Source organism: Gordonia mangrovi (assembly GCF_024734075.1).
Taxonomy (GTDB): domain Bacteria; phylum Actinomycetota; class Actinomycetes; order Mycobacteriales; family Mycobacteriaceae; genus Gordonia; species Gordonia mangrovi.
In genome coordinates this window covers 57,672-115,342 of sequence record NZ_CP102850.1, presented here as the reverse complement: position 1 = coordinate 115,342, position 57,671 = coordinate 57,672, and the positions used below count along the sequence as shown (strand labels likewise).

At 67.9% G+C, this 57,671-nt stretch carries 52 protein-coding genes, 1 other RNA gene and 1 riboswitch (2 of these 54 cut by a window edge); of the genes, 28 read left to right on the top strand and 25 right to left on the bottom strand.

Annotated features, from left to right (window positions below):
* The 5 genes from NWF22_RS00515 to NWF22_RS00495 form a co-directional block, all read left to right on the top strand.
* Positions 1–784 carry the 3' portion of a Nif3-like dinuclear metal center hexameric protein gene (locus NWF22_RS00515; RefSeq protein ID WP_160901097.1) on the top strand. 335 nt of this gene lie to the left of the window's left edge, so 784 of the gene's 1,119 nt are visible here — the last part of the coding sequence; its start codon lies off the left edge, out of view; it ends in the stop codon at positions 782–784.
* A 168-nt stretch (positions 785–952) separates the two neighbouring features.
* Complete coding sequence (locus NWF22_RS00510) at positions 953–1,690, top strand: zinc ribbon domain-containing protein (RefSeq protein WP_160901098.1); 738 nt, start codon at positions 953–955, stop codon at positions 1,688–1,690.
* Positions 1,691–2,359: a bifunctional RNase H/acid phosphatase gene (locus NWF22_RS00505; RefSeq protein WP_160901099.1), complete on the top strand. Its 669-nt coding sequence runs from the start codon at positions 1,691–1,693 to the stop codon at positions 2,357–2,359.
* Positions 2,360–2,394: 35 nt separating this feature from the next.
* An RNA gene (gene rnpB, locus NWF22_RS00500) (RNase P RNA component class A) lies at positions 2,395–2,824 on the top strand.
* A gap of 47 nt (positions 2,825–2,871) precedes the next feature.
* Positions 2,872–4,296, top strand: a complete 1,425-nt coding sequence (locus NWF22_RS00495; protein ID WP_160901100.1) for an RNB domain-containing ribonuclease — start codon at positions 2,872–2,874, stop codon at positions 4,294–4,296.
* A 29-nt stretch (positions 4,297–4,325) separates the two neighbouring features.
* Here the strand turns inward: NWF22_RS00495 and NWF22_RS00490 are convergent, their stop codons facing one another.
* The 3 genes from NWF22_RS00490 to panB form a co-directional block, all read right to left on the bottom strand.
* Entirely contained in the window at positions 4,326–5,822 is a 1,497-nt protein-coding gene (locus tag NWF22_RS00490) for a CYTH and CHAD domain-containing protein (RefSeq protein WP_160901101.1), read from the bottom strand.
* Positions 5,823–5,906: 84 nt separating this feature from the next.
* Positions 5,907–6,881: a prolyl aminopeptidase gene (gene pip / locus NWF22_RS00485; RefSeq protein ID WP_160901102.1), complete on the bottom strand. Its 975-nt coding sequence runs from the start codon at positions 6,879–6,881 to the stop codon at positions 5,907–5,909.
* A gap of 27 nt (positions 6,882–6,908) precedes the next feature.
* Positions 6,909–7,772 carry a 3-methyl-2-oxobutanoate hydroxymethyltransferase gene (gene panB, locus NWF22_RS00480; RefSeq protein WP_160901103.1) on the bottom strand — a complete coding sequence of 288 codons (864 nt, stop codon included), beginning with the start codon at positions 7,770–7,772 and terminating at the stop codon, positions 6,909–6,911.
* A 161-nt stretch (positions 7,773–7,933) separates the two neighbouring features.
* On the opposite strand from panB, the gene NWF22_RS00475 reads away from it, so the two are divergent.
* From NWF22_RS00475 to NWF22_RS00460, 4 genes are all read left to right on the top strand, one after another.
* The gene (locus NWF22_RS00475; protein WP_160901104.1) at positions 7,934–9,466 is read left to right on the top strand and encodes an alpha/beta fold hydrolase; all 1,533 of its coding nucleotides are present in this window, start codon (positions 7,934–7,936) and stop codon (positions 9,464–9,466) included.
* A gap of 84 nt (positions 9,467–9,550) precedes the next feature.
* A complete protein-coding gene (gene glnA, locus NWF22_RS00470) occupies positions 9,551–10,891 on the top strand; it encodes a type I glutamate--ammonia ligase (RefSeq protein ID WP_160901105.1) in 1,341 nt (446 codons plus the stop codon).
* 49 nt (positions 10,892–10,940) lie between these two features.
* Complete coding sequence (locus NWF22_RS00465) at positions 10,941–13,955, top strand: bifunctional [glutamine synthetase] adenylyltransferase/[glutamine synthetase]-adenylyl-L-tyrosine phosphorylase (protein WP_258321278.1); 3,015 nt, start codon at positions 10,941–10,943, stop codon at positions 13,953–13,955.
* Positions 13,956–14,090: 135 nt separating this feature from the next.
* Positions 14,091–14,747, top strand: coding sequence for a biliverdin-producing heme oxygenase (locus NWF22_RS00460; RefSeq protein ID WP_160901106.1), 657 nt, complete (start codon positions 14,091–14,093; stop codon positions 14,745–14,747).
* Positions 14,748–14,753: 6 nt separating this feature from the next.
* Here NWF22_RS00460 and NWF22_RS00455 read toward each other — a convergent pair whose 3' ends face one another.
* From NWF22_RS00455 to glnA (NWF22_RS00440), 4 genes are all read right to left on the bottom strand, one after another.
* Positions 14,754–15,164 (bottom strand): phage holin family protein, encoded by a 411-nt coding sequence (locus NWF22_RS00455; RefSeq protein ID WP_160901107.1) that lies wholly within the window; start codon positions 15,162–15,164, stop codon positions 14,754–14,756.
* A gap of 235 nt (positions 15,165–15,399) precedes the next feature.
* Positions 15,400–15,699, bottom strand: coding sequence for a GlsB/YeaQ/YmgE family stress response membrane protein (locus NWF22_RS00450; RefSeq protein WP_202398202.1), 300 nt, complete (start codon positions 15,697–15,699; stop codon positions 15,400–15,402).
* Between the two features lie 58 nt (positions 15,700–15,757).
* The gene (locus NWF22_RS00445; protein WP_160901108.1) at positions 15,758–15,946 is read right to left on the bottom strand and encodes a hypothetical protein; all 189 of its coding nucleotides are present in this window, start codon (positions 15,944–15,946) and stop codon (positions 15,758–15,760) included.
* Positions 15,947–16,104: 158 nt separating this feature from the next.
* On the bottom strand, positions 16,105–17,538 hold the full coding sequence (gene glnA / locus NWF22_RS00440) for a type I glutamate--ammonia ligase (RefSeq protein WP_160901109.1): 1,434 nt from the start codon (positions 17,536–17,538) through the stop codon (positions 16,105–16,107).
* Positions 17,539–17,887: 349 nt separating this feature from the next.
* Here glnA (NWF22_RS00440) and NWF22_RS00435 point away from each other — a divergent pair, with 349 nt between their 5' ends.
* Positions 17,888–18,385, top strand: coding sequence for an RDD family protein (locus NWF22_RS00435; protein WP_160901110.1), 498 nt, complete (start codon positions 17,888–17,890; stop codon positions 18,383–18,385).
* Positions 18,386–18,398: 13 nt separating this feature from the next.
* On the opposite strand, the gene NWF22_RS00430 is transcribed toward NWF22_RS00435, so the two are convergent.
* The 6 genes from NWF22_RS00430 to NWF22_RS00405 form a co-directional block, all read right to left on the bottom strand.
* Positions 18,399–19,139, bottom strand: coding sequence for a DUF4191 domain-containing protein (locus NWF22_RS00430; protein ID WP_160901111.1), 741 nt, complete (start codon positions 19,137–19,139; stop codon positions 18,399–18,401).
* A 126-nt stretch (positions 19,140–19,265) separates the two neighbouring features.
* Positions 19,266–20,324, bottom strand: a complete 1,059-nt coding sequence (gene lipA, locus NWF22_RS00425) for a lipoyl synthase (protein WP_373691970.1) — start codon at positions 20,322–20,324, stop codon at positions 19,266–19,268.
* Entirely contained in the window at positions 20,321–21,028 is a 708-nt protein-coding gene (gene lipB, locus NWF22_RS00420) for a lipoyl(octanoyl) transferase LipB (protein ID WP_160901112.1), read from the bottom strand. The genes lipA and lipB overlap by 4 nt, the downstream gene beginning before the upstream one ends.
* Complete coding sequence (locus NWF22_RS00415; protein ID WP_160901113.1) at positions 21,021–21,905, bottom strand: TIGR01777 family oxidoreductase; 885 nt, start codon at positions 21,903–21,905, stop codon at positions 21,021–21,023. The genes lipB and NWF22_RS00415 overlap by 8 nt, the downstream gene beginning before the upstream one ends.
* A 6-nt stretch (positions 21,906–21,911) precedes the next feature.
* Positions 21,912–23,651 carry a 2-oxoglutarate dehydrogenase, E2 component, dihydrolipoamide succinyltransferase gene (gene sucB, locus NWF22_RS00410; protein WP_160901114.1) on the bottom strand — a complete coding sequence of 580 codons (1,740 nt, stop codon included), beginning with the start codon at positions 23,649–23,651 and terminating at the stop codon, positions 21,912–21,914.
* Positions 23,652–23,817: 166 nt separating this feature from the next.
* Positions 23,818–25,344, bottom strand: a complete 1,527-nt coding sequence (locus tag NWF22_RS00405; protein WP_160901115.1) for a leucyl aminopeptidase — start codon at positions 25,342–25,344, stop codon at positions 23,818–23,820.
* 95 nt (positions 25,345–25,439) lie between these two features.
* Between NWF22_RS00405 and gcvT the strand changes: the two genes are divergently transcribed.
* Positions 25,440–26,549, top strand: coding sequence for a glycine cleavage system aminomethyltransferase GcvT (gcvT, locus tag NWF22_RS00400; protein WP_160901116.1), 1,110 nt, complete (start codon positions 25,440–25,442; stop codon positions 26,547–26,549).
* 62 nt (positions 26,550–26,611) lie between these two features.
* Positions 26,612–27,718, top strand: a complete 1,107-nt coding sequence (locus NWF22_RS00395) for a branched-chain amino acid aminotransferase (protein WP_160901117.1) — start codon at positions 26,612–26,614, stop codon at positions 27,716–27,718.
* A gap of 38 nt (positions 27,719–27,756) precedes the next feature.
* Here NWF22_RS00395 and NWF22_RS00390 read toward each other — a convergent pair whose 3' ends face one another.
* From NWF22_RS00390 to NWF22_RS00380, 3 genes are read right to left on the bottom strand one after another with little or no spacing between them, the layout of a single operon-like run.
* The gene (locus NWF22_RS00390) at positions 27,757–28,533 is read right to left on the bottom strand and encodes an adenosylcobinamide-GDP ribazoletransferase (RefSeq protein WP_160901118.1); all 777 of its coding nucleotides are present in this window, start codon (positions 28,531–28,533) and stop codon (positions 27,757–27,759) included.
* 9 nt (positions 28,534–28,542) lie between these two features.
* On the bottom strand, positions 28,543–30,363 hold the full coding sequence (cobT, locus tag NWF22_RS00385; RefSeq protein ID WP_373691969.1) for a nicotinate-nucleotide--dimethylbenzimidazole phosphoribosyltransferase: 1,821 nt from the start codon (positions 30,361–30,363) through the stop codon (positions 28,543–28,545).
* Between the two features lie 3 nt (positions 30,364–30,366).
* Positions 30,367–31,056: a DUF3043 domain-containing protein gene (locus NWF22_RS00380; protein WP_160901119.1), complete on the bottom strand. Its 690-nt coding sequence runs from the start codon at positions 31,054–31,056 to the stop codon at positions 30,367–30,369.
* A 103-nt stretch (positions 31,057–31,159) separates the two neighbouring features.
* On the opposite strand from NWF22_RS00380, the gene NWF22_RS00375 reads away from it, so the two are divergent.
* The 4 genes from NWF22_RS00375 (at position 31,160) to NWF22_RS00360 (ending at position 34,795) form a co-directional block, all read left to right on the top strand.
* A complete protein-coding gene (locus NWF22_RS00375) occupies positions 31,160–32,242 on the top strand; it encodes a glycerate kinase family protein (protein ID WP_160901120.1) in 1,083 nt (360 codons plus the stop codon).
* Positions 32,243–32,249: 7 nt separating this feature from the next.
* On the top strand, positions 32,250–33,221 hold the full coding sequence (rarD, locus tag NWF22_RS00370) for an EamA family transporter RarD (RefSeq protein ID WP_258321277.1): 972 nt from the start codon (positions 32,250–32,252) through the stop codon (positions 33,219–33,221).
* A gap of 118 nt (positions 33,222–33,339) precedes the next feature.
* On the top strand, positions 33,340–33,699 hold the full coding sequence (locus tag NWF22_RS00365) for a HesB/IscA family protein (RefSeq protein WP_160901121.1): 360 nt from the start codon (positions 33,340–33,342) through the stop codon (positions 33,697–33,699).
* Positions 33,700–33,805: 106 nt separating this feature from the next.
* A complete protein-coding gene (locus NWF22_RS00360) occupies positions 33,806–34,795 on the top strand; it encodes a carbohydrate kinase family protein (RefSeq protein WP_202398203.1) in 990 nt (329 codons plus the stop codon).
* Between the two features lie 150 nt (positions 34,796–34,945).
* Here the strand turns inward: NWF22_RS00360 and asnB are convergent, their stop codons facing one another.
* Complete coding sequence (gene asnB, locus NWF22_RS00355) at positions 34,946–36,871, bottom strand: asparagine synthase (glutamine-hydrolyzing) (protein ID WP_160901122.1); 1,926 nt, start codon at positions 36,869–36,871, stop codon at positions 34,946–34,948.
* A gap of 363 nt (positions 36,872–37,234) precedes the next feature.
* Between asnB and ctaC the strand changes: the two genes are divergently transcribed.
* Both ctaC and NWF22_RS00345 read left to right on the top strand, forming a co-directional pair.
* Entirely contained in the window at positions 37,235–38,305 is a 1,071-nt protein-coding gene (gene ctaC, locus NWF22_RS00350) for an aa3-type cytochrome oxidase subunit II (RefSeq protein ID WP_258321403.1), read from the top strand.
* Positions 38,302–38,718, top strand: coding sequence for a cytochrome c oxidase subunit 4 (locus NWF22_RS00345; protein ID WP_160901124.1), 417 nt, complete (start codon positions 38,302–38,304; stop codon positions 38,716–38,718). Before ctaC ends, NWF22_RS00345 begins: the two co-directional genes overlap by 4 nt.
* A gap of 71 nt (positions 38,719–38,789) precedes the next feature.
* Here NWF22_RS00345 and NWF22_RS00340 read toward each other — a convergent pair whose 3' ends face one another.
* From NWF22_RS00340 to ctaE, 5 genes are all read right to left on the bottom strand, one after another.
* Positions 38,790–40,313: a bifunctional phosphatase PAP2/diacylglycerol kinase family protein gene (locus NWF22_RS00340; protein ID WP_258321276.1), complete on the bottom strand. Its 1,524-nt coding sequence runs from the start codon at positions 40,311–40,313 to the stop codon at positions 38,790–38,792.
* Between the two features lie 115 nt (positions 40,314–40,428).
* The gene (gene qcrB / locus NWF22_RS00335) at positions 40,429–42,048 is read right to left on the bottom strand and encodes a cytochrome bc1 complex cytochrome b subunit (RefSeq protein ID WP_160901126.1); all 1,620 of its coding nucleotides are present in this window, start codon (positions 42,046–42,048) and stop codon (positions 40,429–40,431) included.
* The gene (gene qcrA, locus NWF22_RS00330; protein ID WP_160901127.1) at positions 42,045–43,205 is read right to left on the bottom strand and encodes a cytochrome bc1 complex Rieske iron-sulfur subunit; all 1,161 of its coding nucleotides are present in this window, start codon (positions 43,203–43,205) and stop codon (positions 42,045–42,047) included. Before qcrA ends, qcrB begins: the two co-directional genes overlap by 4 nt.
* Complete coding sequence (gene qcrC / locus NWF22_RS00325; RefSeq protein WP_160901128.1) at positions 43,202–44,122, bottom strand: cytochrome bc1 complex diheme cytochrome c subunit; 921 nt, start codon at positions 44,120–44,122, stop codon at positions 43,202–43,204. The genes qcrA and qcrC overlap by 4 nt, the downstream gene beginning before the upstream one ends.
* A 60-nt stretch (positions 44,123–44,182) precedes the next feature.
* Positions 44,183–44,794: an aa3-type cytochrome oxidase subunit III gene (gene ctaE / locus NWF22_RS00320; protein WP_160901129.1), complete on the bottom strand. Its 612-nt coding sequence runs from the start codon at positions 44,792–44,794 to the stop codon at positions 44,183–44,185.
* A 238-nt stretch (positions 44,795–45,032) separates the two neighbouring features.
* Here ctaE and NWF22_RS00315 point away from each other — a divergent pair, with 238 nt between their 5' ends.
* Both NWF22_RS00315 and trpD read left to right on the top strand, forming a co-directional pair.
* Positions 45,033–45,449: a hypothetical protein gene (locus tag NWF22_RS00315; protein WP_233751002.1), complete on the top strand. Its 417-nt coding sequence runs from the start codon at positions 45,033–45,035 to the stop codon at positions 45,447–45,449.
* Positions 45,450–45,474: 25 nt separating this feature from the next.
* A complete protein-coding gene (gene trpD, locus NWF22_RS00310; RefSeq protein ID WP_258321275.1) occupies positions 45,475–46,548 on the top strand; it encodes an anthranilate phosphoribosyltransferase in 1,074 nt (357 codons plus the stop codon).
* A gap of 15 nt (positions 46,549–46,563) precedes the next feature.
* Here trpD and NWF22_RS00305 read toward each other — a convergent pair whose 3' ends face one another.
* Positions 46,564–46,842: an Lrp/AsnC family transcriptional regulator gene (locus NWF22_RS00305; protein ID WP_160901131.1), complete on the bottom strand. Its 279-nt coding sequence runs from the start codon at positions 46,840–46,842 to the stop codon at positions 46,564–46,566.
* 128 nt (positions 46,843–46,970) lie between these two features.
* A complete protein-coding gene (locus NWF22_RS00300) occupies positions 46,971–48,722 on the bottom strand; it encodes a DEDD exonuclease domain-containing protein (protein WP_160901475.1) in 1,752 nt (583 codons plus the stop codon).
* Positions 48,723–48,973: 251 nt separating this feature from the next.
* On the opposite strand from NWF22_RS00300, the gene NWF22_RS00295 reads away from it, so the two are divergent.
* From NWF22_RS00295 to NWF22_RS00275, 5 genes are all read left to right on the top strand, one after another.
* The gene (locus NWF22_RS00295; RefSeq protein WP_233750891.1) at positions 48,974–49,204 is read left to right on the top strand and encodes a hypothetical protein; all 231 of its coding nucleotides are present in this window, start codon (positions 48,974–48,976) and stop codon (positions 49,202–49,204) included.
* Positions 49,205–49,311: 107 nt separating this feature from the next.
* A riboswitch (cyclic di-AMP (ydaO/yuaA leader) is annotated at positions 49,312–49,489 on the top strand.
* Positions 49,490–49,503: 14 nt separating this feature from the next.
* Positions 49,504–50,211 (top strand): C40 family peptidase, encoded by a 708-nt coding sequence (locus tag NWF22_RS00290; RefSeq protein WP_160901132.1) that lies wholly within the window; start codon positions 49,504–49,506, stop codon positions 50,209–50,211.
* 219 nt (positions 50,212–50,430) lie between these two features.
* Complete coding sequence (locus NWF22_RS00285) at positions 50,431–51,423, top strand: C40 family peptidase (RefSeq protein ID WP_160901476.1); 993 nt, start codon at positions 50,431–50,433, stop codon at positions 51,421–51,423.
* Between the two features lie 20 nt (positions 51,424–51,443).
* Positions 51,444–52,988, top strand: a complete 1,545-nt coding sequence (locus NWF22_RS00280; protein ID WP_233750892.1) for a hypothetical protein — start codon at positions 51,444–51,446, stop codon at positions 52,986–52,988.
* Positions 52,988–54,106: a glycosyltransferase family 4 protein gene (locus NWF22_RS00275; protein WP_160901133.1), complete on the top strand. Its 1,119-nt coding sequence runs from the start codon at positions 52,988–52,990 to the stop codon at positions 54,104–54,106. Before NWF22_RS00280 ends, NWF22_RS00275 begins: the two co-directional genes overlap by 1 nt.
* 6 nt (positions 54,107–54,112) lie before the next feature.
* Here the strand turns inward: NWF22_RS00275 and NWF22_RS00270 are convergent, their stop codons facing one another.
* Complete coding sequence (locus NWF22_RS00270) at positions 54,113–55,912, bottom strand: AMP-dependent synthetase/ligase (RefSeq protein WP_160901134.1); 1,800 nt, start codon at positions 55,910–55,912, stop codon at positions 54,113–54,115.
* A gap of 102 nt (positions 55,913–56,014) precedes the next feature.
* Between NWF22_RS00270 and NWF22_RS00265 the strand changes: the two genes are divergently transcribed.
* The 3 genes in view from NWF22_RS00265 to NWF22_RS00255 are tightly spaced (at most 20 nt apart) and all read left to right on the top strand, a layout consistent with a single transcriptional unit that may run on beyond the window.
* A complete protein-coding gene (locus tag NWF22_RS00265) occupies positions 56,015–56,479 on the top strand; it encodes a hypothetical protein (protein ID WP_160901135.1) in 465 nt (154 codons plus the stop codon).
* Positions 56,479–56,916, top strand: a complete 438-nt coding sequence (locus NWF22_RS00260) for an SRPBCC family protein (RefSeq protein WP_160901136.1) — start codon at positions 56,479–56,481, stop codon at positions 56,914–56,916. The genes NWF22_RS00265 and NWF22_RS00260 overlap by 1 nt, the downstream gene beginning before the upstream one ends.
* Before the next feature lie 20 nt (positions 56,917–56,936).
* Positions 56,937–57,671, top strand: the 5' portion of a protein-coding gene (locus NWF22_RS00255) for an ArsA family ATPase (protein WP_160901137.1). The gene runs 492 nt beyond the window's last position; the window shows 735 of its 1,227 coding nt (coding positions 1–735); the start codon lies at positions 56,937–56,939; its stop codon lies off the right edge, out of view.

The window sequence follows — 57,671 nt, the reverse complement described above, 5'->3', positions numbered from 1 at the left end:
CGATGCGCTCGCCGAGGTGCTCGACATCGTCGACACGCTGCCGATCGAACCCCGGTCGGCATCGGTGCTGGACAAATGGGTGGTAATGGTGCCCGAGGGCAACGCCGAGCAGGTCAGCGAGGCGATGTTCGCCGTCGGGGCCGGTGAGATCGGCGAGTACCGGGACTGCTGCTGGTCGGTGGTGGGCACCGGACAATTCGAGGCGCAGGACGCGGCCAACCCGACGATCGGTGAGATCGGTGCGCGCACCCGCGTCGACGAGGAACGACTCGAGATGGTGGCGCAGCGCCGGCTGCGGCGTGCGGTGCTGACCGCACTGCGGGGCGCACATCCCTACGAGGAACCGGCGTTCGACATCCTCGAACTCGCCGACACCGAGATGACCACCGGTCTGGGGCGGATCGGTCGACTGCGTGAACCGACCACCGTCGGACAGTTCGCCGAGCGGGTCGCGACGCGCCTGCACACGCCCTCCGGGGTGCGTGTGGCGGGTGCGGGGGAGACCGCGGTCACCACCGTCGCGGTGTGTGGCGGTGCAGGCGATTCGTTGCTCGACGCCGTGGCCGCCGCCGGCGCCGACGTGTACGTGACCGCCGATCTGCGTCACCACCCGGCCGACGAGAATCGGCGCCGCGGCGGTCCGGTGCTGATCGACGCGGGGCACTGGGCCACCGAGTTCCCCTGGTGTGGTCAGGTGTCGCGATTGCTGGCGGGGCGGCTGCACGTCACGGTCTCGGTTCACCGGGAGCCGACCGATCCGTTCGCGGTGGTCACCAGATCCTGACTGGGGCGTCCGGCCCTCGTGGCGGACGCGTACGGTATGGGGACCGTCGCAGGGGCGGCCGCGGCACGGGCGGCCGCACGGCGACGGAGAACAGAACAGTGAACGGCGCAGGGATGAGGCACTGGTGAGGACTGCACAGCACGACAGCCGACGACGGAGGTGGGCACGGTGAAGGTGGATGCCGGAGCGCAACGGCTACTCCTCGACCTCGCCGACGTCGATGCGGAGATCGCCCGCATCGATCATCGTCGGACCTCACTTCCGGAGGATGCCGAACTCGATGAGCTGGCCACACGCGTAGACGCCGCGCGTGACGACCTGGTGCGCGCGGAGATCTCCGCCGAAGACCTGGCGCGGGAGTACCGGCGGATGGAGGGTGAGGCCACCGGCATGGCCGCCCGCGAGGCCAAGGACTCCGCACAACTGACCGGCGGCGGCCTCGCACCGAAGGCGCTGTCGGAACTGCAACACGAACTCAACGGCCTGGCCCGCCGTCGCGCCGCCGTCGAGGACGACATGCTCGGCGTGATGGAGCAGCAGGAGGCCATCGCCGCCGAACAGCAACGCGCCTCGGCCACGATCGACCACGTGCAGACCGAGATCGCCGCCGTGCGCGAACGGCGCGACGGTGCGTTGGCCAAGGCCACCGCCGACCGCGAATCGGCCGACGCGCGCCGAGCCGCGCTGGTTGCCGACATCGCCCCCGAACTGCTCGCCGTCTACGACAAGCAGCGCGCGTCGGGCCGCGTCGGCGCCGGGTTGCTCCGTGCCCGCAGATGCGGCGCGTGCCGGATGGAACTCGACCGCGGCACCATCGCGTCGATCGCCGCCAAGGCCCCCGACGACGTGGTCCGCTGCGAGGAATGCGGCGCGATCCTGGTGCGGACCGCCGAGTCGGGCCTGTAGATGACGACCACGGCCGCAGCCGGTGACACGTCGCCGAACTGGCAGGGGCAGCGAGTTCGGCCGACACGGCTGTTGCTGCTGCGCCACGGCCAGACCGAGCTCTCCGTCGCGCGCCGATACTCCGGGCGAGGCAACCCCGAACTCACCGAGTTGGGACGTCGCCAGGCCGCGGCCGTTGCCGCCCGACTGGGTGCGCATGCGGAGATCTCCGCGGTGATCTCGTCGCCGCTGAGCCGGGCCCGGGCCACCGCGCGCGCGGTCGCGGACCGTCTCGGCATCGACGTCGTGGTCTCCGACGGTCTGATCGAGACCGATTTCGGCTCGTGGGAGGGGCTGACCTTCACCGAGGCCGCCGACCGCGATCCCGAACTGCATTCCCGCTGGCTGGCCGACACCTCCGTGCCGGCACCGGGCGGGGAGAGTTTCGCACAGGTCGCCGAACGCGTCGGGGAGGCCAAAGAAGCTCTGCTGCAACAGTATCCCGGAAAGACCGTGTTGGTGGTCTCCCACGTCACCCCGATCAAGTCGCTGCTGCGGGAGGCGCTCGGTACCGGTCCGGAATTGCTGTTCCGCCTGCACCTCGACCTGGCCTCACTGTCGATCGCCGAGTTCTTCCCGGACGGCGGTTCGGTGGTGCGACTGGTCAACGACACCGGCCACCTGGACTGAGGCTGCACCCACCACCGGTATCCTGTGTGGGCGAACGAGTCGGCCGGGCGGCCGCGGTGCGCGGAACGGCCCGCAAACGGGTACGCCGCCATCGAGGAAAGTCCGGACTCCACAGAGCAGGGTGGTTGTCAACGGCAACCCGGGGTGACCCGCGGGACAGTGCCACAGAGAACAGACCGCCTCCGCCGGTCCTTCGGGAACGGCGGCGGTAAGGGTGAAACGGTGCGGTAAGAGCGCACCAGCGGCGCGGGTGACCGTGCCGGCTCGGTAAACCCCACCCGGAGCAAGGCCGAAGCTCGCACCGCGGGAGACCGTGTGTGCGGGTGCGCGGATGATCGAGGGCTGCTCGCCCGAGTCCGCGGGTGGGCCGCTCGAGGTACCCGGCGACGGTGTGCCCAGATGGATGGTCGCCACCCGGTCCTCGATGACCGGGGACAGGATCCGGCTTACACGCCGGCTCGTTCGCCCTTCGACAGCCGGAGCCGGCTGCGCCGTCGCATACAGTCGGGAGCGTGCAGCGCGTACTGTCGGCCCCCGACCTCGACTTCGACGCGGTTCGTACCGAACTGGGCGTGAGCGAGGATTACGGAGTCGACGCGCAGGCCGAGGCCGAGCACCCGGTGGACCGATGCGCGGCCGACCGGGCCGACCGCACCGACCTGCCGTTGGTCACGATCGACCCGCCGACCTCGATGGACCTCGATCAAGCGGTGCACATCGCGGCCGACACCGACGGTTTCGTCATCTCCTACGCGATCGCAGACGTCGCCGCACTCGTCGAACCCGAGCGCGCCCTGGACCAGGAGAGCCGGCGGCGGGGCACCACGTTCTACTTTCCGGACCGGTCGGTGCCGCTGCATCCGCGGGCGCTGTCCGAGGGAGCGGGTTCACTGCTGCCCGATCATCGCCGGCCGGCGGTGCTGTGGACCATCCGGGTGACGCCCGACGGATCCGTCGCCGATGTGACGCTGGGACGGGCGGCCGTCTGGTCGGTCGCCAAGCTCGACTACGCCGGGGTGTCCGAGGACGCCGCGCGCGGTCGGCTGCACCCGTCGATCACCGCGCTGCCGGCGTTCGGCGAATTGCGGCAACGCGTCGCGCTCGAACGTGGTGCCGTCGAACTCGATCTGCCAGATCAGGAGGTCACCTGCACCGACCGCGGGTGGATGCTGCGGCTGGCGCCGCACACCCCGGCCGACATGTGGAACTCGCAGCTGTCGTTGCTCACCGGGATGTGTGCGGGGCGGATCATGGCCGACGCGGGCGTCGGTCTGCTGCGCACCCTGCCGCCGGCCGACGCCGACGCGGTGGTGGCGCTGCGCGCATCCGCCGCCGCCCTGGGCGTGCCGTGGCCCGCCGGCGCGACACCCGGCCAGTTCCTCGCCGGGTTGCCGCGTGACTCGCCCGCGACGCTCGCGCTGATGTCGGCGGGAGCAGGCCTGATGCGCGGCGCCGATCATCTCGTCCTCGACGGCGGCACCGGTCAGCTGTCCGCGGCCCAGATGAGTCATGCCGCGATCGGTGGGGTGTACGCGCACGTGACCGCTCCGCTGCGGCGGCTCGGGGACCGCTTCGCCACCGAGGTGTGCCTGTCGGTCACGGCCGGCGACCCGGTGCCCGACTGGGTGACCCGGGCGTTGCCGACCCTGCCCACGCTGCTGCGGTCGGCGGGTTCACTCGCGTCGGCTGCCGACCGGGCGGGGATCGATCTCGCGGAGGCCACCGTCCTGGCCGGCCGCGTGGGGGAGACGTTCGACGCGGTGGTGCTGCAGGCGGCCACGCCGAACCGGCCGGCGCAGGTGTTCCTCACCGAGGTGCCGGTGATCGCGCCGTGTGCCGGCGACCCGCCGCTGGGCCGGCCGGTTCAGGTGGTCCTGCGGGCTGCCGACCCGCCCGCGCGCGAGGTGCGATTCGAGTTCGTCGCCGACGCCGGATGATGGACCCGGAGAGTCGCCATCGGGTCAGGTCAGAGGTCCTTGGCCGCCTTGCGGTATTCGACGAGCGCGCGTTCGCCGTCGACCTGCTGGCGCGCATCGATGCGCCCCAGGACGAACATATCCGGTCCGGACAGGGTGCCCGCCGCGGCGAGTTCGCCGAGTCGTTGCCGGTTGATGCGGGTGTCGTTGTAGTCGCCGAGCGAGGACTGCAGGCGCTTGGCGACCTTCGCGACCGACTTGTCGCGCTTGCGGCCCAACGGCTCCGCAGCATCGGTGGCATACCGTAACCGCTTGGCGCGCTTACGGATCGTGTGCAGCTGCTCCTCCCACTCGGGGGAGCGTTCGGTCATCGAGGCGAGGGTGGCCTGCGCCTTGCGGATGCTCTTGCGGTTCTTCTCGATGGACCGGTCGACGGCGGTGTCGGCGTCGATGTCGGCGTCGGGCCCCGGCGGCGGGGAGGCCACCAGTTCGTCGATCGCGTCGAGCAGCGCGAAATAGCGCGCCGAGTTCATCGCGGAATGGGCGGCGTGGATCGCCCGGTCGTGGATGGTCGTCTCGGTGCCGGTGAGTTCGTCGATGAGTTCGGCCGACGCGTTCTCCGAGCGCAGCAGGCCTTGGTCGATGGCGATCTGCACCTCGGAGTCGCGGGCATCGCCGAGGATGCGGGCCAGCAGTTTCAGCTCCTCGTTCAGGTGTGCGGTGCGGGCCGGGTCGAGCACAGCGGGGAACCCGGCGAAGATGCTGCGCAACCGGCGGCAGGCCACCCGCATCTGATGGACCGCGTCCTCGGCGTCGATACGGACCAGCGGATCGTAGGCGATCAGCGAATTGCGGTGGATGGCGATGTCGGTGACCACCAGATCCAGCGCCGTCGGCCGCCGCCCGAGGTGTGGCTCCACCACGGTCGGCGTCGACCCGATGGCGCGGGCCAGTTTCGACGCCGACGAGGCGGTGCGCCCGCCGGAGTTGCGTAGCAGCTTCTCGGCGGCCTTGAGCAGGCGGGCGTCGCGTCTGCTGTCGAGGAGTTCGAACTCCCACTCCGACCATTCCTGGTAGTGCCCGCCGGGCAACATCGACTGCGCGGATACCAGGTCCTCGGCGAACTCGGCGACCGGGCGCCCGTCGGCCCCCATCAAGGTGGTCACGGTGCGGGTGGTGGACAGCGCGGCGACCGGGATCAGCTTGCGGGTGCGGGTCAACGCGACGACCGGGCTGATCAGCTCCATGGGCACGTTGCCGTCGGCCGGGGCGTCGTCGAACCCGATCCGCAGCTCACGCCGGGCGCCGGCGATTCCGGTGGGGCGCTTGAGATGCCAGCCGGCGTCGTGGCCGCCGGTGCGGCGGCGCATGGTGATCCGGTTGCCGGCGAGGTCGAGATTCTCGGTGTCGTAGTAGGTGGCGTCGAGTTGGAAGGTCTCCGGTGCAGTCGCGCCGATGACACCCGGCAGGACCCGGAGATCCGGAGCGGTGTGTCCGGCTTCCACGTCGAACTTCAGTTCCACTTCGATCTGCTCGGATGGGGCCACCCAGTCCTCCTGTTCACGTGTCCGGGCGCGGGGTTCGGGCGCGCCGGCTGCTCGTCTGACGAGTCTAGTGGGCGGCGCCCGCCGTCACGCGGACCGATTCGCGAAGTCGTCGGTGGCGGTGATCAGGTGGTGTTTGATACCGGGCTCGAAGGAGGCGTGGCCGGCGTCGTCGACGATGTGCAGGGCCGCAGTGGGCCACGCGCGGTGCAGATCCCAGGCACTGCGGGTGGGGCACACGACGTCGTAGCGGCCCTGCACGATGACCCCCGGGATGTGTGCGATGCGGTCGATGTCGGCCAGTAACTGGCCGTCGTGCAGAAAGCCGTGATGGACGAAATAGTGGTTTTCGATCGCGGCGAACGCGAGGTCGAAACGTGGGTCGCCGGCGTCCAAGCCGGGGTTGTCCGGCGACTTCTTGGGGAGCAGATAGCTGGTGGCCTGTTCCCAGCCCGTCCACGCGCTCGCCGCGGACTGGGCGACGGCGCGGTCGGCCGAGGTGAGCAGCCGGTGATACGCCGCGACCAGGTCGCCATCCCGCTCGGACTCCGGGATCGGGGCCAGATAAGACTCCCACAGATCCGGGTATATGTGGGCGGCGCCGCCGTTGTAGTACCAGTCGATCTCGCTGCGGCGCAGCAGGAAGATCCCGCGCAAGACGAGTTCGGTGACCCGGTCGGGGTGGGTCTGCGCGTACGCGAGGCCCAGTGTGGAACCCCACGAACCGCCGAACACCTGCCACCGCTCGATCTGCAGATGCTCTCGCAGCCGTTCCATGTCGGCGATGAGGTGCTGTGTGGTGTTCACCGACAGATCGGCGCCGTCGGCGATGTGTGGACGCGACCGTCCGCAGCCACGCTGATCGAACAGGACGATCCGATAGCGCGCCGGATCGAAGAATCGTCGTTGCTCGGGTGACGTGCCACCACCCGGACCCCCGTGGACGAACACCACCGGCTTGCCGCCGGGACGGCCCGAGACCTCCCAGTAGATCTGCTGACCGTCACCGACGTCGAGGTGACCGGTGTCGAACGGTTCGATCTCCGGATAGAAGTCGCGCATGGGCCAACCCTAATGCGCCTGCGTGGATCAGTAGCTGTGCTCCGGGGCGGGGAAGGCGCCGCGGCGCACCTCGTCGGCGTACTGCTCGGCCGCCGAACGCAATTCCGACCCGATGTCGGCGAAGCGCTTGACGAATTTCGCGGTCTTGCCGTGCGTGAGGCCGGCCATGTCCTGCCAGACCAATACCTGGGCGTCGGTCTCGTTGCCGGCGCCGATCCCGACGGTGGGGATGGTGAGTTTGCGGGTGATCTGACCGGCGAGGTCGGCGGGCACCATCTCCATCACCACGGCGAAGGCCCCGGCCTCCTGCACCGCGATCGCGTCGGCGACGAGTTGATCGCCGGCGTCGCCACGCCCCTGCACGCGGTAGCCGCCGAGCCCGTTGACGCTCTGCGGGGTGAAGCCGATGTGGGCCATCACGGGGATACCGGCGGCGGTGAGAGCGGCAACCTGGTCGGCCACCCGTTCTCCGCCTTCGAGCTTGATCGCGTGGGCGCCGGTCTCCTTGAACACCTTCACCGCGGACTCGAGCGCCTGCTGGGGGCCGGCCTCATAGCTGCCGAAGGGTAGGTCGGCGACGACGAGGGCGTGCGGCGCGCCACGCACCACCGCGCGGATCAACGGGATGAGTTCATCGACGGTCACCGGGATCGTGGTGTCGTAACCGAGCACGACATTGGCCGCCGAGTCGCCGACGAGCAGCACCGGGATCTCGGCGGCATCGAAGATGCGGGCGGTCGAGTAGTCGTAGCAGGTGAGCATCGACCACTTCTCGCCGTCGGCCTTCATCTGAGCGAGATGATGGACGCGGGTGGGGCGGCGACGGGGGGCCGACGCCGACGAATCGCCCGCGACGGGGCCGGTGGCGCCATAGACCGAAGATTCGGACATCGTTGTCTCTTTTCTGCCTCGAGTCCTGCCGTGCAGGTACCCGGGTGTGGATTGGACACTGCCATTGTGGCACTGGGCCGTGCTGCGATACATGGCGGTGACCTGTGGTTTTCCTCACAACCCGGGCGGCGGTGCGACTGCTCCGACCGTACGATCACGACGTGGCGAGCTCTGCGACCCGACGACGGCGTGCCGGAGTGCTCGTGGTGTTGGCCCTGGTGGCGACGGTGAACAGCTGCCGGGCGGTGACCGCGGCAGACGGAATCGACTGGCGAGCGTGCGGCCCGACGTTCGGTGTGGCCGACGGCGCGGTACCCGCGACGCTCGCGGGGCGCATGTCGTGTGGCCGGATCGAGGTTCCGCTCGACCCGGGCGACACCGACCTGGGGACCGTCGGGCTCGCGGTGGCGCGCATTGCCGCGGCAGGCTCCAGTCGCGGGACGGTCGTCATCGATCCAGGTGGTCCGGGCGGCTCCGGTGTCGGCCATCTCGTCGGTGCGGCGCTGGGGTTGGCGTCGCAGCCGATCGCCGTCGACCACGATCTCGTTGCCGTCGATCCGCGCGGGGTGGGCGCGTCGCGGCCGTCGCTGCGATGTCGCACCGATGCCGAACGCGATGCCGAACGCGCCATGGACTTCGGCGACCGGTCGGCTGCCGGAGTGCGACGCATCGAGGCTTACCGCAGCAGCGTCGCCGAGCGGTGCCGCGACCGCGTCGGTGCGCAATTCCTGACGCGGGTCGGCACCGCCTTCGTCGCTTCCGATCTCGATCAGGTCCGACGGCGACTGGGGGTCGACGCGATCGCGTTCGTCGGACATTCGTACGGCACGCGTCTCGGTATCGAGTACGCGCGGCGGTATCCCGAGCGGCTGCGTGCGGTGATCCTCGACGGAATCGTCGACCCGGCCGAGGATCCCGTCGACGCGACCGTCGCGCAGATGGCCGGGTTCGGGCAGGCGTTCGATGCATTTGCCCGCGATTGCGTGACCCGGGCGGACTGTCCGCTCGGTGACCGGGCCGACGGTGCGGTGGAGGCCTATCGGCGGTTGGTCGGTCCGCTGATCGTCGATCCGGCGCCCGCCGGAAGCCGTCTCCTCTCGGCCGGGGACGCGGAGGCGGGCACCATCTTCGCGTTGTATCAGCGTGCGCGGTGGTCAGATCTGCGCCGTGCGCTCGTTGCCCTCGACGGCGGGGACGGGGCCGGGTTGCTGCGCCTGGCCGATGCCTACGAGGGGCGCGGCGAGGACGGCCACTATGGCCGGATGCAGGATGCCTTCCTCGCGATCAGCTGCGCCGACGATCGCCGGCTCGGCGAGCACGACCGTCCCGGCGAGCTGGACCGGCGGATCCGGGCAGTGGCCCCGTTTCTCGATGACGGGCGCGCGACCGGGCGGGGACCGTCGAGCATCTGCGAACTGTGGCCGCTGCCGGCCCCATCACCGTCGGCAAGCGACGACGATGCCGATGCCGCCTGGCCCGCGGCGGCTCCGACACCCGTCGTCGTGGCGACGACGGGAGATCCGGCGACGCCATACGCGACGTCGGCGTCGTTTGCCGACGAGGTCGGGGCGGATCTGATCACGGTGACCGGTGTCGACCACACCGCGGTGTTCGCCGGCGACCCGTGTGTCGACGTCGCGGTCGGACGCTATCTCGCCGATCCCACGAAGGCATCAGCTGGTCTCACATGCTGAGAAGTGTTCGGAGAAAGCCCAGTACATAGCTGTTGACTTGTGTGTGTAACACAGATTTAACAGCGTACTTCTAATGTCCGGGTCATGGATCGCCAAAAGGAATTCGTGCTGCGGACCCTCGAAGAGCGCGATATCCGGTTCGTCAGGCTGTGGTTCACCGACGTACTCGGCTATCTCAAATCGGTGGCGATCGCGCCGGCCGAACTCGAAGGAGCCTTCGCAGAGGGTATCGGGTTCGACGGTTCGGCCATCGAGGGGTTCTCCCGTGTGTCCGAGGCCGACACCATCGCCCGACCGGATCCCTCGACCTTTCAGATCCTGCCGTGGACCACATCGACGGGTCGGCACCACTCGGCGCGGATGTTCTGCGACATCGTGATGCCCGACGGCACGCCGAGCTGGGCCGACTCTCGGCACGTCCTGCGGCGACAGCTGAACAAGGCCGCCGATCAGGGCTTCAGTTGCTACGTCCATCCGGAGATCGAGTTCTTCCTGCTCAAGGACGCGCCGCTCGACGGCAGCGTCCCGACACCCGCGGACACCGGCGGCTACTTCGACCAGGCGGTCCACGACGCCGCGCCCAACTTCCGCCGGCACGCGATCGAAGCACTGGAATCGATGGGCATCTCGGTCGAGTTCTCCCATCACGAGGGCGCGCCCGGCCAGCAGGAGATCGACCTGCGGTACGCCGACGCGTTGTCGATGGCCGACAACGTGATGACATTCCGCTACGTCGTCAAAGAGGTCGCCATCGACGAAGGTGTCTGGGCGACCTTCATGCCCAAGCCGTTCAGTGAGCATCCCGGGTCGGCGATGCACACACACATGAGTTTGTTCGAGGGGGATTCCAACGCCTTCCACAACCCCGATGACCCGATGCAGCTGTCGGCGACCGGCAAGAAGTTCATCGCCGGGATTCTGCATCACGCGGGTGAGCTGTCGGCGGTCACCAACCAGTGGGTGAACTCCTACAAGCGGCTCATCCACGGTGGCGAGGCGCCGACCGCGGCCAGCTGGGGTGGCGCCAACCGGTCGGCGCTGATCCGGCTGCCGCTCTACACGCCGAACAAGGCGTCGTCTCGCCGCGTGGAGGTGCGTAGTCCCGACTCGGCGTGCAATCCGTACCTGACGTTCGCGGTCCTGCTGGCTGCGGGTCTCAAGGGCATCGCGGAGGACTACGAGCTGCCCGACGAGGCCGAGGACGACGTGTGGGCACTCACCCCCGGCGAACGTCGGGCGATGGGCTATCGGGAGCTTCCGGGCAGTCTCGCCGAGGCACTGACCGAGATGGAGAAATCCGAACTCGTCGCCGAGGCGCTCGGCGAGCACGTCTTCGACTATTTCCTACGGAACAAGTGGACCGAGTGGACCAACTATCGCAGCCTCGTGACGCCCTACGAACTCAAGAGCTATCTGCCTCTCTGACCGCGCACCTGAATGAGAGGTGGCGTCAACGGAGCGCTACCTTTTGGGTGTGACTTCACTTCGTGGACGGGGCCGCGTGCCCAGTGCGGGACGGCTCGGGCTGCTCGAGGAATCCGCCCCGGGCCACCTCTCGGAGTTGGGGTGGGACAACGACGAAGCGGCCGACGTGCTCTGGTCGCTGTCGCGCGCGCCCGATGCGGATCTGACACTGCGCGCACTGATGCGCCTCCGGGGTGCGGTCGGGGGCGGGGAGTGGCCGGAGATCGACCGTCTGATCCGAACCGACCGTGGTTTTCGCGGCCGTCTGTTCGCGGTGCTCGGCGCCTCCGACACGTTCGGTGACCATCTCGTCGCCGAACCGGACAGCTGGCGGTTGCTGACGTCGGCGACGGTGCCCACGGTCGAGGAGATCAACACGCGGATGCTGGCGTCGGTCGACGCCACCGCGGAACCCGGCGAGGTGGAGCAGGGCAACAAGCTCTATCGCGCCGGACTGACGGGACCCAAAGCAGTCGTGGCGTTGCGGATCGCCTATCGGAATCTGCTGCTCGAGCTGGCAGCGCACGACCTGGCGTGCACCGTCGAGGACGAACCAGTGCTCTTTCTGCCCGAAGTCGGCGGATTCCTGGCCGACGCCGCAGACGCGGCGCTGACCGCGGCACTGGCGGTCGCGATCACCGAGGTGTGCGGCGACAAACCGCTGCCCGTCCGACTTGCCGTCATCGCGATGGGCAAATGCGGCGCACGAGAGCTGAACTATGTCAGCGACGTCGACGTGATCTTCGTCAGCGAACCCGCGGACGGAATGGCGGCCCGGATCGCCGGCGAGATGATGCGCGTCGGGTCGTTGGCCTTCTTCGACGTCGACGCGGCACTGCGACCCGAGGGCAAGGCGGGTGCGCTGACCCGCACGCTGGAATCTCATCTCGCCTACTACCGGCGCTGGGCAAAGACCTGGGAGTTCCAGGCGTTGTTGAAAGCCCGCGCCATGACCGGCGACCTGCAGCTAGCGGCCGACTACGTCGATGCGGTCAGTCCGATGGTGTGGACCGCCGCCGAACGCGAGGACTTCGTAACGGAAGTACAGGCGATGCGTCGGCGGGTCGAGTCCCTGGTGCCCGAGGAACTGCGTGACCGCAACCTCAAACTCGGCAGCGGCAGTCTGCGTGACGTCGAGTTCGCCGTGCAGCTACTGCAGATGGTGCACGGACGGGTCGACGAGGACATCCGCGAGAAGGCCACCGTGGACGCACTCACCGCGCTGACCGCCGGTGGCTACGTCGGCCGCGATGACGGTGCCAACCTCAACGCCTCCTACCAGTTCATGCGGGCCCTGGAACATCGCCTGCAGCTGCAACGGCTGTCGCGGACACATCTGCTGCCCGTGTTCGAGGACAGCGACAACATGCGGTGGCTGGCACGCGCGGCACACATCCGGCCCGAGGGTGACAAAGACGCGACCACCGTGTTGCGGGAGGAACTCACCCGGCAGAAGGCCCGCATCCGCCGGCTGCACGAGAAACTCTTCTACCGGCCGCTGCTGGAGGCGGCGACGCGATTCAACACCGATGAACTGACGCTCACCGACAAGTCGGCGGAGCGTCGACTCTCCGCCCTGGGGTACGCGAAACCCGAACGCGCACTGAGCCATATCCGGGCGCTGGCCTCCTCGCCCGGCCGGCGCGGCCAGATCCAGCTGCTCATCCTGCCGTCACTGCTGGAGTGGATCGGCAACACCCCCGATCCGGACGCCGGGCTGCTGAACTATCGGCGGCTGTGTGACGTGATGGACGAGGCCGAGTGGTTCATCCGGCTGTTGCGCGACGACGGCGTCGTCGCGGAACGACTGATGCACGTGCTGGGTACCTCGGAGTACATCGCGAACCTGCTGATGCGCTCCCCGGACGTGATCCACCTCTACTCCGACGGTGCCAACGGGCCCAAGTTGTGTGAGGTTCGACCCGAGGACGTCGCCAGGGGCCTGATCGCGTCGACGGTCCGCCAGACGGATCTGAAACGCGCTGTGGCCGTGGCGCGGTCGCATCGTCGGTTCGAACTCGCGCGGGTGGCCTCGGCCGACATCCTCGGTCTGCTGGAGGTGCCCGCGGTGTGCGCGGCGCTGTCGAGTGTGTGGGCCGCCGTCCTCAATGCGGCGCTGACCGTGGCGATCGCGCAGTCCGAGCGAGACCGCGGTGAGCCCCCACCGGCACGGATCGCCGTGATCGGGATGGGACGGCTCGGTGGCGGAGAACTGGGCTATGGCTCGGACGCGGACGTGCTGTTCGTCTGCCAGCCGGAGCCCGACGCCGACGAGGCGGCCGCCGTGCGGTGGGCCCAGACAATCGCCGAGAAGGTGCGCTCCATGCTGGGCACGCCCAGTGAGGACCCACCGCTCGAGGTGGATACCGGTCTGCGTCCGGAGGGCCGTAACGGGCCGGTGGTGCGGACGCTGGCGGCATATGCGGCGTACTACGAGCAGTGGGCGCAACCGTGGGAGATCCAGGCGCTGCTGCGTGCGCATCAGGTGGCCGGCGATGAGCAACTCGGCGTCGACTTCCTGCACATGGCCGACCGAATCCGCTACCCCGAGGGGGGTGTGTCGGCCGAGGCGGTCAAGGAGATCCGCCGGATCAAGGCGCGTGTCGACGCCGAACGGCTACCTCGTGGCGCGGACCCGGCAACGCACACCAAGCTAGGTCGAGGGGGCCTCGCCGACGTCGAGTGGACTGTCCAGCTCCTCCAGCTGCGCCATGCTCATCGGTACCACTCGTTACACAACACCTCCACGTTGCAGTCGCTGGATGCGATCGGCGCGGTCGAACTCCTCGGCGAGAACGACGTCGCCCAGTTGAAGGAGGCCTGGCTCACCGCCACCCAGGCGCGCAACGCCCTGGTGTTGGTGCGCGGGAAACCGGTGGATCAGCTGCCGGCGCCCGGCAGCCAACTGCGTGCCGTCGCGTATGCGGCAGGCTGGCCGGAGGATCAGGCGGCCGAGTTCCTGGACCACTACCTCCGAGTGACCCGCCGGGCGAAGGTCGTCGTGCGCAAGGTGTTCGGCGCCTGATGCGATCGGAGCCCGACGGCGGCAGACCCCGTGGGCGCCGGGCCATGGTCGGATGACTCGCCCGCTTCCCCTACCGCCCTGGTTTGATCCCCCCGGTTCCGATCACCGCGGTGTGGTGGTAACACTGGTGGCATCATGACGACCGCTTCCGACGATGACCACCGCTCCGAGACGGCTCCGGTCTCGCTCTCGGCAGGCCTGCGGACCGCGACCGCCGTGGCGCATGAACGGGCCGAACGGGCCGACTTCGTCGATGACCTGATGTCGGGCCGACTCGATGCGGCCGACTACCTGCGGATGGCGGTGCAGCTGTACTTCGTCTATCGCGCACTGGAATCCGTCGGCGACGACCTGTCCGGTGACGAGATCGCCGGGCCGGTGGTCGACGAGCGGTTGCGCCGACTGCCGAGGCTGGCTGCTGATCTCGCGGTTCTCGGGGTGGATCCCGCCACGGTGACCCCGCTGCCGGGGGTGGCCGCCTACGTCGCCGCGATCGAGGCCACCCGCACCGACCCGATCCGCTTCGTCGCCCACCACTACACCCGCTACCTCGGCGATCTCAGTGGCGGGCAGGTCATCCGGAGCCGGATGAAATTGCACTACGGGCTGACCGACGACGCACTGAGCTTCTACGTGTTCGACGAGATCGACAAGCTGAAGCGCTACAAGGACGCCTACCGGGATACCCTGGACACACTTCCGCTCGACGGTGTTCAGGTGCACCGACTGCTCGACGAGGCGGTCGAGGCATTCGGGCACAACGAGCGCATGTTTGCCGAACTGGCCGGCTGATCGCCGCTACGTCTCGGACTCCGCCCGGTTCTCGCGGGCACTGGTGATCCCGGCCTTCACCAGCAGGAACGGCACCACCAGGGTGGCCGCCGCGGTCACCAGCCACACGATCACGGTTGCCGCAATCCAGGTTTCGACGCCACTGATCTCGATTCCGTTGCTGCCCAGCAGAGTCGCCAGCAGCAGTGCCACAAAGGTGGAGACCAATCCCACCCCGCCCATGAACGCCTCGGCGTTGCGGTGCACGAACTTGGTGATGAACGGGCTCAGGATCAGCTGCGCGGCGGCGAAGATCGCCAGGGCGATGAGAAATCCCGCGAAGTGCACGGTCATGTCGTTGAGGATCCACGTCGCGACGAGCAGGCCGATCGCAGCGGAGATGAGGTAGGTCAGCGTGCGGACCAGAATGCGGATCATGAGGTCATCCTAGTGTCATGCGTGGGAAATTCGTTTCATGAGTTCGGCGATCCAGGTGGATGCATCGCGAGGCGGCGGAGCAGCAGGTACTGGATGTACCTGCGACGACGCCAACGATGCGAGGCGCCGCCTGGGCGTCGAAATCATCAACGAATTTCCGACGCATGACACTGCTGTCATGACGTGCATCATCTATGGCCGACACGTCGAATCCGTTGTCAGAACGGTTGTGTCGTCAGACGCGACCGGCGCCGGTGCGCTTGATGATCGCCGACCCAACGGCGACAACGATGATCGAGCCGATCAGGGCGCCGATGATTCCGCCCCAGTCGAACTTGTCCTCGTCGCCGATGCCGAGGAGTCCGGTGAAGACCCAGTAGCCCAGCAGGGCGCCGAGCAGACCGAGGACGGTTGAGGCCGCCCATGACTTCCACCCGCTCATCGCCTTGAACGCGTCGTTGGGCACCAGCGCACGGGCGATGGCACCGCAGACGAATCCGAGTAGCAGTGCTGCGATCAGACTTCCGATGTCCATGAAACCTCCTGCCCGAACAATAGTCGTGCAGGGTCACAGGGACACTGATTTTGGATGACTACAAGATTTCGACTTGAACGTCCGCGTCGAGGAGGATCTCGCTGCGGTCGTCCGAGCTGTTGACGAGCTCCAGCAGGAGCTGGTCGGTGTCGGTTCGGGTGGCGGGGGTGCGTACGACGGCTCGGATCCCGTTGACGCTGATGCGGTCGCCCGGGGTGAGGTCTTCGACGAATCTCGTGCGGCTCATGTGCTCAACATAAATCGAATTGCGGTGAAACGGCAGGGTACTAAGGCCTTAACGTGACGTCAATCACTACGGCGGGCAGTGTTGAGGACGGCGAAGGGCGGCCGGGACGTATCCCGGCCGCCCTTCGCGTTCAGGCGCAGTGCTCGGTGGCCCTGGGCTCAGCAGTCGTAGTAGAGCGAGAACTCGTACGGGTGCGGACGGATCTGCACCGGCTCGATCTCGTTCTCACGCTTGAGCGCGATCCAGGTCTCGATCAGATCCTCGGTGAACACACCACCGGCGGTGAGGTATTCGTGATCCTCTTCGAGCTTGTCGATGACCGCGGACAGCGAGGTGGGGGCCTGGGGGATGCTCTTGGCCTCCTCCGGCGGGAGCTCGTAGAGGTCCTTGTCCACCGGCTCGTGCGGCTCGATCTTGTTCTTGATGCCGTCGAGACCGGCCATCATCATCGCTGCGAAGGCCAGGTACGGGTTACCCGAGCTGTCCGGGCAACGGAACTCCAGGCGCTTGGCCTTCGGGTTGTTGCCGGTGATCGGGATGCGCACACAGGCGCTGCGGTTGCGCTGGCTGTAGACCAGGTTGATCGGTGCCTCGTAACCGGGGACCAGGCGCTTGTAGGAGTTCACCGTGGGGTTGGTGAACGCCAGCAGCGACGGCGCATGGTGCAAGATGCCGCCGATGTAGTAGCGCGCCAGATCCGACAGGCCCGCGTAGCCGGCCTCATCGTGGAACAGCGGCTTGCCGTCCTTCCACAGCGACTGGTGGGCGTGCATACCCGAGCCGTTGTCGCCGAACAGCGGCTTCGGCATGAACGTCACGGTCTTGCCGTTCGCGTATGCGGTGTTCTTGATGATGTACTTGAACAGCAGCACATCGTCGGCCGCGTGCAGCAGGGTGTTGAACTTGTAGTTGATCTCGGCCTGTCCGCCGGTGCCCACCTCGTGGTGGCCGCGCTCGAGCTCGAAACCGGCGTTCTGCAGGTTGGTCGACATCTCGTCGCGCAGATCCACGTAGTGGTCGTAGGGGGCCACCGGGAAGTAGCCACCCTTCGGGCGGACCTTGTAGCCGAGGTTCGGGCTGCCGTCGGGGTCGGTCGGCGAGGCGGTGTTCCACCAACCCGATTCCGACTCGACCTCGTAGAAGGTGCCGTTCATCTCCGAGCCGAAGGAGACGCCGTCGAAGATGTAGAACTCGGCCTCGGCACCGAAGAAGCAGGTGTCGGCGATGCCGGTGGAGGCCAGGTAGTCCTCGGCCTTGCGGGCCACGTTACGGGGGTCGCGGCTGTAGGCCTCACGGGTGAACGGGTCGTGGACGAAGAAGCTGATGTTCATCGTCTTGGCCTTGCGGAACGGATCGATCCGCGCGGTGGCCGGGTCGGGCAGCAGCATCATGTCCGACTCGTCGATCGACTGGAAGCCGCGAACCGACGAGCCATCGAAGGCGAGGCCGTCCTCGAACACGTCCTCGTTGAACGCCGAAGCCGGAATCGAGAAGTGCTGCATCACACCGGGCAGGTCGCAGAAGCGGATGTCGACGTACTCGACGCCCTCTTTCTTGATGCCCTCGAGAAGTTCTTCTTTGCTGCTGTACACCGTGCGGTGACTCCTTAACTTGTTCGGGTGGCCAGCGACCTGGCCCGACTCAATCCGCCGCACCACGAGATGCAGCGCCGGATCTCAGCTGGAACCGTATGGACGCGAGGTTGCCTCGGCGTCAAGGGCATGTTTCTCCTGTGTTACACGCCCTTGATGTCTGAACAACGCGGGTGTCCCGCATCGCAACGATGCCATGCCCGTCCTCGTCGCACCACGGAAGTGTCGGAATCGCTGCCGGGCCGCCGCCGTGGACGGCCCACACATCGGCGCCGATTACGATGGGGATCATGAGAGTACCGAGCCCGTTCGACCAGTTGCCCACGCCACGTACGGGCGAGCGGTTCTGATGGGCCGCGCGACCGGATCGTGGCTGTCCGGGCCGCAGATCGGTCCGGGCGGCGGCGGTGAGTACCGCGGGCAGGACCTGGGGCTGCCGGAGTCGGGGCCCGGGTCGCTGGCCGGCGGTTGGCTGCGCACGCTCGGGCTACTGGTCGACTGGGTGATGGCGGGGGGCGTGTCGCTGTTGTTCGTCTCGTTCGACTCGCCGAATCTGGGTACCACGGTGCTCGCGGTGTGGTTTGTGCTGGGCGTGGTGGCCGTGACGCTGTTCGGCTTCACGCCGGGGCAGTTCGCCGTCGGCGTTCGGGTGGCACGAGTGGATCTCGGGCCCGACCGCACCGAGGCCGAGGTGACCGGCGAGGTGCCGATCGCGGCGGTCGGCATCCTGCGCGCACTCGGCCGGCAGGTGCTGATCGTGTTCCTGGTCCCTGCCCTGATCAACGACTACAACGGACGCGCACTCCACGATCGCGCCACCGGAACGGCGCTGGTCCGCTCCCGCTGACGTCGTTGCCGGCTCAGCTCTTGCGTCGAGCCGTGCGCTGCATGCCGCGCACCTTCGCGTTGCCCGGGATCGGGCCTTTGGGCATACCCGGGCCCTGCGGGTTGCGCCCGCCGAGGGCCGACAGGCGTCCCTCCAGCGTTTCCATCCGCTTGGCGTTGATGTTCTTCGGCAGCTTGTTGATGTGGCGTTCGAGCTTGTTCAGGGGGATCTGGCCGTCGTCGTTGCCGACCACGATCTCGTAGATGGGGGTGTCGCCGACGACGCGGGCCGCCTTCTTCTTCTCCTGGGCGAGGAGCGGCTTGACCCGGCTCGCCGAACCCTCGCCGACCAGGATGACACCGGGCTTGCCGATGACCCGGTGCACGGCATCGAGATGCGCGTTGCCCGAGACGGCCTGCTTCACCCGCCACTGGCCGCGCATGTTGCCCAGCGCCCATCCGGCGGCGCCCGGCTGGCCTTCGGCTCTGCTGTAGACGGTGCGTTGGACACGACGGCCGAACAAGATGAACGCGGCGAGCAGGCCCAGGACGACACCCAGCGGCAACAGCAGCCACACCGACCCGAACAGCAGCCCCAGAACGACGAAGACGGCGACGATCAGGACGAACAGGCCGACCATGTACGGGATGAGGCGTTTGTCTTCCTTCCGCTGCATCTGGAAGGCCTGCCACAGTTGCTGGCGTCGTTCCTTGGACCCCTGCTTCCGCGCCTTCTTCGCCGCGGCTTTCGCCTCTTTGTCTTGCGCCTTTGCCATGGTGCCCAGTTTACGGCGCCCCGCTACCGCCCCTCGCGAGGGTTGCTCCGTACACGCTGCGTTCGTCCTTCGAAAGCCCGCGCGGGAGATGCCGACACCTGGGGACGAGCGACACGCGGCGGGTCGTCAGCGAGCGAGGCGCGACAGGAGGCTGGAGGCTTCCTGGGCTGCCGACCCCTCGTCGGCGAGATGTGCCAGCGCCGGGGAGAGTTCGCGGCCGCGATGCGCCATGGCCTGCGCGTAAAGGCGCCCCGCGCGGTACGACGACCGGACCAGCGGGCCGGCCATCACACCGGCGAACCCGAGTTCGGTGGCGAACTCGGAGTGGTCGACGAATTCCTCGGGCTTCACCCACCGCTCCACGGGGTGGTGCCGCGGTGACGGACGCAGGTACTGGGTGATGGTGAGGATGTCGCAGCCCGCCTCGTGCAGATCGACGATGGCCGACTGGACCTCTTCGGGGGTCTCACCCATCCCGAGGATCAGGTTGGACTTGGTGACCAGGCCGAAATCGCGGGCCTGCGTCAGCACGTCGAGTGAGCGCTCATAGCGGAAGGCCGGGCGAATGCGCTTGAAGATGCGCGGAACCGTCTCCAGGTTGTGCGCGAGGACCTCCGGCCGGGCCTCGAACACCTCGGCCAGCAGGTCGGGCTTGGCGTGGAAGTCGGGGATCAGGTTCTCCACCCCGGTACCCGGGTTCAGACGGTGGATGGCGCGGACCGTCTCGGCGTAGAGCCAGGCGCCCTCGTCGGGCAGATCGTCGCGGGCCACGCCGGTGATGGTGGAATAGCGCAGGCCCATGGCCTGGACGCTCTCGGCGACGCGCCGGGGTTCGTCGCGGTCGAGTTCGGCCGGCTTGCCGGTGTCGATCTGGCAGAAGTCGCAGCGTCGGGTGCACTGTTCGCCGCCGATTAAAAACGTGGCCTCACGATCTTCCCAGCATTCGTAGATGTTGGGGCAGCCGGCTTCTTCGCAGACGGTGTGCAGGCCTTCGCGTTTCACCAGTCCCTTGAGTTCGGTGTACTCGGGGCCCATGGTGGCGCGGGTCTTGATCCAGTTCGGCTTGCGCTCGATCGGGGTCTGTGCGTTGCGGACCTCGAGACGCAGGAGTTTGCGGCCGGCCGGTTCGGGGGTGGCCGCGGCGCCGGCGGCAGGCGTGTGGTCGGGGGAAGAGGACACAGTCACTGCTCCGATGCTACGCCCGAGGTGCTCAGGGCATCCGGTGCGCGATGGTCGTGGTCGAGGGCATGGGCGAGGGCTGCGGCGACGGGGTCGACGAGGTCGTCGACGGCAGTCGCGGTACCGAGTTCGCGGGCCAGCGAGGTGACGCCCGCGTCGGCGATGCCACACGGAACGATCGCCTCGAAGGCGGACATGTCGGGGTCGATGTTGAGTGCGAAGCCGTGCAGCGCGACGCCGCGGGCGACCCGGATACCGATCTGGCCGAGTTTGCGTTCACCATTCTGATCGACCACCCACACGCCCGACCGCCCCTTGACGCGGGTCGTCGCGACGCCGAGATCTGTGCAGACAGCGATCAGTGCTTCCTCCAGGCGACGGACGTACTCGACGACGTCGAGTGGTTCGGCGAGTTTGATGATCGGGTAGCCGACCAGTTGTCCGGGTCCGTGCCAGGTGATGCGCCCACCGCGATCGACGTCGATGACCGGCGAACCGTCGGTGGGCCGGTCGGAGGCCTCGGTCCGTTTGCCCGCGGTGTAGATGGCGGCGTGTTCGAGCAGCAGCAGAACGTCGTGATCGAGCACGCCGTCTGCGCGGTCGCCCGCCAACCGGTGCTGCATGTCGTAGGCCGCCCGATAGTCGACCGGGCCGTCGAGGCGACGTACCTCGATCGGCTCCTGCGAGGCGCGGATCGACCCCTCACGCATTGACGTATCCGAGTGCCGTGTCGATGTCGGGATGGCGGAACGAGAATCCATGTTCGGTGAGCACATCAGGTGCAACGCGCTGACTGAACAGAATCATTTCCTCGGCCATCTCTCCGCCGACCGCCTTCGCGGCGAAAGCCGGCACCTTCATGATGGTCGGGCGGTGCATCGAGCGGCCCAGCGCCGAAGCGAACTCGCCGAACGGCAGCGCACCCGGTGAGCACAGGTTGACCGGGCCACTGATCGACGATTCGAGCAGGAACGCGATCGCCCGCACCTCGTCGGGCAGGGTGATCCACGAGAAGTACTGCTCACCGCTGCCGATCGGCCCGCCGAGGCCGAACCAGAAGATCGGCCGCAACCGACCCAGCAGACCACCCCGGCGTGCCAGCACCGGCGCCGTGCGCAAGAGCACCACCCGGGTACTGCTACCGGCATTGGCCGTGGCGGCCCGCTCCCAGTCGGTGACCAGGCCGGCGAGGAACCCCTCGCCGGCCGCGTCGGACTCGGTGGCGACGTGACTGCCGGTGTTGCCGTAGAACCCGGTCGCCGATGCGCTGAGGAACGTCGGCACGCCGGCCGCGGCCACCGCCTCGGCGAGCACCTCGGTGGGGGTGATGCGGGAGTCCCGCAGTTCCTGCTTGAACCGACCGGTCCAGCGTTGGTTGCCGACGCCGACGCCGCCGAGGCCGATGACCGCGTCGACACCCTCCAGGCTCTCCGCCGGGACCCCGAATGTCTCGGGGTCCCAGCTGAACTCGTCGTCGTCGAGTGCCTCACGCCGCACCAGACGGACCACCGTGTGTCCGGCCTCGCGAAGGGCGGAGACCACTGCGGTGCCGATCAGGCCCTGGGAGCCGGCGACGGCAATGCGCATCGCGCCCTAGAGTCCGAGATCGGCGGCGAATGCACCCTGCTCGAGCCGCTTCTTGATGGTCGTCAGGAAGCGGCCGGCATCGGCGCCGTCGATGAGGCGGTGATCGTAGGTCAGCGGCAGGTAGGACATCGACCGCACCGCGATCGACTCCGACGCATCCTCGCCGGTGATCACGACCGGACGCTTCACGATGGCGCCGGTGCCCAGCATCGCCGCCTGCGGCGGAACCAGGATCGGGGTGTCGAACAACGCGCCCTGGCTGCCGATGTTGGTGATGGTGAAGGTGCCACCGGCCAACTCGTCGGGCTTGAGTCCGCCGGCACCCTTGCGGGCGCGGCCCGCGATGTCGGCGATCGCGCGGGCCAACCCGGCGATCGACAGGTCGTCGGCGTTGTGGATGACCGGCGACAGCAGACCCTGCTCGGTGTCGACGGCGATACCGAGATGCACCTTGTCGTAGTAGGTGATCTCCTTGCGGTCCTCGTCGATCGACGCGTTGACGTTCGGGTGCGCCTTGAGCGCCTCGACGACCGCCTTCGCGATGAACGGCAGGAACGTGAGGTTCACACCCTCGGACGCCTTGAACGACTCCTTGGCCTGCTTGCGCAGCGTCACGATCTTGGTCATGTCGACCTCGAACACCTGGGTCAGCTGCGCGCTGGTCTGCAGCGACTCGCGGGTCTTCTTGGCGGTGATCTGACGGATGCGGTTGATCTTCTGCGTCGTTCCCCGCAGTTGGGCCATTTCCGGCTTGATCTCCGGCGCCGACGATGCGGGTGCCGACGGTGCGGACGCGGCCGGTGCCGGAGCAGCCGGCTCGGGAGCCTTCGCCTTCTCGGCCGCGGCGAGCACATCCTGCTTGCGGATGCGACCGCCGACACCGGTGCCCTTGATCGAGTTCAGGTCGATGTCGTTCTCCGCGGCCAGCTTTCGGACCAGCGGCGTGACATACGGTGTCGACGACATCGTCTCCGGCTCACCCGTCGACTCGGCCGCGGGCGCCGACTGCGGCTTGGGTTCGGGCTCGGGTTCCGGCTTCGACTCGGCCTTGGCGGGTTCCGGTTCGGGTTCGGGCTCGGGCTCGGGTTCGGACTTCTGTGCCGGCGCGGCCGACGCGTCCCCGATCACCGCGAGCTTGCCGCCGACCTCGATCACGTCGTCTTCGGCCGCGACGATCTCGAGGAGGGTGCCCGCCACCGGCGACGGGATCTCGGTGTCGACCTTGTCGGTGGAGACCTCCAGCAGCGGTTCGTCGGCCTCCACGCTGTCGCCCACCGACTTGAGCCAGTTGGTGACGGTGCCCTCGGTGACGGATTCGCCGAGCTCGGGCATCACCACGTCGGTACCCTCGGCCGATCCGCCACCCTTGGACGACTCGGCCGCCGGCTTCTCGGCCGGTGCCTCGGCGTCGGTGGACGGTGTCTCGTCGGCCTGCTCGGGTTCGCCGGCATCGGTTGGTTCGTCGCCCCCCGCGGAGTCCGACGAGCCGTCGCCGCCGGCCTCTTCACCTTCCTCGCCGATGAGTGCGAGTTCCCCGCCGACCTCGATCACATCGTCTTCTTGCGCGATGATCTTCGTCAGCACACCCGAAGTAGGCGCAGGGATCTCGGTGTCGACCTTGTCGGTGGAGACCTCGAGCAATGGTTCGTCGGCCTCGACCGTGTCGCCCTCCTCCTTCAGCCACCGGGTCACTGTTCCCTCGGTGACGCTTTCACCCAGGGCGGGCATTTCCACGGAGAAGGCCATCGTTGTTGACTCCTGAACTCGAGGTGTTGTCGTTGGTCTGCGCGCCGCGGTGTGTGCGCCGTCGGTGCACCGAGACGGGCTGAGGCGGGTGAGCCGACCGTCCCCGATCACCCTACCCAAATAGCGTCACTCTGATGCGGTGTGGCCGGACTTGTGTCCGCGCCGCTCAGCCGTCGGCCGCGATGTCCTCGAGGACCCGTGCGATGGTCCGGACGGGTACGCCGGTGCCGCCCTTGGGGGTGTAGCCCCAAGGGCCGCCGGTGTTGAATGCCGGGCCGGCGATGTCGATGTGCGCCCATGCCACCGACTCGGGCACGAATTCCTTGAGGAAGATGGCGGCGGCCAGCATGCCGCCGTTGCGGTGATTGGTGACGTTGGCGAGGTCGGCGACCCGTGATTTGAGATCGGCGCGCAACTCGGTGGGCAGCGGCATCGCCCAGGCGTTCTCGCCGACCTCCTGCGATAGTGCGGCGACGCGATCGCGGAACGCCTCGGTCCCCATCACGCCAGGCGTCCGGGCGCCGAGGGCCACCATCTGTGCGCCGGTGAGAGTGGCGGTGTCGATGAGGTAGTCGGGGTCGTCTTCGCATGCGCGCACGATGGCGTCGGCGAGGATCAGCCGGCCCTCCGCGTCGGTGTTGAGCACTTCGACAGTGGTGCCGCCGTACTGGGTGAGGACGTCACCGGGGCGCTGGGCGGTGGACGACGGCATGTTCTCGGCCATCGGCACCGTGGCGGTGACCGCCACGTCGAGGTCGAGTCGTGCCGCGAGGATGGTCACGGCGATGACCGCGGCGGCGCCACCCATATCGGAGGTCATCGCATCCATGTTGGCGGCCGGCTTGATCGAGATGCCGCCGGTGTCGAAGGTGATGCCCTTACCGACCAGAGCCACCTTCTTGGCGCCCTTCTTGCCGGTGTGGGTGAGACGGACCAGCCGCGGCAGCCGCGACGAGCCCTTGCCCACGCCGATGATGCCGCCGTAGCCGGCCTTCTCCAGCGCGGTGTCGTCGAGCACCTCCACCTTCAGGCCGACCGCACTGCCCAGGCGGCGCGCACGCTCGGCGAATTCCTCGGGGTAGAGGTGGCTGGGCGGGGTGTTGACGAAGTCTCGTGCGATCGCCACGGCGTCGGCGACCGCGGCGGCGTGTTCGAGGTCGGCCTTGGTCGCCTTGTCCTTGTCGTCGGCGAGCAGGGTGATCCGCGACGGCGGCGTCTTCTTGGGTTGCGTCTTGTCGGAACGGAAGGTGTCGAATCGATAGGCGCCCAGGAAGAGTCCCTCGGCGACGGCCTGCAGGCCGACGGTCGAGAGGGTGGTGGCGACCTGGTCGAGGCCGTCGAGCTCGCGGACCACCACGCCGGCGGCCTGGCGCAACCGTTCCGCGTCGTCCACGTCGTCGGTGTCACCGAGTCCCACTGCGACGACCACCTCCACCGGCACGCCCTCGGGGGCGGGGAATCGGGTGATGTCACCGTGTGAACCGTTGGCCCCGAGCCGGCGAACGGCCGTGGCGATCGCTTCGGCCTGGGCGTCGTCGAGGATGCCATCCCCGATGACCAGGGTCGGTTCGGCGTCCGTGCCGTCATCGGCCTTGATGAGGCCGATCACCAGGGCATCGTCTGACTTGCCGAGGGAGGTTGCCACTGCCAGTTCCGGGCCGCGCACGCGGTCGATGCTCTCGTTCTTGCTCACGTCGTCAACTCTAACCACGCCGAGGACGAGCACGTCGAGGGCAACCACGGCGATGACGGAGCGTGTGTCGCGGTCGGCCCCTTAAGGTTGGGGCCATGACCGAACTGTTCGCCGGACCGATCGCCGACCGCCACGCCGCCCTCGGTGCCACCTTCGCGGCCTTCGGAGGCTGGGACATGCCGGTGTCGTATGCCGGCACCGTCGCCGAACACACGGCCGTGCGAGAGTCGGTGGGGATCTTCGACGTGAGCCATCTGGGCAAGGCCGTGGTGACCGGACCCGACGCCGCCGGACACGTCAATCGGGTACTCACCAACGACCTCGGCAAGATCGGACCCGGAAAGGCGCAATACACGTTGTGCTGCAATGAATCCGGGGGAGTCGTCGACGACATGATCGCGTACCTGGTCAGCGATGACGAAGTGTTCCTGATCCCGAATGCGGCGAACACCGCGACCGTTGTCGCGCAGCTGATGGCCTCCGCGCCGCCCGGGGTGACGATCACCGACCAGCACCGCGACTTCGGGGTGTTCGCGGTGCAGGGACCCAAGGCGCCCGAAGCGCTGGCCGGTCTCGGTCTCCCCACCGAGATGGAGTACATGGCATTCGCCGACGCAGAGTTGTCGACGTCGGACGGCTCGGTCCCGGTCCGGGTGTGCCGCTCGGGCTACACCGGGGAACGCGGATACGAGATCCTGCCGCGCTGGGCCGACGCCGGCCCGGTGTTCGACGTGCTGCTGGGTGCGGTGCGCGACCTGGGGGGACAGCCGGCCGGACTCGGCGCCCGCGACACGCTGCGTACCGAGATGGGCTATGCACTGCACGGCCACGAGCTGACCACCGAGATCAGCCCGGTGCAGGCGCGGGCGAGTTGGGCGGTCGGCTGGACGAAGCCGGACTTCGCCGGACGCGAGGCACTCACCGCGGAGAAGGCTGCCGGACCTGCGCGGCGTCTGTACGGACTCAAGGCGACCGGGCGCGGCGTACCCCGCGCCGACTGCCGCGTGCTGACCGGACCCGGTGGTGCCGACATCGGGATGTGCACGTCCGGCACGTTTTCCCCGACCCTCAAACAGGGCATCGCGCTGGCCCTGTTGGCCACCGATTCCGGGGTGGGCAAGGGCGATCAGGTGGTGGTCGACGTCCGGGGCCGCGACCTGGTGTGTGAGGTCGTCATCCCGCCGTTCGTCCCCTCGCGTGTCTGATCCTCGACGACGCGCGTGACGGTCGCGGTAATCGGTTTGCCGCCCGGCGGTACGATTACCCAATGACCTTGCAGTTCACGCGTACCGAACATCCCCACCCGGTGTCGGAAAACCGTCGTGCGGAGATCCTCTCCGCACCCGGTTTCGGCAAGTACTTCACCGACAACATGGTGATGATCGACTACGACGTGGACCGCGGCTGGCACAACGCACAGGTGCGCCCGTACGGGCCGATCGCGCTGGATCCCTCGGCAATGGTGTTGCACTACGGCCAGGAGGTCTTCGAAGGGCTCAAGGCCTATCGGCAGCCCGACGGATCGATCGCGGCATTCCGGCCCGAGGCCAACGGGCTACGGCTGCAGCGTTCGGCCGAACGCCTCGCCATGCCGCCGCTGCCGGTCGACGACTTCATCGCCTCGCTTCGGGTGCTTCTCGACGCCGACAACGAGTGGGTGCCCGCCGCCGGCGGCGAGGAGGCCCTGTATCTGCGTCCGTTCATGTTCGCATCGCAGGCCGGTCTCGGTGTCAACGCGCCGTCGGCGCAGTACATCTACTCGGTCATCGCCTCGCCGGCCGGCTCGTACTTCACCGGCGGCATCAAACCGGTCAGCGTCTGGTTGTCCACCGAGTACGTTCGGGCGGCGCCCGGTGGCACCGGATTCGCCAAGTGCGGCGGTAATTACGCCGCCGCCTTCCTGGCGCAGGCGCAGGCGACCCGAAACGGCTGCGATCAGGTCGTCTGGCTCGACGCGGTGGAACGTCGCTACATCGAGGAGATGGGCGGCATGAACCTGTTCTTCGTCTTCGGTTCCGGTGCCGACGCCCGGTTGGTGACGCCCGAACTGACCGGGTCGCTGTTGCCCGGTATCACGCGGGATTCGTTGCTGCAGTTGGCCACCGACGCCGGCTTCGCCGTCGACGAGCGTCGGATCAGCACCGAGGAGTTGCGCAAGGGCGTCGCCTCCGGCGACATCACCGAGGTGTTCGCCTGTGGGACCGCTGCCGTCATCACACCGGTCGGGCGCGTGAAGGGCGACACCGAGGACTATCTCATCGGCGACGGCGCCGCCGGCGAGGTCACCCAGGCGTTGCGCGACACCCTGACCGGTATCCAGCGCGGCACATTCGCCGACACGCATGGCTGGATGACCGAGCTCTACCGCCGCTGAGTCGACCCGCGGCGAACTGCCGCAGATGATCGCCCGACTCAGACGAGCAGGCCGATCACCGCGATCGCCACGCCCACTTCGGTTCCGGCGCCGAGAATGTCACCGTTGACGCCGCCGGCCCGGCGGGCGCAGTGTGCGGTGGCGAGCCACCCGAACGCAGCCACCACCGCGACCACGGCCACCGCGCCGATCGCGGCCGGGACGTCGAGATCATCGGGTTGCCAACCGACGGCGACCGCCCCCACCACCGCCGCGGCCATCCAGCCGACGAGCGAGCGTTTCTGTGTCCCGGCGACCAGCGCACCGAATCCCTCGGGACGTGCCGCCTGCAGGCCGCGCCGCGCGCCGATCACCGCGACCAGTCGACCCAGCGCGATCGCGAACGCGAGGTCGTAGAACCGGTGCTGTTGGGTCAGGGCGCCGAATCCGACCGCCTGCACCGCGAGCACCACGACCACCGCCGCCACGCCGAACGGCCCCGACGATCCGCTCTTCATCACTTCAGCGACGCGTTCGAGCGGGCCGTAACAGCCGAGACCGTCTGCGGTGTCGGCCAGACCGTCGATGTGCATCCCCCGGGTGACCAGCGCCAACGCCGCCACGACCAGAAGGCCGATCATCATCGCGGGCAGATCGGTGAGCGCCAGTGCCGCGGCGAACCCCGCAGCGAGCACTCCGAGGACGGTGCCGACGACCGGCACCGCCGCCATCACCGCCGCACCCACCTTCCGGTCCATCGTCACCGTGGGCTGGGGTAGCGGGAGCACGGTGAGCCAGCTCAGCGCGATGTGGACAGCCCGGACCGGGGACAGCATCGTCGCCGGTCAGGGTGCGACGGCGACTGCTGTCGGAGACGGCTCGCCCGCGGGTGCGGCGGACGGGTCCCCGTCGCGGTCGCTGACACCCGCCTCGTCGAAGGTCGCCATCGTGGACAGGATGTCGGCCGCCGACAGCACGAGCGGCAGTGCCGCCAGCGCACCGCTGCCCTCACCCAGGCGCATGGACAGATCCAGCACCGGTTCCAGGTCGAGGTGATGCAGCGCGATGGCGTGTGCCGGTTCCACCGAGCGGTGTCCGGCCAGCCACCACCGGGACGCGCCCGGCGCGAGCTCTGCGGCGACCATCGCCGCTGCGGTGACGACCATCCCGTCGATGATGACCGGGGTACGACGTACGGCCGCCTGGGCGAGGAATCCGGCCAGCGCAGTGAGGTCGGCGCCGGCGACCGAGGCCAGCAAGGACAGCGGGTCGTGGACGTGAGGTCGGGCGCGGCGCATACCGTCGCGGATCGCGGCGGTCTTGCGAATCCATCCGGCGTCATCGATGCCGGTGCCGCGTCCGACGATCTCGACGGGTTCGCGCCTGCACAATGTGCCGATCAGCACGCTGGCCGGGGTGGTGTTGCCGATGCCCATCTCGCCGCCGATCAGCAGATCGGCGCCGGAATCGACGAGTTCGTCGGCAATCGCGCGGCCGGCGGCGAGCGCCATGCGGGCCTCGGCGAGGGTGAGCGCATCGGTGCTCGTGAGGTCTCCGCTGCTGCGACGGACCTTGAACCGGGACACCTCCGGTGCGGTCTCGGCGTCCACGGACATGTCGAAGACGTGCACCGTGGCCCCCGAGCGTCGCGCCAAGACGTTGACGGCCGCGCCCCCGGCGGCGATGTTGGCGACCATCTGTGCGGTCACCTCGGGTGGGAACGCCGAGACCCCGGAACGGGCGACACCGTGGTCGCCGGCGAAGACCGCCACCGTCGGTGCGCTGACCGGACGCGGCGGGCACACACCCTGGCAGGACGCCAACCACACCCCGATGTCTTCCATCCGGCCCAGGGAGCCGGCCGGTTTCGTCAGGGTGAGATGGCGATCCCGGGCGGCGCGCGCCACGCCGAGGTCCGGTGTGTCGACGGTCGGGAAGACCTCGGCGTCGGTGGGGTCGACCGGCCCCCCAGCGTGCGGCGCGGTGTCGGGATCCGGTCGCGCGGACTCGGGGTCCGCATCAACGGTGGCGGGTTGGACCGGCGGGGTGACGACGACGGGGACACCCGACGTGGTGACGGTGGGCGCGGCGGCGGGGAGTTCGACGACGCGTCCGGCGACCACCAACACCACCCGCTCGCACGCAGCGGCGACGGCCTCGTTGAGCGTGCCGAGCTCATCCTGGAAGCGCCGCCCGGCGGGGGTCGGTGGAACCAGGGACAGGCCGGCCTCGGGGCTGATGATCACCAGATCGCCGGCGAAGGACGAGATCGCCGCACAGAGTTCGGTGCGCAACTTGGAGAGGTCCACCGGCTCCTGATCCCACCCACCGAGTTCGTCGAGTTTCGCGGCGAGCCAGGTGCCGAGGTCGTCGAGCAGCGTCGGAGTGTGCGGATCGGATCGCAACGCCCCGGCGATGTCGGTGGTCTCGACGGTCGTATAGCGCTCGTCGCGCCGTTGCCGATGTGCCGCGACGCGCGCCACCCACTCGGCATCCGACGACGTGGTCGGGCCGGTGGCGAGATACCGGACCTCCCGGTGTGCCTGCAGGAGTGACTCGCCGTGGCCGGACTTACCCGACCGCACACCTCCCAGGACGAGCGTGCTCGTGCCCTCCGTCGCGGAGATCGAGTCGACATCGGCCTCCGGCGTCCCCCGTGACACCACCGATCAGACCTCGTCGCCCGGTGACACCTGAGGTTTGGGTGCACGCATCATCCGCAGCTGCATGGCGCGGGTGAAGGCGTACCACCCCAGCCGGAAACCGGTCTGCGAGGAATCGGTGTCGGGATAGCGTTCCCGGACGCGGCGATTCACCAGCCGTCCCAGGACGACGGCATCGATGACCATGAACAGCACGAACACCAGCAGCACCATGTTGGCGTAGACGGCGAGCTGGGGCACGAACATCACCACGATCAGGGCGATCGCGAACGGCATGAACAGGCCTGCGAAATTGCGGCGCGAGTCGACGATGTCGCGCGCGAAACGCCGCACCGGACCCTTGTCGCGCGGCATCAGGTAGCGCTCGTCGCCGGCCATCATCTTCTCGCGCTGCTCGTTGCGCTGTGTGCGACGATCGTTGGCGAGCTTGCGTTTCTCGTCCTTCGACAGCGTCGATTTCATGGCCTTCTTCCGTGCCCGCGCCTCGGAGCGGGTGGTGGGCGGAGGTGCCACCGGACCGCGACGGCGGCCTTCGGCCTGGCGCCGCGACGGGGTCGCCCGACCCTTGCCCGGGGTGTAGGCGCTGCCTTTGGAATCGGGTTCTTCGATGAGAGATGCACCGGCTTCGGTGGCCTCGGACGCCGCGTCGTCGGTGCTCGTGGCGGCGTCGTCATCTGACTTCCATGGCAACTTCACACCATCGAGCCTAGGCGATTCCGTGCTGCCGAGGTTTGCCGACCTCCCTATACTTCGTGCGCATGAGAGCACGGCTCGGTGAGCGACCGTTTCGGCAGGCGACATGCGCGTTCTGATCGCACCGGACTCGTTCGGGGACACGCTGTCGGCGGTGGCGGCATGCCGGGCCGTCGCCCGCGGCTGGTCGGCGGCCCGACCGGCCGACGACGTGCGTTCGGCCCCACAATCCGATGGCGGGCCGGGCTTCGTGGATGTGTTGGCCTCCCGCTTCGGAACAGTGCGTACCGCGACCGTCGCCGGGCCGCTCGGCGCTGCTGTCGAGGCATCATGGCTGCTCGACGATCGAGGGGCCGAACCGGTCGCCTACATCGAATGTGCGCAGGCGTGCGGCCTGCATCAGCTGGGCGGGCGGCCCACGCCCCGCACCGCGATGGCCGCCGACACGACCGGCGTCGGCCAACTAGTGGCCGAGGCGTTGGCAGCGGGTGCGAGCACCATCGTGGTGGGCCTCGGCGGGTCGGCCACCACCGACGGCGGACACGGAATGGTCGACGCCCTCGGCGGTGCGGCCGAAGCCGCTGCGCGACTTGCCGACGTGTCACTGGTGGCAGCATCGGACGTGGAGAACCCACTGTTCGGGCAGTGGGGAGCCGCATCGGTGTTCGGACCGCAGAAGGGTGCCGACCCGACGACCGTCGAGATCCTCGAACAGCGGATGATCCAGTGGAATGCGACGTTGACGACCATCGCCGGCCGCGACATCTCGGGCGAGGAGGGGGCCGGGGCCGCCGGGGGCCTCGGTGCGGCCCTGCTGGCGCTCGGGGCGCGGCGGATCTCGGGTGCGACCGTGGTGGCCGATGCCACCGGCCGCGCCGACGACGTCGCCGCCGCCGATCTGGTGATCACCGGTGAGGGCAAGTTCGACTCGCAGACCCTGCGCGGCAAGGTGGTCGCGGCCCTCACGGCATCGGCCACCGCGGCCGGGATCCCGACGGTGGTCTTCGCGGGTCAGGTGGCGCTGACGCCCGGCGAGATCGCCTCGGCCGGGATCGCCAGTGCGTTCGCCATCGTCGACATCGCGGGTTCGGTCGAGGTGGCGATGAACGACGCCGACAATCAGCTGGCGCGCCTGGCGCAGCAGGTGGCCGCGCAGTGGACCGACGGGGACTCCGAACGCGGTGCGTGAGGAGGCTGTGAGCGGCGATCCGGCCCTCACCGCCTCCGTTCCCCACCCGCGGCTGCCCGGCGACCGGTTGACCGGTGCCCTGTGCGCGCTGGGCGCCTACGCCCTGTGGGGTGTCCTGCCGCTGTATTTCGTCTTGCTCGAGCCGACCGGGCCGTGGGAGGTGGTGGCGTGGCGGATTCTGCTGTCGCTGCTGTTGTACGCGGTGCTGATCGCGCTGCCGGGCCGGTGGCGGCGGTTGCGTGGCATCCTGCGGCAGCCACGGCTCGTGGTGGCGACCGCAGTGGCGGGCGTACTCATCTACGTGAACTGGCAGATCTTCGTGATCGCCACCTTCACCGGCCACGTCATCCAGATGAGCCTCGGTTACTTCATCAATCCGATCGTGACCGTGATGTTGGGGGTCCTGGTCCTCCGCGAGCGGCTCCGGCCGCTGCAATGGGTGGCGGTCGCACTGGCGGTGCTGGCGACGCTCGTCCTCGTGCTCGGCTACGGGGTCTTCCCGTGGTTGGCGTTGGGAGTGGCGTTCTCCTTCGGCTTCTACGGCTTGGTCAAGAAGACCATCGGCGCCGACGTCGACGTCACCAGCGGTCTCACCCTGGAGTCCTTGTGGCTCGCGCCGCTGGCGATCGCGCAACTGGTGGCGGTGGCGCTCACCACAGGTCTGACGTTCGGATCCGCCGGGCCCGGCCACGCCGCGCTGCTCGCCATGGCCGGCGTCGTGACGGCCGCGCCTTTGATGTTGTTCGCGGCCGGGGCCCGGCGCGTGCCGCTCGTGGTGCTCGGGATCGCCCAGTTCATCACGCCCACGACGCAGCTGCTGATCGGTGTCGTGATCCTCGACGAGCCGATGCCGCCGGAGCGTTGGGCCGGGTTCGCCATCGTCTGGCTGGCCCTGGCCGTCTTCACCACCGACGCCGTGACTGCGAGCCGACGACGTGCGCCCGACGTGGCGCCGGGCCCGCCGATCCGGCAGGAATAGACTGCGAGGGGGTACCGTTGAACCGAGCACGTGGCCCAACCGGCGGGTCGGAGACGACTTCGGCCCGGTCAGGACCCCGACAGCGCAGGACCTCCACCCGAGACATACAGGAGCATCGATGACCGTTCAGAACGAATCCGGAACCGCCACCACGACCGGTGTCCTTCTGACCGACGCGGCTGCCGCCAAGGCGAAAGGCCTGCTCGACCAGGAGGGGCGTGACGACCTGTCCTTGCGGATCGCGGTTCAGCCGGGTGGCTGCGCAGGTCTGCGCTACCAGCTGTTCTTCGACGATCGCAGCCTCGACGGCGACCTCACCGATGATTTCGGCGGCGTCACGCTGGCCGTCGACCGGATGAGCGCGCCCTATGTCGGTGGCGCGACCATCGACTTCGTCGACACCATCGAGAAGCAGGGCTTCACCATCGACAACCCGAACGCAACCGGCAGCTGCGCCTGCGGCGACTCGTTCAACTGATCGACCCGACACACACTTCACATCGACCGCATCTCCGGCGCCCGGGGGTGCGGTCGATGTCGTCTGCGCGTCTGGGTAGCGTGGACTGCTGTCCAACTCCTGCGGAATGAAGGGCCTTCCACACGTGGCAACCGTTGTCTGTGGCTCCATCGCGACCGATCATCTGATGACCTTCCCGGGGAAGTTCTCCGATCAGCTGCTCGGCGACCACCTCGAGCACATCTCGTTGAGTTTCCTGGTGGAAGATCTGGTCGTGCGGCGCGGCGGAGTGGGCGGCAACATCGCCTTCGCGATGGGCGTGCTGGGCGGGACTCCGCAGCTCGTCGGCGCGGTGGGTGCCGACTTCCATGACTACCGGCAGTGGCTCGAGGGACACGGCGTGGACTGCTCCGCCGTGCGGATCTCCGAGACCCAGCACACCGCCCGGTTCATGTGCACCACCGATCAGGCGATGGCCCAGCTCGCGAGCTTCTATCCCGGCGCGATGAGCGAGGCGCGCGACATCTCGCTGGCCGGGGTCTTCGATCGGACCGGCACTCCGGAACTGGTGCTGATCGGCGCCGACGATCCCGATGCGATGATCCGGCACACCGAGGAGTGTCGTCGACTCGGTGTCCCGTTCGCGGCCGATCCGTCGCAGCAGCTCGCCCGTCTCGACGGTGACCAGGCCCGCACGCTGATCGACGGAGCGACGTACCTGTTCACCAACGAGTACGAATGGGGTCTGCTGCGGCAGAAGACGGGCCTGTCGGAGGCCGAGGTCGCCGAGATGGTCGGCGTGCGGATCACCACTCTCGGCAAGGACGGGGTGGAGATCGTGGCCAAGGACGGCAGCCGCACGCACGTGGCGGTCGTGCCGGAGACCGAGAAGGTGGACCCGACCGGTGTCGGCGACGGCTTCCGGGCCGGCTTCCTCACCGCCCTCGGCAAGGGTCTGGGCTTCGAACGTTCGGCGCAGCTCGGGTCGATGGTCGCGGTGCTGGTCCTCGAGACCGTCTCCACCCAGGACTGGACCTGGGATCGCGAACTCGCGCTCAAACGCATCGGCGAGGCCTACGGCGACCCGGCCGCCGACGAGATCGCCGCCGCACTCTAGCTCCCTGACGCGCCCAGCACAGTAGCCGACAGAACCCACAAAATCGCCGACAGAACCCAGCCGCACGCGTGCGAGTGATTCTTTCGACGGAAATCTGGGTTCTGTCGGCGATTTTGTGGGTTCTGTCGGCGCGAAAAGGGACTCTACCCGCTACAACCGCACCGGGTAATGGTGGTCGGTGATGTCCGGCACGATCGACTTCTCGACGAAGATGCCGTGCCACACCATGAACATCAGCAGCGTCCACAGGCGGCGGCTGTTGTCGACGACCCCGGCGCGGTGTTCGTTGAGCATCTCGACCACGACGTTCTTGTTGAGGATGTGGTCGGTCTGTGAGTGCTCGATCACCTCGTGCGCCCAGTCGAACATCTCGGTGCCGGCCAGCCAGTGCCGGATCGGAACCGGGAAGCCCAACTTCTTGCGGTGCAGCACATGTGCCGGGACGATCTGCTCGAGCGCCCGACGCAGCGCGTACTTCGTGGTGCCGTGGGCGATCTTCTCGTCGAAGGGGAGTGCCTCGGCGACACCGAACACCTCGGGATCGAGGAAGGGCACCCGCAGTTCCAGGGAATTGGCCATCGTCATCTTGTCGGCCTTCACCAGGATGTCGCCCCGTAGCCAGGTGAACAGGTCCACATGCTGCATCCGGGCCACCGGGTCGAGCCCCTCCGACATGGCGTAGATCGGCGCAGTGACATCGGTGTGGGTCCACTCCGGCCGGTAGTCGCGGAGCACGGCACGCAGCCGCGCGTCGTCGAAGCTGCGTGCGTTGCCGTAGTAGCGTTCCTCCAGCGTCAGCGAGCCGCGGTGCAACAGGCTCTTGCCGCGGGTGCCCTCCGGAATCCGCTCGGACACGCGCCCCGCGGCCCGACGCAGGGCCGCCGGCAGACGGTCGAAGGCGCCCAGCGACAGCGGCTCCTTGTAGATGGTGTACCCACCGAACAATTCGTCGGCGCCCTCGCCGGAGAGCACGACCTTCACGTGCTTGCGCGCCTCGGCCGCGACGAAATAGAGCGGCACGAGCGCCGGGTCGGCCACCGGGTCGTCGAGGTACCACACGATCTCCGGGATGGCGTCGATGAACTCGCGCGGGCTGACGACCTTCACGATGTGCTTGGCGCCGATCGCCTCGGCCGATTCGACCGCGACATCGACCTCCGAGTATCCCTCGCGTTCGAAGCCGGTGGTGAAGGTGACCAGATCCGGGTTGTGGCGGATCGCCAGCGCGGCGATGGCGGTGGAGTCGATGCCGCCGGACAGGAACGATCCCACGGTGACGTCGGCCCGCATGTGTTTGGCCACCGAATCCGACAGGACCTCGGCGATCTCGTCGTAGCGGGCCTGGGCCTGTCCGTCGGTGAACGGTCGAACGCGGAACCGGGGCGTGAAGTAACGCTGGATCTGCGGCGCACGGCCGGGTCGGATGACCGCGTGACAGCCGGACTCCAGCCGACGGATCCCCGAATGCAGGGTTTCCGGCTCGGGCACGTACTGCAGCACCGTGTAGTGCTCGATGGCACGCGGGTCGAGATCGTCGCCGAGCCCGAGTATCCCGATCAGCTCCAGCAGGCTCTTCTTCTCGCTGCCGAACGCCGTTCCGCCGGGGCCGGTCGCGATGAACAGCGGTTTGATCCCGAACGGGTCGCGTGCGATGAACAACGAACGTTCGTGGGTGTCCCAGATGGCGAACGCGAACATGCCGCGCAGGCGACGCACCGCGTCCGGCCCCCAATGGTGGAAGGCCGCGACGATGGCCTCGCCGTCGCCCTCGGTGGCGAACTCGGCGTCATGATCGCGTCGGAGCTCCGCGCGGATCTCGAGGTAGTTGTAGATCTCGCCGTTGAACACCAGCGCATAGCGGTCGGGCTGCTCCGGTGGCCCCCACCGCAGCGGTTGATGCGAATGTTCGATGTCGATGATCGACAGGCGGTTGAAACCGAAGACCAGGTCGCCGTCATGCCAGGTTCCGGGTTCGTCGGGACCGCGGTGACGCATGCAGTGCGACGCGTCCGACACCGATCCGACGGCGTCGGAAGCCGAACCGTCCGAGGTCAGCAGACCGAGCAAACCACACACCAGACAGGCCCCATTTCGTCGACGTCACCATGCTGTTCTGACGCGTCGAGTATGCCTGACGAATGCAGTGCGCAAGGTGTGCGGTCCGCGGACTCGTTCGGCGCGGCGCCGCGACGGGGCGCGCAGGTAAACCCCAATCACGAAACGTTCGCCGGCTTGGTCTACGCTGCGTAGTACTAGGTGCAAGAATTGCCTTGGCGCTGGGTATGACTTGACTCGGCGCGGGCGAAGAAAGCCCTGTGCGAGTCATGTGGCATGGCAACTCGGTCGGCACGTGTGCCGGCACCGAGCGAGCGGGAAGGCGTGAAATTGGCACACGGTGGACGGCCGCGGGCGACAGGGGCCCGTTCCGCATCGCGGACGATCAAGCAGGTCGGTGCACTCGTCGCACTCGGCATCGGGGCGCTGCTGCTGTCGGGATGTGATGCCCGGACGGCGATGCGTTTCGGATGGCCCGCAGGCGTGACGCCCGAGGCGGAGAAGATGGGCGACCTGTGGACCTGGTCGGTCATCGCCGCGCTCCTCATGGGCATCCTGGTGTGGGCGCTGATCTTCTGGACCATTACCTTCCATCGGGCCAAGCGCGGTGACAAGGATGTGTTCCCCCGCCAGACGGCGTACAACGTGCCGCTGGAGCTGACCTACACGGCGATCCCGTTCGTGATCATCGCGGTGCTGTTCTACTTCACCGTCGTGGTCCAGAACGACGTCGAGAGCAAGACCGACGACCCGAAGGTGGTCGTCGATGTGACCGCCTTCCAGTGGAACTGGAAGTTCGGCTACCGCGAGGTCGAATTCACCGACGGCTCGCGTTACGACGGATTCGAAGGCGAAGGCAATCCGTTCGAGTTGCAGGCGCGTAACGAGGCCACCCATCACGGTGAGGAACTGCCCGGCCCGGCCGGCGGGCGCGACGACGACATCCGGAACTATCTCCAGTTCAATCAGATCGAGACGGTGGGGTCGTCGAACGAGATTCCGGTGCTGGTGCTGCCGACCGGTAAGCGCATCGAGTTCGAGATCGCCGCGGCCGACGTCGTCCACTCGTTCTGGGTGCCGGAGTTCCTGTTCAAGCGCGACGTGCTGCCGTTCCCGGAGCAGAACCACACCGACAACGTGTTCCAGATCTCCAGCGTCGACCGTGAGGGCGCATTCGTCGGGCGGTGTGCCGAGATGTGCGGCACCTACCACTCGATGATGAACTTCGAGGTGCGCGCGGTCTCACCGGAGAAATTCGACGCCTACATCCGGTATCGCGAGGACAATCCGCTCGCGACCAATGCGCAGGCGCTCGAGGCGATCTGCGAGGTTCCGGAGTCGGTGACCACTGTGCCGTTCGACACGCGTCGCGCCACCAGCGGCGACACCCCGACGGACCTGGGTGACGCCTCCAACACGTCCTTGCCAAACTGCACGGTGGGAGCAAACGGATGAAAATCGAAGCCAGGATCTTCGAGCTGTTGACCGGTTTCTTCTTTCTCGCCGGCGTCATCTACACGATCTGCACGGCGTTCGCGAGTCGCGGCGTCGAGTGGGTCGGTGTGGTCGGCATGTTCTTCAGTGCCGGTCTGACGCTGATCGCCGGCACGTATTTCCGTTTCGTCGCTCGGCGCGTCGAGATCCGCCCGGAGGACTACGAAGATGCCGAGGTCGAAGACGGCGCGGGTGAACTGGGCTTCTTCAGCCCGCACTCCTGGTGGCCGATCCTGATCGCCGCCGGCGCGGCGATGTTCGGCATCGGCTTCGCGACGGGCAACATGTGGTTTGCGATCTTCGCCGCCGTCGTCATCATCGGCACCGCGGCGGGCCTGGTGTTCGAGTACCACGTGGGTCCCGAGAAGCACTGACTGTCACGAGCCTTCGACGGCCGTATCCGATCATCGATCGGATACGGCCGTCGGGCGTTTCTGGGGCTACGTCAGCGTCGCGTGACAGGGGTGTAGACGGGCAGGGCGCGATACTCGACGCGGAAGGTGGCCTCGTCGTAGCTCTCGCCGACCTCCCCGTCGTGGGCGACCACGAGCGGGCCGTCCACTGCGGAGAAGGAGAACTCGGGTACCTGCAGCTCGTGGTACAGCGGCGAGCGCTCGAGCCGACCGGTGAGCATCGATCCCACCAGCCGCGCGAGTGCGAACCGATGGCCGACCTCGAGAATCCGGACGTCGAGTAACCCGTCGTCGAGCCGCAACCGTCGCGACGGCGCGAATCCGGACGGCAGGTACAACGAATTGCCCAACAGGAACAGTGACGTCTCCATCACCTCGCCGTCGACCCGGATCCGGACCGGACGGGTGCGGCGCATCGTCGCGGTGAGTGCCAGCGCGGTGGCGAACGGTCGACTGCGCTTGCGCTGCAAACGTGTTCGGGTCCGGACGAAATGCGGATAGGCGCCGATGCTCGCGGTGTTCAACACCACCGTCTCGTCGTTGAGTCGGACGATGTCGATACGTGTCAGATGGCCGTCGGTGATGGCGCCGACGGCGTCGGCGACCGACCGGATGCCGAGATCACGGGCGAAGTGGTTGTGGGTGCCACCCGGCAGCACCGCCAGTGGAACACCCGCCTCCAGCGCCAGGGGCGCGGCGCACGCGATGGTGCCGTCACCCCCGGACACCGCGAGGACATCGGCGCGGCTCGCGGCCCGACGCATGAGATCTGACATGTCCTCGTCTGGACCGACTTCGACGATCTCGGCGTCGGGTAGCAGCGAACGCACCTTGTCGAGCACCTGCCGCCCGTTCCCGGAACCCGAGGCGGGATTGCCGACCACCACGACACCGGCCCCGCGGGGGCAGGATGGGGTGGGAACTCGTGACGGTGGGGCGATGGCGATGTTGTGGGGCGTGATGGGTGGAATCAGGCGGCTGCCGATCACCGCGATGGTCGCCCCGATCCCGAAGCCGGCCAGCACGTCGCCGGGGTAGTGCGCACCGGTGGCAATGCGCGACAAACCCACCAGGCCGGCCAGCCCGCCGAGGACGAGACCGGTCGGTGCGTGTTCGACACCCACTCCCATGGCGAACGCGGCGGCGCTGGCCGAGTGCCCCGACGGCAGAGAGTTGGAGGTCGGCGTGCGGTGGGAACGCCGTTGAAGCGGTACCGAGGTGGCCTCGGGCCGTGGCCGGTTGCGGATGCGTTTGGCGATCTGGTTGGTGACCAGGCTTGTGACACCCACCGTGGCGACGCCTCGGACCGCTGCGCGCTGCGCCGTCGCGTGGCCACTGAGTGCCATGGCGCCGGCGATCGCGAACCAGAGCTTGGAATGATCGGCCGTCCGGGTCAGCCGCGGCATCACCGCGTCGAGGCCGGGGGAGTGGGACTGGGCGATGGTCTCGAAGATCTCGCCGTCGAGGGTGCCGAGACCGCGGGTGATCTCACGCAAACCAGTGGAGTCCCAACGCGATCGGAGGACGGCACGAGGCGAGCGGCGCGGTCTGATCACTCCTCGATCCTAGTCACGTCCACGCGGGTGTCGGGGCGCCGACGAGGGGTGACCGCAACGCCCGACGGCCGCTGTCGCGGGGTGCGACAGCGGCCGTCGGGCGTTGGTGGCAGGTTCAGTCGAGCGGGTTGCCGTCCTTGGCCTGCAGTTCGCGAAGGGCCTTCTGCTCGGCCTTCTCCACTTCGTGCTCGCGTTCGACGTTGCGGGCCTGCTGCTCCGGCGGGTCCTCCAGCAGGATCGAACCGGTGCCGGGTGCGCCGGCCGAACCGAGCTTGTTCATCCGCTTGGGCAGCGCCGCGCCCTCGTAGGGGAGCGGGATCGGATGACCGTGGTCGTCGACGGGGCCGAGCGGCTGGTGCACCTCGATGTACTCACCCTGCGGAAGACGCTTGATGATGCCGGTCTCGATGCCGTGGGCCAGCACCGCACGGTCACTGCGCTGCAGTGCCAACGCCCACCGGTAACTGATGAAGTAGGCCAGCGGCGGCACCACGATCAAACCGATCCGGCCCATCCACGTCGTCGCGTTCAGCGAGATGTCGAACTGCAACGCGATGATGTCGTTCATGCACGACAGGGTGAGGATGATCCAGAAGGACAGGGCCATGGCGCCGATGCCGGTGCGGACCGGCACGTCACGCGGACGCTGCAACAGGTTGTGGTGGGCATCGTCGCCGGTCAGGCGTTTCTCCATCCATGGGTAGGCGAACATCACGATGAACATGATCGTGATCACCACGACCACCCAGAAGATCGCCGGGATCGTGTAGTTGCCCAGGTACAACTCCCAGGCGGGCATGAGTCTGGCCAGGCCGTCGGTCCACATCATGTAGATGTCGGGCTGGGAACCGGCGGAGACGTGCGCCGGGTTGTAGGGCCCGATCGTCCAGACCGGGTTGATCTGGAAGACGCCCGCCATGATGGCGAGGACACCGGTGGTGATGGCGAAGAACGCGCCGGACTTGACGGCGAAGACCGGCAGGATGCGCACACCGACGACGTTCTTCTCGGTGCGGCCGGGGCCGGGGAACTGCGTGTGCTTCTGGTACCAGACCAGCGCCAGGTGTGCGCCGATCAGCGCCAGGATGATGCCCGGGAAGAGCAGGATGTGCAGCATGTACAGGCGCGGGATGATGATGTCGCCGGGGAATTGGCCACCGAACAGCGCCCAGTGGATCCAGGTGCCGATGAGCGGGATACCGAGGACGATGCCGCTCATGGCGGCGCGAACGCCGGTGCCCGACAGCAGGTCGTCGGGCAGTGAGTAGCCGAAGAAGCCCTCGAACATCGCCAGGATCAGCAGCACCGAGCCGATGATCCAGTTGGCCTCACGCGGGCGGCGGAATGCGCCGGTGAAGAAGATGCGCGCCATGTGCACCACGATGGAGGCGGCGAACAGCAGAGCCGCCCAGTGGTGGATCTGCCGGACGAACAGACCACCGCGCACCTCGAACGAGATGTCGAGGGTGGTGGCGTACGCCTTGGTCATCATCACGCCGTTGAGTGGCTGATAGGCGCCGTCATAGATGACCTCGGACATCGACGGATCGAAGAAAAGGGTCAGGTAGACACCCGAGACCAGCAGGATGATGAAGCTGTACAGCGCGATCTCACCCAGCAGGAACGACCAGTGCGTGGGGAACACCTTGTTGATCTGCCGCCGGATACCCGGTGCAGCGTGATATCGCGAGTCGACCTCGTTGGCCTGCGCCGCGACACGGTCGGCGATGGTCATGACTTACGCTCCCAAAATGCCGGTCCGACGGGTTCGATGAAGTCGCCGGCGGCGACCATGTATCCCTGATTGTTCACTGTGATCGGCAGCTGCGCCAGTGCGCGCGCGGCCGGACCGAAGACCGGCTTGGCGTACTCGAGCGCGTCGAACTGCGACTGGTGGCACGGGCAGAGGATGCGGTTGGTCCGCTGCTCGTACAGGGATGTGGGGCAGCCGAGGTGGCTGCACACCTTGGTGTAGGCGAAGTAGTCGCCGTAGTTGAAGCTCTCCTGGCCCCTGCGCTTGATGGCGCGGGCGGAGTCCTCGGGACGCAGGCGGATGAGCATTACCGGGTTGCTGACGTAGCGCAGACCCTCGACGAGCTTGTGCCGCGACTCCTCGGTCTCGCCGTACCCGTCCGACACCCGCCAGGGGAACACCGTCTCCATGGCGCCGGCGTCGAGGTCCTCCGGCCGGACCAGGGCCACCTGGTGCGGGTTACCGGTGTCGCGGCGCAGGAACACGGTCTCGTTCGGGTCGTCGGCCGGGTTGTAGATCGGCGACCACCCGGTGTGCCACAGCGGGGCGTCGTCACCCTTGGCCCACGGATTCTTGATGATGCCGCCGAGTCCGGCGACGAGGCCGGTGACGGCGAATGCGCCGAGGCCGAAGGCGGCCGAGCCGAGGATCATCTTGCGTCGCGGCAGGGTGGAGGTGGTCAGCGAATCGTTGAACTCGGCCGCGACGGTCTTGCGGTCGGTCTCGTTGGATCCGCCGTCGTGACGATCCTGCACGGAGATCTCGGCGGGGATGAACTTCTTGGTGAACAGCACCATGCCGATGCCGATCGACAGCACCGAGAGTCCGAAGGTGACGCCGAGCAACGGAGTGTTGAGGGTGTAGCGCCAGTAATCGTCGGAGCCGGGGAGCGCGAACTCCCAGTGGTTCCAGATGAAGATGATGAAGCAGGCGATGGCCGACAGGCCGGCGATGGTGAACCAGATGGCGACCTGCCGCTCGGCGCGCTTCTCGACGCCGGTACCCGGTTCGGGGAACCGTTCGGCACGGTGGATGATCTCCACACCGTCGAGGTTGGTGCCGAGCTTGACCAGATCCTCCTTGCTCATCTGGTCGAGCTCGTCCTGCGACGGGGTGTCTTTACCGTCGTGTGCACTCATGTCCGTGATCCCATCCACATCGCGCCGGCGACAATCGCCGTGACGCCGACTGCCCACATCACCATGCCCTCACTGACCGGGCCGAACCCGCCGAGGTTGAGGCCACCCTGGGGGTTGGACTCGGTGACGTACTTGATGAAGCCGATGATGTCGCGCTTCTCCTCCAGCGAGAGCTGCCGGTTGGAGAACTTCGGCATGTTCTGCGGTCCGGTCAGCATTGCGGTGTAGATCTGCTGCTCGGAGACGCCGTCGAGGTTCGGGGCGAACTTGCCGGACGACAGCGCTCCGCCGCGGCCGGTGAAGTTGTGGCACGACGCACAGTTCAGACGGAACAGCTCACTGCCGCGGCCGAGGTTCTCGCCACGCAGCGACTCCTGGGCGAGGACCGGCAGACCGTCCTCCATCTTGACCGAACCGTCCGGGTTGCGCTCGTAGATCACCTGCGGGCCACCACCCTCGGACTGGATGTAGGCGCCGAGCTGGTCGATCTGGGCCTTGGTGAACTTCGGCGGTTTGCGGGTGGCCTGTGCCTCACCGCGAGCGGCCGGCATGCGGCCGGTGGAGACCTGGAAATACACCGCCGCATCGCCCACGCCGAGCAGTGCCGGGCCGCGATCTTCCACACCCTGCAGGTTGGCGCCGTGACAGGTGATGCACGAGGTCTCGTAGAGCTTCTTGCCGTCGGCGATCAGCGCGGCGTTGGACTCGTCGGCGATGGCGACCTGCGGCTTGGGGGTCAGGACCGATGCCAGGACGCCCGCGCTCACGAGGCCGACGAGGAGCAGCAGCGTGCCGCTTGCGCGACGACGCAGCTTGCGTCGAGATTTCGCCTTGCGCGCCGAGGTGGAGGCGGCCGGTGCATCCGTGCCGGCGTCCACGTCGTCGTTATCCGACGGTCGCGGTGGAGATGAACTCATCTGTGACTCTCTACTAAGCGGGCGGACTGAGATGTGCTGTTCTGCAGGAGGCCGGACCGGCTACCTGATGAAGTAGATCGTGACGAAGAGGCCGATCCAGACGATGTCGACGAAGTGCCAGTAGTAGGACACCACGATCGCCGCGGTGGCCTGAGCCGGCGTGAACTTGGACAGTTTGGTGCGGATCAGCAGGAAGACGAAGGCGACCAGACCGCCGATCACGTGCAGACCGTGGAATCCGGTGGCCATGTAGAAGACCGAGCCGTAGGCGCTCGAGGCGAGGGTCGTTCCCTCGTGCACCAGGTGGTAGTACTCGTAGGCTTGGCCGGCAACGAAGAACGAACCCATCAGGAACGTCAGCACGTACCAGCGGCGCAACCCGAAGACGTCACCGCGTTCGGCGGCGAACACCCCCATCTGGCAGGTCACCGACGACAGGATCAGCACTGTCGTCACCGGGATCGCCAGGGTGAGGTTGAGCTCGGTCGGCTCCGGTGGCCAACCCACCGACGAGTTGGCGCGCGCGACGAAATACATCGCGAACAGTCCAGCGAAGAACATGAGCTCACTGGACAGCCACACAATCGTGCCGACGCTGACCATGTTGGGCCGGTTCAGCGAGTGCACGCGCGCGGTGATGGCTGTTCCTGAGGTACCTACAGCGCTAGTCACAAAGTGAAGTATGACGGTTCGTAGTAAGGCCTGACCACTTGGGTCCGATATTCACCGGAACTTTTTGTCTTGTCGCTGGTAGTCGCCGGTCATCAAGATTTCCGGCGTGTCCGGATGAACGTGGTTTGCTGGGGGTGTGAACGCGGAATCGACCTCCGGAACGAACTCGTCGCCGGTGCGGCGCGACCTGAACGGGCGTCCGGTAGTGGCGGGCCGTCTCAGCCGGCTGCGGGAGAAAATGCTGGGCAGACGTGATCGACCCGGACTGACCGGCGTCGACGACCCGGACCTGATCGTGGTCGCCGAGTCCGGCGACGATGCGGTGGCGAGTTCGGCCGCGTTGGCGTCCTCGGCATGGCGAGCCGGGGACGAGGTGGTGCTTCGTCACGTGTTGCGATTGCCCGAGCGCCGGGTTGCCGACGCCATCGCCACCGCCGCACTCGATGGGTACCGGCCGGTCGATCCGAGCGCCGACGACGACTCCTCGGCCGACACTGCCGGGACGGGGGAGGTCATCGTGCTGCTGGCCCGGGTGCAGTTGCTCGATGCCGTACATCTGTCGCAAGAGCGGTCCCGGATGGCCAGTCTCGGATCGCGGCACTCCGGGGAAGCACTGCGTTGGCAGGTCCTGCAGCCACCGGTGGCGCGTCGCTGATCGTCGGGACACTACTGTTTTCTCTGTGAGCAGCACGGACTCTTCCGCGTACACCTGGCCGCAGATCCTCGGACGTGTCACCGACCGGATCGATCTCACCGTCGACGAGGCGTCGTGGGCGATGAACGAGATCATGAGTGATGCCGCGACCGGCGCGCAGATCGCCGCGTTCGGTGTCGGGGTGAAGATGAAGGGCGCCGCCCCGGCCGAACTACGAGGTCTGGCCTCGGCGATGTTGGCGCACGCAGCGCTGGTCGAAGTGGCGCGGCCGGCGGTGGACATCGTGGGAACCGGCGGGGACCGGTCGCACACGGTGAACATCTCGACGATGACGTCATTGGTCGTGGCAGCCGCGGGCGTCCCCGTCGTCAAGCACGGAAATCGCGCGGCGTCGTCGAAGAGCGGCGGCGCCGACGTGCTCGAGGCTCTCGGTGTCGACATCACCCTCGGTCCCGACGAGGTGGCACGCTGCGTCGAGCAGGTGAACATCGGATTCTGCTTCGCCCCGGTGTTCCACCCGGCATTCCGCTTCACCGGACCGCCGCGCAAACAGATCGGTATCCCGACCGTGTTCAACGTGCTGGGGCCACTGACGAACCCGGCGCGTCCGTCCAGTGGCCTGATCGGATGTGCCTTCGCCGACCTCGCGCCGGTACTGGCTCAGGCGTTCGCCGAACGCGGCACATCGGCGCTCGTCGTGCGTGGTGACGACGGACTCGACGAGCTGACCACCACGACCACCTCGACGGTGTGGCAGGTCGTCGACGGCCACGTCACCCGCCTCGCACTCGATCCCACAGAGCTCGGGATGGCCCGGGTCGAGCTGGCCGCGCTACAGGGTGGCGACGCCGAGGTCAACGCCGGCATCGCCCGCGAGTTGTTCGCCGGGACCCGCGGTCCGGTGCGGGATGCGGTCCTGCTCAACGCTGCGGCCGCCCTGGTCGCGTTCGAACAGCGGGCCGTTCTCACCGACGGTGAGCTGGTGGACGCCATGCGGACGGCGATGACCCGTGCGGCCGCGGTGATCGACAACGGCGAGGTCGCCCGGCTGCTCGACCGCTGGGCGTCGGTGAGCGCCGAACTCGCCGCCGCACGCTGACCGTCCTCGGGACGCTCACTCCTCGCCGATGGAGAACCCGCCCTCCACATCCGACCGTGAATAGCTGCGGAACGCGATATGCGTCGCGCTGTGGGTCACCCCGGGCAGCCGATTGATCTTGCCGGTGACGACATCGGCGATCTGGTCGTGATCGCGCACCTTGATCTTCGCGATCAGATCCACGTCCCCGGCACACGAGTAGACCTCCGAGACCCCGGGGATGTCGGCCACTGCCTGCGCGGTCTCCGGGATCTGGTGGACGTCGGCGTGGATCAGGACGATGGCGGTGATCATGGTTGACACAGTAGTGCGGCACCGCGCGTCAGCTGACGGCATTGTTCGGGGCGTCAGCTGACGGCGTTGTTTGAGGCGTCAGCTGACGGCGTTGTTTGAGGCGTCAGCTGACGGCGTTGTTTGAGGCGTCAGCTGACGCGGCGGCGCGACTCACGTGCATCGTGGGCGGTGCGCGACCAGGACGACCATCGTTGCGCACACGCGCCCGGTAGGGCGAACGCCTCGCTGGCGGCGACGATGCGCCCGCCGGGCTCGGTGATCCAGCGGTAGAGCAGCGCGGTTTCCTCGGCGGGCGCACCGAAGAGCGGTCCGACGCCCGGCAGCACCGTCTCGGCGGCCGCCACGAGGGTGTCGACCACCGGCATCGGCGCCACGCCGCGCCGGGCGACGCCGGCCCCGGCGAGACGCCCGTGCCGGATCACCGCCAGCTCCCAACCGTGATGATTGTCCGGCCGGGCCACCACCAGTTCGGCGATCCGGCTCAGCGCCGACAGTCGCTGGCATCGCGCCAGCAGGTCGATGGTCGCCGACAGCCGGTCGCGGTGACGGGCGGCGCTCTCGAACATCTGCATCTCGGACAGGTGCGCCAGCCGATCGGTGAGTGTGCGCAGCACCACGTCGGAGTCGCCGATCATCAGTTCGCGGACAGCCGATGCCCGTGGCAGATAGTCGGGGAGGGTCAGGGGCCGGTCGGAAGCGGCGTGGCAGCCTCCGATGCGTGGCCCGCCGACCGCCTCCGACCGGCACCAGTGGTGTGACGCGGACCCGGAGCGGGTCGTGCAACTACGCAGACCGGCGGCCTGGGCGACCATGTCGGCAATGGTGGCGGCGGTCGTGCGATTGCCGATGGGGCCGATGCTGTCGTCGGTGGGGGTGCGGGACACCTTCAGCCGTGGAAACCGCTCGGCGGTCAGCACCACCCACCACCCGCGATGGGGTTGCGTGGACCGGCGGTTGTAGGCCGGTGCGTGCGCGGCGAGCAGACGTAGTTCACGGACGCCGGCCTCCAGCCCGTGGGCGCATTCGACGTGATCGACCCTCGTTGCCAGGTCGACCATCTCGCTGATCCGCGGTCGCGGATCGTTGCCGGTGAAGTACGACGACACGCGCCGGCGCAGATCAATCGCAGTACCCACATAGAGCACCTCGTCGGACGGCCCGCGGAACAGGTACACCCCGGGCCGTGCAGGCAGGCCGTGGGCCATCGACCGTTTGGCGCGTAGGCGTGGGTTGGTCCGAGGCAGATATGCGGTCAGCTCGCGGTAGGTCCCGACCCCTTGGTTGCCGACCCGTTCGAGCAGATGGTGGAGCACTTCGACGGTTGCCCGGGCGTCGTCGAGCGCGCGGTGTGTGGGCCGTACCGATACGTCGAACAGGTCGGCCAGCGCGGACAGCCGCACCGACGGGGCCTCCTCCCGGGACAGGATGCGGCGAGCCAACGTGACGGTGCACAAGCTGGCGTGGAATGGCCACTCGATGTCGAGGCGGCGGGCATTGGTACGCAGGAAGCCCATGTCGAAGCGGGCGTTGTGTGCCACCAGGATCGCGCCGCGGGCGAACTCGACGAATGAGGTGAGCACCTCGCCGATCATGGGTGCGTCGGCGACCATGGCCTCGGTGATGCCGGTGAGTGTGACGATCTTCGGCGGGATCGGACATCCGGGGTCGACAAGGGTGGCGAACTCGCCGATCACCTCACCGCCGCGGATCTTCACCGCGCCGATCTCGGTGATCTGGTCCCCGCTCGCACTGCCGCCCGTGGTCTCGAGGTCGACGACGACCATCGTGGTGTCGAACAACGACCGGTCGAAACCGTCGTCCTCGGGCCCACCGTCACCATCCAGATCGGCGAAGGTGAGTTGTCCGTCGTCCATCGCCATCACACCCACCAGACGAACACTAGTTCGATGCAACGACAGATACTGGTGTGACAGGCGGGAAGGGTGGGTTTCGTGTCCTGCGGACGGAGTCTGTCGGTGGTCGTTCCTAGGCTTCTCCGCAAGCGGCGAATCGTGTCGGAGTCCGCTTCGGCACGCGTCGACACCCCGACAGCACTCAAGTGAGATGGAGATCACAGATGTACGTTGACTGCCAGTCCTGCCCGGGTCGTCCGGTCGCTTGCGACGGATGCATGATGCAGGTGCTGTTCGATGCTCCCAACTGCGAAAACCCAGTGGATCAAGGTGGAGAAAAGGTTACGGAACCGGGGCCTTCGGCAGACGCCGCGATCGATGCCGCGATCGATGTCTTCGTGGATGCTGCAATGGCCACCAGAGCCTCTGCAGTATCTGCAAGGGCGGGTAAAAGTACTGCTCACGGCGGTTTTTCGGGACGACCGCTACGGATCCTGCGGGCCGGCTGAGGATTCGGCGCCGGGGCGGTCGCCGACCATCGGTGGACAGACCCGCATCCGATTTCGTAACCTTTCCGAGACCTTTCAGAGCGTCCCGCTCCAACAGGAGTGGTCTGGATTGGTCACCGCTCAATCGCCCTCTGGGCGAACCGGGGAACCATCAGTTTCGGAGCGATCCGAATTGGGGTGAATCGCGCATGCCCGGCGACGTTGTGTGTCGTCGGTCCGCGCGTAGGGCCAGTCTTCCGGCCCGAATCCGACAGCTAACCCGGTCGGCGGTCGAAGGGAGAGCAAGGAGAAGTCGCTTCGTGGCGAAACATCGTTTGGAGCAGCCCAACCGGGGTAGCAAGGTGGCCAAGCGCGCGGTTGTGGCCGGGTCGATCACCGTCGGCTCACTCGCCGCTGCGGCAGGTCCCGCGCTCGCGGCGCCCGTGCACGTGCCGAACATCGGCAATTTTGAACTTCCTGGGGTCGACAGCAAGCAGATCCCCCAGCAATTCCAGGAGCCTCAGGCCGCTGCGCCGGCGGCCACCCCGGTCGCCAAGTCCCCGGGCGCCAGTGTCGAGATCCCGAACATCGGCACCTTCACGGTCCCGGGTCTCAACAACGACCAGATCCCGCAGCAGTTCCGGCCCAAGGGTGGCGGCGGCGGAATCCTCGGCGTGCAGCCGACCGTGGCACAGAAGGCCGTCAGCAACGCCGAGAGCAAGATCGGTTCGCCGTATTCCTACGGCGCTGCCGGGCCCAACGCGTTCGACTGCTCGGGCCTCGTCTACTGGTCCTACAAAAAGGCCGGCAAGACCATTCCTCGCGACAGCTACGGACAGCTCGGCGGAGGCACCCCGGTCGCCTCGATCGCCCAGGCCAAGCCAGGCGACGTGCTGATCTTCAACGGCGGCGGCCACGCCGGAATCTACGCGGGCAACGGCAAGTTCGTGCACTCGTCGACCTACGGCACCCCGGTGAAGAAGGACAACGTCGGCGACTGGTCGCTGACCGGAATCCGTCGTTACTGAGCGCAGTCGCAGCACGATGTGAGTTTTGTCGGGCGGATCACGTGAGCACGTGATCCGCCCGACACATCGCCCGGGCGGTGGTTGCCGCAGTCGCGGCGGCTTCTCCGGCGATGTGGGGGAAATGGTGGTGAACAGGTGACAGCCGTGGTTTCGGGACGGCATGCGGCAGACAGACGACCCGTGCCGGTATTGCTCGGCACGGCGGTCCTCGCGCTGGCAATGGTGTTCGGGCAGTTGGGTGCTGCCCTGCAGGTCGGTACTGCGTCGGCTGCCCCGGTTCGCACTCCTGACCAGCTCCTCACCGAATACCAGAAGCTGAGCGACGACGCCGAGAAGTCGGCCGAGGCGATGCACAACGCGCAGATCGAATACGACAAGCAACGACGCATCGTGGCCCAGGCGAGGGAGGCGTCGGTCGCGGCGGATCGGACACTAGCCTCCACACAGCAGCGCCTGGAGAACTATCAGACGCGCGTCGACTCGGTGGTACGTGCCAGCTACAAAGGCGCCCGGGTGAATCGGCTCTACGCCGTCCTGGTCAGTGACTCCCCGCAGGCCCTGCTCGACCAGATGTCCGGTCTGGAGCTCATCTCACGACAGTCCGCGGCGGATCTCCAGGGCCTGAAGAACGCCCGCGCCAAGACCACCGAGGCCAAGGCCGCGGCGGACAAGACCGCGGCCGACGCGACCGCCGCGGTGGCGGCGGCGGAGAAGACCCGCGGGGAACTACAGGCCGAACAGGCGAATCTGCAGCTGCAGGCAGTGCAGATCCGAGCCGTCTACGAATCGATGACCGGCAAGCAGCTCGCCGCCCTGCGGGGACCCGATTTCGACTTCGACCCCCGGCTCGTCCCGAAGGGGACCTCGTCGGCTCTCATCGCCGTGCAGGCTGCGCTCACCCGGATCGGTGACCCGTACGTGTGGGGTGCGACCGGGCCCAGCTCCTTCGACTGCTCGGGTCTGATGGTGTGGGCCTATCGGCAGGCCGGGATGACCCTGCCCCGGTCGAGCCAGGCGCAGAGCGGGGCGGGTCAGCACGTCGATCGACAGAACCTGAAGCCCGGTGACCTGATCATCTATTACTCGGACGCCCATCACGTGGGTATGTACGTCGGCGACGGCTACGTGATCCACGCCTCGACGTTCGGCGTGCCGGTGAAGGTCGTGCCCATCGACGAGGCCGGCCCGTACAACACCGCCCGTCGGTACTGAGTGACGACACCGACGGACGGATGCCGGTGATCGGCGACGACACGCGTCGGCGGGCTCCGGCCCGTCGCGGGGCCGGTATCACGGCGCTGGCCGCCATCATGCTCGCCGCGGTGGTGGCCGGTTGTGCATCCCCGGTCGAACCGGCGGCGTCATCGTCATCGAGCCGCGCGACGACCACCACGACGCCGGTCAACGTCTACGAACAACAACGCGCGAGCGGCGTGCAACGAACCCTCGACGAACTCAGCACGGCTCTGCGCGACGGTGACGCGAATCGTGTGGACGCTCTCCTCGATGCGGCCACTGCGCCAGCATTCCGCGCCCGGATGCGGGACACCGCGGTCAATTTCTCCGGGAGCGCGGTGCGCGCGGAGGCCGCTTCGCGGTCGACCACGCCGACCACCCCGGCGACCGCCTCCCGCGCGCCGAGTTCCCCGTCCCGCTCCCGCATCGCACGACCGAGCGGGTCGCCCACCACGTCGGCGCCGGTTCCGCCGCGGGGTACTGCGCTGCGCCTCGACGACTTCCGGTACCAGGTCGCCCCCACCACCGAAGCCGAGATCCTGGTGCCGCCCGACCTTCAGCAGCGACTCGACGAGCAGGGGAGTTCGGACTCCTGGGTGGCGCCGATCGAACTGCGCTATGCGCTCGGCGGCGCGAGCACCCCGGGAGTCGACGAACCGGACGTCGTCGTGGACATGCAGCTGGTGATGGCGCGTTACGGCGATGACTGGACGGTGGTCGGCGATGCGTCGGCGATCGGTGGCGATCCGGCGCCCACCCAGTTGTGGGATCTGCCGGGCCTCGGGGCCACCGACGTGTCGACAGCGGGCGGCACGTCGGTGATCGCCTCGTATCCGGACACCGCTGTGGTGGTCGAGCGCGCACGTGAACTCGTCCCCGGGTCGGTCGACGCGGTGACGGCGTTCTGGGGCGACGACTGGCCGCGCCGGGCGGTGCTGGTGGCGACGGCGCGCCCGGCCGAGTTCTCCGCGCTGGCGCGCAGCGCCGGGACCGACGTCGCCGCAGCCGCCGCGGCGACCGTCTACAGTCGTGTCGACAGCGACGACGATGTGGCGGTGGGTCAGCGGGTGGTTCTCACACCGAGTGCCGCACGGTTCTCCGCCGCCGCCCTCGGCGTGGTGTTGCGCCATGAGCTGACACATGTCGCGGCGCGTGTCGTCACCGCGGCGGGCGCGCCGCTGTGGATCACCGAAGGGGTGCCGGAATATGTCGGGCGCAAGGGGACATATGTGCGGTTCGCCGATGCCGCACCCGATCTCGCGGTCGCGGTCGACGCCGGTCAACTCCCCACCGATCTGCCTGCCGACGCCGACTTCGCTGTCGACTCCGACACGGCGCGGATCGCGTATCAGTCCGCGTGGTCGGTGGCTGCCTACGTTGCCGACCGCTTCGGCGAGGACCGGCTGCGCGAGCTCTACCTCGGCGTCGCGGCCACCGACGACCCGGCACGTCAGGGTGAGGCGATCGCGGACGCACTGGGGATCTCCCGTGCCGAACTCGTCGCGGGGTGGCGACGCTGGCTGACCACGCAGGTGCGCTGATGCGCCGGACCTTGTTGGTGACCAACGATTTCCCGCCTCGGCCGGGCGGAATCCAGTCGTATCTGCAGAATCTGGTGGATCTGCTGCCGCCCGACGAGGTGGTGGTCTACGCGCCACGATGGCGGGGCCACGAGGAGTTCGACGCCGCGCAGCCCTACACCGTGGTCCGTCACCCGACGACGTTGATGTTGCCGACCCCGGCCGTGGCGCGACGCGCCGCCCGCCTCATCGCGGCCCACGACATCTCGACGGTCTGGTTCGGTGCCGCCGCGCCGTTGGCCACACTTGCGCCCGCGATGCGGCGAGCGGGGGCACACCGTGTCGTCGCGAGCACCCACGGTCACGAAGTGGGTTGGTCGATGCTGCCGGTCGCCCGGCAGGTACTGACCTACATCGGTCGGCACACCGACGCGGTGACCTTTGTGAGTCGTTATACGCGTGGTCGTTTCGCGGCTGCCTTCGGCGCGCACGCCGCGCTCGAGTACCTGCCGCCGGGAGTGGACACTGATCGCTTCGCACCCGATCCCGATGCGCGCCGGCGCCTGCGTGAGCAGCTCGGCCTGGGTGATCGGCCCACGGTGCTGTGTCTGTCGCGCCTGGTGCCGCGCAAGGGGCAGGACGTCCTGATCCGGGCGTTGCCGTTGATCCGCCGCGAGGTCGGTGACGTGGCGCTCGTGGTCGTCGGCGGCGGCCCGCACGCCGAGACCCTGCATCGCCTCGCGGCGGACAACGCGGTCGCCGAGCACGTCGTGTTCACCGGGTCGGTGCCGTCGGCGGAACTGCCGGACTATCACAACATTGCCGACGTCTTCGCGATGCCGGCCCGCACCCGCGGCGGTGGGCTCGACGTGGAGGGTCTGGGCATCGTCTACCTGGAGGCCTCGGCGACCGGAGTCCCGGTGGTGGCCGGACAGTCCGGAGGCGCCCCCGAGACCGTGGTGGAAGGTGTGACCGGCACCGTGGTGGACGGAACCGACATCGATGCCGTGGCGCTCGCGATCACCGCTATTCTCCGCGACCCCTCCGCCGCTGCCGAGATGGGCGCCAACGGACGCGAGCACATCCTCGAGTCGTGGCAGTGGCGCACCATCGCGGCCCGGCTGCGGCAGATCCTCTGACGCGATCTACCTCGCGTAGATCGCGTCGATGTCGTCGGAGTACTTGTCGACCACCACATTCCGCTTGACCTTCAGCGTCGGCGTCATCTCGCCGGACTCCTCGGTGAAGTCGACGGCGAGCACCCGGAACTTCTTGATCGCCTCGGCATGGGAGACGGTCTCGTTGGCGGCATCGATCGCGCTCTGGATCTCGGCCCGCAACTCCGGGTCGTCGGCGAGATCCTCCACGGTGGCGTCGGCGGGTTTGCCGTTGCGTTCCTTCCAGCCGCCGAACGCCTCGGGGTCGATCGTGATCAGCGCGGCGATGAACGGTTTCGCGTCGCCGATGACGAGCGCCTGCGAGATGAGGCCGTTGGCCCGGATGATGTCCTCGAGACCCGCGGGTGACACGTTCTTGCCGCCGGCGGTGACGATGAGTTCTTTCTTCCGGCCGGTGATGGTGAGGTAACCGTCGTCGTCGAGGGTTCCGAGATCACCGGTGTGGAACCAGCCGTCGGTCACCGCGGTCGCCGTCGCCTCCCGATTCCGCCAGTACTCGGCGAAGACCACACCACCCGACAACATCACCTCGCCGTCGTCGGCGATCCGTACACTGTTGCCCGGCAAAGGTTTTCCGACGGTGCCGACTTTCACCGCGCCTGGGGTGTTGACGCTGAACGCCGCCGTGGTCTCGGTGAGCCCGTACCCCTCGTACACCGGGATCCCGATGCCACGGAAGAAGTGGCCGAGGCGCGCACCCAGCGGTGCGCCGCCCGAGATCGCGGCCTCGCATCGTCCACCCAGTGCCGCGCGCAGTTTTCCGTAGACGAGACGATCGAACACCGCATGCTTGACTCGGAGAACCAGTCCGACCGAGCCGCGCTCGGTGGCCGACGAGTACTCGATCGCGGCCTCGGCGGCCAGGTCGAAGATCTTGCCCTTGCCGCTGTCGTGGGCGGACTGCCGGGCGGTGTTGTAGACCTTCTCGAACACGCGTGGCACCGAGAGGATCACCGATGGCCGGAATGTCGCGAACTCGGCGACCAGGGTGCGGGTGTCGGCATGGTGTCCGACCTCCACACCGGCCTCGATGGCCACCAAGGTGATGGCACGGGCGAGCACATGAGCCAGCGGCAGGAACATCAGCATGCGCTTGTCGGGGCCCAACAGCGTGCTCATCGGGCTCTCCAGGACCCCGTGGACCTCGGAGAGCATGTTGGCATGGGTCAGTTCGCATCCCTTGGGGCGACCGGTGGTACCCGAGGTGTAGATGAGCGTGGCCGGATCGGCGGCCCGCAGCGAGGCGCGACGCGTCAGCACCTCGTTGTCGGGGACGCCGGCGCCCGCCGCGGTGAGGTGTGCGATCGCACCGTCACCGGCGGAGGTGTCGATCTGGAACACCTCGACCGGGTCCAGGCCGTCGATCGTATCGACGATCCGGCGATGGCCGTCATCCTCGACGACGATCGCCATGGCGCCCGAGTCGCGCATGATCCATTCGATCTGCGGTCCCGAGGAGGAGTCGTAGATCGGCACCGTGATGGCGCCGGCCGACCAGATCGCGAAATCGATCAGATTCCATTCCAGCCGGGTGCGGCAGAGCAGCCCGACTCGATCCCCGGGGGCCACGCCTGCGGCGATCAAACCCTTGGCGATGGCGGTGATCTGGGTCGCGGCCTCGGTGGCGGTCACCGACTGCCAGCCGGCGTCCACCTTGCGTCGGAACACCACCTTGTCCGGTTCGCGATCGGCGATCCGGAAGATGATGTCCGTGCAGTCGGCGTTCGCCGGGATGGAGAATCGCGCTGGGATGCTCAACTCGGGCATCAGGCCACCTTTCCGCCTCGGTTCCACAGCGATGGTAGTCCTGCCACCGCGCAAACCGTACGCGCGTCCCGTCGGTCTGCTGTCGCGGGCCGTCCCGAGTATGTGAAGCTAGTGAGCGTGACGAGCATTCAGGTGGCCGACGAGACCTTCGTCGCGGCGGCTCCGTCGCTGGCCGCGGAGGTGGTCGGCGATCGGGGCAACTGGCGTCGGTGGTGGCCCGATCTCCGACTCGGCGTCACCGAGCAGCGGGGTGCCCAGGGAGTGCGGTGGACGGTCGACGGTCCGCTCACCGGCAGCATGGAGATCTGGTGTGAACCGGTTCTGGACGGCTTCATCCTGCACTACTTCCTGCACGCCGAACCGGTGACCCGAAGGGCCACTACCTCGCGAGGTGGTGCCGGTGCGGTCGCCGACGAGAATCGGCGGCGCCGCGCCGCCGGCAAGGTGATGTCCTTTGAGGTGAAGGCGCGCCTGGAGGCCGAACGTGTGGTCGGGGGGCCGGCCGTCGCGGACCCCGATGCCGTGTCGGCCACCTCGAGCGTGCCGGCCACGAAAGGGGTGCGGTGATGGCCGACCACACCGAGCGCACCATCGTGATCAACGCCGATGCGTCCGACATCATGGCCGTGATCGCGGATTTCGATCACTATCCCGACTGGGTGTCTGCGGCACGCGATGTCGAGGTCACCGAGGTCGGTGACGACGGGCGAGCTCGCGTGGTGCGCTTCGTCCTCGATGCCGGCGTGCTACAGGACACCTACGTGCTGACCTACGACTGGGATCCGGACGGACGGACGGTGGCGTGGACCTTGGTCAGCAGTGACCTGCAACGCGACCAGCGTGGGCGATATGTTCTGTCGCAGCAGGTTCCGGGTTCCACCAAGGTGACCTACGAGCTCATGGTGGATCTGCTGGTGCCGATGATCGCGCAGCTCAAACGGCGTGCGGAGAAGGCCATCACCGAGGCCGCACTGAACGACTTGAAGAAGAGGGTCGAAGGCTGATCGATCTCACGCCCATCCATGTGGTGATCGGGCCGGGTGGCGCCGGGGTCTCGGTGACCGCGGCCTCTGGTGCGCTCGGCCGCGCCCGAGGACGCCAGGACCGATCCCGAACCCGAGGCGCCGGAACCGCTCTCGTACCAGAGCGGGACACGCTGCTGATCACCGTCGACCGGTTGTCGCCGACCGCATCGCTGTTCGGCGTCTACCGCACGTCCACGGAGCCGGTGGCAGTGTCGTCGCGGTTGCACTTGTTGTCGCTGGATCGGCTCACCCTGCTGGAGCGGTCGTGGTCCGATTTCACCGCCGTGCTGTCGGAGACGGTGGCCCGTTCCCGGGTGTCGCTGCCGGGGCTCGGGGTGGCATCGGAGATCTCGGCGGGTGAACTCGCCGCCTTACCGGGCATCGAGGATTTTCTGCTTCTGCGGCGTATCCGCGACGAAGCGATCAGCGGCGCCTGGCGACGGATCGTCGTCGACGTCTCGGGTCTCGGTGATCCGTTCGAGTTCCTGCGCGCCGCGTCGGTGCTGAGTCAGGCCCTGAATCGATTGTGGCCCCGCCACCGTCGGTTGGCTGCTGCCGCCGAACGGCCGGTGCTCGCCCAGCTGACCGCGGCCGTCGACGCCATCGATCGGGACTGTCTGGACATCGCCGAACTGACGACGGATGCGCACAGTGTGGCGGTCCATCTCGTGGTCGGCACCGACGATCGTGCCGAACGGCTGCTCCCGGCCTTCCTTGCGAATGTCGATCTGATG

Excerpts from the sequence above, each read along its gene's own strand:
- NWF22_RS00505 (WP_160901099.1), top strand. The coding sequence starts at position 1,691 with ATGACGACCACGGCCGCAGCCGGTGACACGTCGCCGAACTGGCAGGGG.
- pip (WP_160901102.1), bottom strand. The coding sequence starts at position 6,881 with ATGCGCGACTTCTATCCGGAGATCGAACCGTTCGACACCGGTCACCTC.
- panB (WP_160901103.1), bottom strand. The coding sequence starts at position 7,772 with ATGTCCGAATCTTCGGTCTATGGCGCCACCGGCCCCGTCGCGGGCGAT.
- glnA (WP_160901105.1), top strand. The coding sequence starts at position 9,551 with ATGGATCGCCAAAAGGAATTCGTGCTGCGGACCCTCGAAGAGCGCGAT.
- NWF22_RS00460 (WP_160901106.1), top strand. The coding sequence starts at position 14,091 with ATGACGACCGCTTCCGACGATGACCACCGCTCCGAGACGGCTCCGGTC.
- NWF22_RS00455 (WP_160901107.1), bottom strand. The coding sequence starts at position 15,164 with ATGATCCGCATTCTGGTCCGCACGCTGACCTACCTCATCTCCGCTGCG.
- NWF22_RS00450 (WP_202398202.1), bottom strand. The coding sequence starts at position 15,699 with ATGGACATCGGAAGTCTGATCGCAGCACTGCTACTCGGATTCGTCTGC.
- NWF22_RS00445 (WP_160901108.1), bottom strand. The coding sequence starts at position 15,946 with ATGAGCCGCACGAGATTCGTCGAAGACCTCACCCCGGGCGACCGCATC.
- NWF22_RS00435 (WP_160901110.1), top strand. The coding sequence starts at position 17,888 with ATGGGCCGCGCGACCGGATCGTGGCTGTCCGGGCCGCAGATCGGTCCG.
- NWF22_RS00430 (WP_160901111.1), bottom strand. The coding sequence starts at position 19,139 with ATGGCAAAGGCGCAAGACAAAGAGGCGAAAGCCGCGGCGAAGAAGGCG.
- lipB (WP_160901112.1), bottom strand. The coding sequence starts at position 21,028 with ATGCGTGAGGGGTCGATCCGCGCCTCGCAGGAGCCGATCGAGGTACGT.
- NWF22_RS00415 (WP_160901113.1), bottom strand. The coding sequence starts at position 21,905 with ATGCGCATTGCCGTCGCCGGCTCCCAGGGCCTGATCGGCACCGCAGTG.
- sucB (WP_160901114.1), bottom strand. The coding sequence starts at position 23,651 with ATGGCCTTCTCCGTGGAAATGCCCGCCCTGGGTGAAAGCGTCACCGAG.
- gcvT (WP_160901116.1), top strand. The coding sequence starts at position 25,440 with ATGACCGAACTGTTCGCCGGACCGATCGCCGACCGCCACGCCGCCCTC.
- NWF22_RS00395 (WP_160901117.1), top strand. The coding sequence starts at position 26,612 with ATGACCTTGCAGTTCACGCGTACCGAACATCCCCACCCGGTGTCGGAA.
- NWF22_RS00390 (WP_160901118.1), bottom strand. The coding sequence starts at position 28,533 with ATGCTGTCCCCGGTCCGGGCTGTCCACATCGCGCTGAGCTGGCTCACC.
- NWF22_RS00375 (WP_160901120.1), top strand. The coding sequence starts at position 31,160 with ATGCGCGTTCTGATCGCACCGGACTCGTTCGGGGACACGCTGTCGGCG.
- NWF22_RS00365 (WP_160901121.1), top strand. The coding sequence starts at position 33,340 with ATGACCGTTCAGAACGAATCCGGAACCGCCACCACGACCGGTGTCCTT.
- NWF22_RS00360 (WP_202398203.1), top strand. The coding sequence starts at position 33,806 with ATGAAGGGCCTTCCACACGTGGCAACCGTTGTCTGTGGCTCCATCGCG.
- NWF22_RS00345 (WP_160901124.1), top strand. The coding sequence starts at position 38,302 with ATGAAAATCGAAGCCAGGATCTTCGAGCTGTTGACCGGTTTCTTCTTT.
- qcrB (WP_160901126.1), bottom strand. The coding sequence starts at position 42,048 with ATGACCATCGCCGACCGTGTCGCGGCGCAGGCCAACGAGGTCGACTCG.
- qcrA (WP_160901127.1), bottom strand. The coding sequence starts at position 43,205 with ATGAGTGCACACGACGGTAAAGACACCCCGTCGCAGGACGAGCTCGAC.
- qcrC (WP_160901128.1), bottom strand. The coding sequence starts at position 44,122 with ATGAGTTCATCTCCACCGCGACCGTCGGATAACGACGACGTGGACGCC.
- NWF22_RS00315 (WP_233751002.1), top strand. The coding sequence starts at position 45,033 with ATGCTGGGCAGACGTGATCGACCCGGACTGACCGGCGTCGACGACCCG.
- NWF22_RS00305 (WP_160901131.1), bottom strand. The coding sequence starts at position 46,842 with ATGATCACCGCCATCGTCCTGATCCACGCCGACGTCCACCAGATCCCG.
- NWF22_RS00300 (WP_160901475.1), bottom strand. The coding sequence starts at position 48,722 with ATGGCGATGGACGACGGACAACTCACCTTCGCCGATCTGGATGGTGAC.
- NWF22_RS00295 (WP_233750891.1), top strand. The coding sequence starts at position 48,974 with ATGATGCAGGTGCTGTTCGATGCTCCCAACTGCGAAAACCCAGTGGAT.
- NWF22_RS00285 (WP_160901476.1), top strand. The coding sequence starts at position 50,431 with ATGGTGTTCGGGCAGTTGGGTGCTGCCCTGCAGGTCGGTACTGCGTCG.
- NWF22_RS00280 (WP_233750892.1), top strand. The coding sequence starts at position 51,444 with ATGCCGGTGATCGGCGACGACACGCGTCGGCGGGCTCCGGCCCGTCGC.
- NWF22_RS00275 (WP_160901133.1), top strand. The coding sequence starts at position 52,988 with ATGCGCCGGACCTTGTTGGTGACCAACGATTTCCCGCCTCGGCCGGGC.
- NWF22_RS00270 (WP_160901134.1), bottom strand. The coding sequence starts at position 55,912 with ATGCCCGAGTTGAGCATCCCAGCGCGATTCTCCATCCCGGCGAACGCC.
- NWF22_RS00260 (WP_160901136.1), top strand. The coding sequence starts at position 56,479 with ATGGCCGACCACACCGAGCGCACCATCGTGATCAACGCCGATGCGTCC.